The following is a 55,010-nucleotide window of genomic DNA, read 5'->3' on the forward strand; positions in this document are numbered from 1 at the left end:
ACACCGCCACCGCCACCGCCGACAGCACCGGCTCCTGCCCCACCCCCGCACGCCCCGGCAGCGCCTCCCGCGACACCACCCGGCGCACCGGACCCCGCACCATCGCCGACGGCACCCGCGCCACGAAATCCCCCACACTCGTCGGCGCCGCAGCAGCCCCACGGCGCCGGCCCTCGCTTCCCGCAGCATCAGCCCCCGAGGCCGCAGCGGACCGCGCACGCCCCCGAGCATCAGCACCGGAACCCGAGCCCGGGCCCGAACCGGGGCCGGCGCCGGGGCCGGGACGCGAGCCGGGGCCCGGCCCGGATGCCCCGGAGACCTGATCCTGCCACATCCCGACCACCCCCTCCCCGGACTCCCCGGCAGCCCCACCGCCGCCTGTTTCGATTGCCTGTTCGAAACCCAGCCTACACCCCGGGGCCGCATTACTGAAGGGTCGCCACGACATCTGTGGAAAAAGATGCCCCAACCCTCCTCCCCACAGCCAGATCAGCGAATAACACCCCTCTGACCAGGCTTGTCGTGCATCGCCCGAACCCCTGTTCCGGGACACGTACATCTTGTACAAGTCCCGCAACAACCCTCCCCGGAACACCTTTATCCACCATCACGGAACCCTGCTTGACACCCCGCGATTCTCCTGGAAGAGAGTCCACTCCACCGGCACGACGGGTCCCCCGCCATCGGCCCTTCCTCGAACGCGACGCGGCCCTCCATGCCATGCACGGAGGGCCGCAGGCGGTCGATCGCCGGAGGGCGATCGGCCGCGGGAAGACAGGTTCAGAACAGCAGCTCGACCCCTGCCAGCACGAGCGGGCCGTTCGACTCGGTGATCACCAGGCGGTAGTGCATCGCCGGGCGCGGCTCGTGGAGGAGGAAGGGGCGGGTCTGGCGGCGCCAGCGGAACTCCTGGCCGGCCCGCTCGTCGAGCACCTCCCAGGTCTCCCGGTCGTCGGAGATCTCCAGGCGCCACGCGACGGGATCGCCGCCCTCCTCCGCCCCGGAGGTGAGGGTGAGGAAGCGGGCGTCGACGGGCTCGTCGAAGCTCACGAGGTCGATGACGAGCTCCCCGGCCTCGCTGACGACGATCCCGTGCTGGACCGCGCCCGGCTCCGAACCGGGGGCGGGGAGGTGCAGCTCGGTGCGGGAATCGTCGTCGCGGAGCGGATCCTCCGGGTCGGGCGGGAGCAGGTCCACGAGCGGCTCGGGCTGCTCCCCCGGAGCGGTGGCCGAGGGCGGGACGGCGCCCCAGGTGCTGGGGGTCGGCGACAGGGTGAAGCGCAGCTCGCCGCGCAGGTCGGCGTGGTCGAGCGCGGCGACCTCGTGCTCGCGCCCGGCGACCGTCAGCCCCGCGACGTACGGGGCGGGGACGTCCTCGCCCTCGGCGATGACGGTGAAGGGCTCCCCGCCGAGAGGCCGCACGCGCGCCTCCGGGAACAGGGGGGCGACGAGGTGGTACCTCGCGGCGTCCAGCTGCAGCGGGTAGAGGCCGAGGGCCGTGAGCAGCCACCAGGCACTCATCTCGCCGTTGTCCTCGTCGCCGGGGTAGCCCTGGCCGATCTGCTCGCCGACGAAGAGCCGCTGCTGCACCTCCCGCACGATCTCCATGGCGCGGTGCGGGGCACCGGCGTGGTGGAAGAGGAACGGGATGTGGTGGGCGGGCTGGTTCGAGACGCCGAACTGGCCCATCCGCACCGCGCGGGCCTCGTCCATCTCATGGATGGCGTGCTCGTAGGTGCCCTTGAGATCCGCGTTCTCCGGGGTCGCGAAGAACTCCTCGAGCTTCTCGCGCAGCTTCTCGCGGCCTCCGTACAGGGCGGCCAGGCCCTCGCCGTCGTGCGGGACGTGGAAGGCGAAGTTCCAGCCGTCGGTCTCGGTGAAGTCGCCGCCCCACTCGCAGGGGTCGAAGTCCTCGGCGGAGCGGGCGAAGGAGCCGTCGGGGCGGCGGCCCTGGAAGAACCCGATGGCCTCGTCGAACAGGAGGGCGTAGTTCGCGGAGCGGGCGCGCAGGTAGGCGGCCTCCTCGGCGACCTCGGCGCGGCGGCGGGAGTCCAGGCGGGCGTCGCCCTGCAGCAGCTCGCCGAGCGCGGCGAGGCCTGCGTCGTTGATGTGCGCCTCGAGCGCCCACGACACCGACTCGGGGGTGTCGGTGTCGACGTAGCCGGTGAAGACGGCGCGCTCGTTGCCCTTGCGGCCGACCTCCGGGAACGGCGGCGCGACGGTCGCATTGCGCAGGCCGGAGTCGAAGGCGGCGAGCGGGTCGGGCAGGTCGACGCCCTTGAGGGCGAGGTCGGCGAAGGCGACGTCGGAGCTGGTGCCGGTCATGCAGTCGGCGTAGCCCGGGGAGGACCAGCGCGCGATCCACCCGCCCTCGCGGAACTGCTGGACGAAGCCGTCGGCGAGCTCGGCCGCGAGCTGCGGGTACAGCAGCGCGTAGGCCGGCCAGGCGGTGCGATAGGTGTCCCAGAAGCCGTTGTTGACGTACATCGTCCCCAGCACGACCTGGGCGTCGGTCTCCGTGGAGGTCAGCGGGCCGCGCGGCGGGAGCACGGGGCTGGCGTGGACCGGCGCCGGGTCCTCCGCCGTGCCCGCGTTCTCCCAGTGGGAGTTCGGGTAGAGGTTCAGGCGGTAGAGGTTCCCGTAGAGGGTGCGCAGCTGGGGGGCGCTCGCGCCCTCGACCTCGATCACCGACAGGCGCTGCGTCCAGGCGGCGTGCGCCGCCTCCCGCACCTCCTCGAACCGCCGCCCGGCGAGCTCGAGGTCGAAGGTGTGGCGGGCCTGCTCCATGCCGATGTAGCTGGTGACCATGCGGACGGTCACCACCTCGGTCCCCTCGGGGAAGGTGAGCACCCCCGCGCCGGGGGTGGCGCCCTCGGCAGGGCCGGCGCCGATGGGCAGCGGCGCGATCTGGGCGTGGACGAACATCCGGGTCGAGCCCTCGGCCCGCGCGTATCCCTGCTCGGGGCCGGAGTCGACCCACGCCTGCAGCGTGCCGTCGAGCACGGCGCCGGAGGCGTCGACCCGCGAGTGCTCGTCGATCCCCTCGAACAGCAGATGGGGCTCGCCGGGCCCGGAGGGCAGGCCGATCTCCACGAGCGCGCCGTGGTCGGTCGGGGCCAGCCGCAGGTGCGTGCCCCCGTCGAGGGAGACCTGGTAGACGTCCGGCCGGGCGATCTCCCGGGCGTGGTCGAAGCCGGCGGCGCGGCCCTCGGGGGAGGCGTCGGGCACCTGCCCGGAGGGCGTGGCGGCCAGCGGCATCAGGAGGAACTGGCCGCGGTCGCCCATCCACGGGCTCGGCTGGTGGGAGATGCCGAGCCCCTGCAGCCGGGGCCGGTTGTCGTCGCCGCCGCGGCGGTGGTACTCGTACACCCAGCGCCGGGTGCGGGCGTCGGTCATCGGGGTGAAGAAGGCGAAGCCGTTGGGCCAGGCCGTCAGCGGCAGGGTGTTGCCGCGGGAGAAGTCGCGGGAGGCGTAGGTGCCGCGGCGGGTGTCGACCCAGGCCACCGGGTCCTCGCGCGGCGGATCGGCCGGGGCCGGGCCCAGGTAGGGGCCGTCGATCCAGCCGGTCAGCTCGACGGCCCGCGCCGCCTCGGGGCGGTCGTCGGTCCCGGACACGGACAGCGGGATCTCCCCCGCGCCCACGCCGGTGACGGTGTCGGTGCCGGCGATGACGCTGCCGGGGGCCTGCACCGCCAGCTGCACCTCGGCGATGGTGCGTCCGGCGGCCGCCTCGAGGGAGACCTGCACGTCGTTCCACTGGTCGGCGTAGAGGATCTTCCCCTCCCCCATGCCGCGCGCGGTGGCGAGGGTGCCGTACTGGTCGCGCGGGTCCAGCTCGGACAGGCGCGAGCCGTCCTCGAACACCAGGTCGACGGCGACGTGGGTCGCGCCCCAGGTGAGGTTCTCGTCGAGATCGGGGAAGACGAAGGTGCGCAGCACGTCGCCGGGCTGCACGGTGCGGCCGGCCAGGTCCTCGAGGCCGGGCAGGACCGGCAGCGGCGCCCGGGCCTCCTCGCCCGGGGCGAAGGCGTAGCGGAGTGCGGCCGGGGAGAGGAATCCGGCGCCGTCCTTGCTGGTCGGAGAGCCGATGGGGCCGGTCGCTCCGTGGGACGACGTCTGTGCGGTGACGAACATGCGGATCAGGCTATCCGCTCACAGGGCGCCGATCACCGCATTGTCGATCGCGTCGACGTCGACCCCCGGGCGCTGGGCCCGGTTCGTCAGCAGCACCCAGCAGACCCCGGCGCCCGGATGGACCCAGAACGCCGTCCCGGCCCAGCCGGCATGGCCGTACAGGTCGGTGTCGATCAGGCCGGGGGCGCGGCGGGGCAGGTTCCAGCTGAACCCCCAGTCCTGGCCGCGCTCGGCGGGGTACGGGTCCAGGCGCGGGATGTCTCCGGTGAGGGGGCGCAGCAGCATCGCGAGCGTCGCCGGTCGCAGCACGTCCCCGCCGCCGGAGAGCAGGGTGCGCCCGATGCTCAGCAGGTCCTCCGCCGTGCCGGACAGCCCCGCCCCCGGGTGGCGGCGCGCGAGCAGGCGCTCCTCGTCCATCCCCGCGGCGGCGGCGTCGACGGTGCGCAGGGCGTCCCCGGGCTCGAGGGAGAGCCCGGCGGCTCCGGCCGATGCCGCCCAGTCCTGCAGCTGCCGGTCCCAGGGCGCTGCGCCGGCGTGCTCGATCATCGCGGCGACGCCCTCGAAGGCCAGCGAGGAGTACCGCGAGGCCGTGCCCGCGGCGAAGTCCCGACCGGAGCGCAGCAGCTCCTCGCGCAGCGGCGCGCGGGAGTCCAGCGGGGGCTCCGCGATCCCGGAGGTGTGGCTGACCAGGTGGCGCAGCCGGACGGTGTCCTCGCGCTCGGCGCCGAAGCCGGGCAGCGCCTCGGCCAGCGGGGTCTGCGGCGTGAGCAGGCCCTGCTGCACGAGGCGGGCCGCGGTGATGCCGACCAGGGGCTTGGTCACCGAGTACAGCAGGTAGCGCGCGTCCTCGCGGGCGCCGAAGGCGTCCAGGGCGAGGATCCCCTGCGCATCGGCGACGCCGAGCACGGCGGTGGGCAGGCGGTCCTCGGCGACGTGCCGGCGGACCACGTCGAAGGCGGCGGAGAGATCGGTCATCCCCGAATCCTAGATCGGGCGTCTACAGTGCCGACATGAGCTCCCGCCGTCCCTCGCCCCTGGGCGGCGCGAAGCCCACGCGGGAGGATCTCGCGCGCTTCGCCGCCGCCGGGCCCGATGACCTCGACGACGTGCTGCCCGCGCCGGGCGCGCCGGTGCGCCTGCTGATCGTGGGCATCAACCCGGGGCTGTGGACCGCCGCCGTCAACGCGCCGTTCGCCCATCCGGGCAACCGCTTCTGGCCCTCCCTGCAGCGCGCCGGGATCCTGGATCGGCGCATCGACGCCTCCCGCGGGCTCGACGCGGCCGATGAGCAGGAGATCCTCGGGCGCGGGATCGCCATGACCAACCTCGTCGCGCGCCCGACCGCGCGGGCCGACGAGCTCTCCCGCGAGGAGCTGCGCGAGGGCGGGCGGACGCTCGTGGCGCGGGTGCGGGAGATGCGGCCGCGGGCCGTCGCCGTCGTGGGGATCACGGCGTTCCGCACCGCGTTCTCCCTCCCGCGCGCGAGGATGGGACGGCAGGACGCCGAGGAGGTCGCCGGCTGGCCGCAGGGCTCGGCCCTGTGGGTGCTGCCGCAGCCCAGCGGGCTGAACGCGCACGAGACCGTGGACTCCCTGGCCGCGCACTGGCGCGCGGTGTGGGAGGCCTGCCCCGACCCGTCGGATCAGGAGGAGCCATGAGAGACGTCGAGATCCTCGCGCCGCGCGAGGTGCCGCTGGGCGGGCCGCGCTCGATGACCGTGCTGCGCACCCTGCCGCAGCGCCGACGATCGCTGATCGGCGCCTGGTGCTTCGCGGACCACTACGGGCCCGACGACGTCTCCCGCACCGGGGGCATGGACGTCGCGCCCCACCCGCACATCGGCCTGCAGACCGTGAGCTGGCTGTTCCGCGGGGAGATCGCGCACATCGACTCGGGCGGCGGGCGCGGCGAGGTGCTGCCCGGGGAGGTCAACCTGATGACGGCCGGCGACGGCATCGCGCACTCGGAGACCTCGACCGCGCCGACCACCGTCCTGCACGGCGTGCAGCTGTGGCTGGCCCTGCCGGAGTCCCGGAGGGCGTCCCTCCCCCGCCGTCTCGAGCACTATGCCCCGCCCGAGGTGGATCTGCCCGGCGGCTGCGCCCTCGTGCTCATCGGCTCCCTGCTGGGGAGCACCTCCCCCGTCGAGGTCCATACCCCGCTGGTCGGGGCCGAGATCCGGCTGGATCCCGGGGCGCGGCTCGAGATCGACGTGGACCCCGGCTTCGAGCACGGGGTGCTCGTGGACTGCGGGGAGGTCGACGTGGAGGGGGTCCCGGTGCCGCGGGCGTCCCTCGCCTATCTCGGCGTCGGCGCGGAGCGGCTGCACCTGCGCAACGCGGGCGGGCATGCCGCCCGCGTCATGCTGCTGGGCGGGGAGCCCTTCGAGGAGGAGATCGTCATGTGGTGGAACTTCGTGGGCCGCACGAGCGAGGAGATCCATCGGGCGCGGGCGGACTGGGAGGCCGGCGGCGAGCGCTTCGGCGAGGTCGCAGGGTATGTGGGGCACGGCGGCCCGGGGCGCAACGCCCACGGCCAGGGCCGGCTGCCCGCACCGGTGATCCCGCCGATGACTCTGCGGCCGCGCAGCAATCCCGCCCCGCACGCCCGGACGGAGCCGGTCCGATGAGCGTCCTGGAGCCCGAGGCGGTGCTCGCGCAGCTGCGCACCGAGGCGATGGTGCGCCTCGCCCTCGGCCGGGAGGAGCTCGAGGAGATCCGCCGCGACCTGCACCGGTCCGCGGACGCGGAGGGCGTGGCCTCGGCCCGCGCCGATGAGGTCCTCGCCGCGGCGTGGGTCGAGCGCGACCACCTCGCCCGCGAGAACGCGGGGCGCGACCGTTCCGCGGCGATCCGGCGCGCCCTGGCCCGGCTCGCGCAGGAGGACGCGCTGGTCGCCGAGGACGTGGGCGAGGACGAGGCCTCGGCGCGGACCCTCCTGGAGGAGGCGGCCCGCGCGCAGGAGCGCCGCACCGGCCGGGCCGTGCGCGGCTGGGTGTACTTCCATCGGGGGGACGCCGAGAAGATGGTCGACGGCACCGACGTGCTCACGCTGCGCGTGGACGAGGACCCCGACGGCGGCCTCCCCGGCCGGCTGCGCGAGGCGCTGGCCGCCGAGGGCATCCCCGTGCCCTCGGGCGAGGAGGACGGGCCGGTGCTCGAGATCCCGGAGGCGTCCTGGTTCCCGGCGCCGCCGGGGCAGGTCGGCTAGCGGCTCAGTCCCACCACAGCACGAGCACCCGATCGGGGTCCATGCCCAGCTCGCGCACCACGTCCACGAGGTCGTCGTCCGGGGCGAGGGGATCGACCTCGTCGGGCCCGATCTCCTCCTCGAACCAGCCGCGCACCTCCTCCGGGGTCGCGATCGTCTCGACCAGGACCGTGTCGGAGAACGGCCAGTCCGGGTCGTCGAACATGGTCAGGGCGATCCGGACGTCCGCGACCTCGCTGCGGTCCCGGATCTCGGAGAAGATCTCGAAAGCCTCCTGCGGCGGGACCAGGGATCCGAGGTCCTGCGGATCCCGCACGACGTTGCACAGGATCGATCCCTCGGCCTCGTTGCCCTCGAAGAACTCCTCGAGGGTGAGCACGGGGGTGCTGGTGAACTGGCCGTCCTCGCCGAGACGGTCCGCCACGAGGGCGGTGATGCGCTCCAGGGGCGTCGACATGCCCCCGAGGGTAGAGCGCGGCGGGCGGTCGCGCCACCGTCCGGCGTGTCCGAGCATGTCGCCGCCCGTGACAGGCGCGCCGCGATGCGACAGGGTGGTCGGGCACCGAACGAAGGACGGACATGAGCACCACCCCGCACAGCAGCCCGGATCCCGCCGCGACCGATGCGGAGGCCTTCTCCCGCGCCTGGCAGGAGTGGCATCGCCGGCACGAGGAGCGGCGCCGCGAGCCGCTGGGGTTCCTCGCCGTGACCGCGCTGCACTGGCTCGAGGGGACCCCGATCCACCTCCCGGGCGCCCCCGGCACCTGGCGGCTGGGCGAGGACGGGCCGGAGGTCGAGCTCGATCCCGGCGAGCAGCTGGTGCTGGGCGCGACGGTGATCACCGGACGCCACAGCTTCGGCCCCCTGACCCCGGGCACGAGCATCACCGCCGCCTTCCTCGACGACGGCGTCGCCGGCGCGGTGGAGATCGCCGACCGCGGCGGACGGGTGATCCTGCGCCCGCGCCGCGCCGATGCCCCGTACCTCGCCGCCTACCCCGGCACCCCGGCCTTCCCGCCCGATCCGCGCTGGCGGATCCCCGCCCGGCTGCTCCCGGACGCCCCGGCGCGCACCTCCCGGGTCGGCTCGGTCGTCGAGGGCCTCGAGCAGGAGTTCCGCTCCCCCGGGGTGCTCGAGCTCGAGCTCGCCGGGACGCGGCACCGGCTGACGGCCTTCGCCTCGGAGCCCGACGGCGCGCTCTCCGTGCTGTTCCGGGACGCCACCAGCGGCGAGAGCACCTGCGCCGTCGGCCGCTGGCTGGAGGTGCCGCCGCCCGACACCTCGGGTGCCACCGTCCTGGACTTCACGCGGGCCGTGAACCTCCCCTGCGCGTACACCGACCACGCCACCTGCCCGCTGCCGCCGCCGGAGAACCGTCTCCCCGTCGCCGTCGAGGCCGGGGAGCGGACCCCGATCTCGCGGGTCACCGCGGCGTCCTGAGCAGGCGGGGCCGCCGGCCGCCTGCTCACAGGCCGTCCTCGCGCGATCCGCCGATCCGCTTGCGGGGCCGCGGGGGGCGTGGAATCGTGGGGCCACCACTCGGCGAAGGAGCCGGAAGGTCGCGCCTTCGCCGCTCGCGAACAAGCAGGAGGTCCTTCGTGAAACTGCCGTGGCTCATCCCCGCCCTCGAGGCCGACGGTCCGTACCTCTCCGTGTATCTCGACACCACGCGCACCGACCAGCGCGCCGCGGACGAGCTCGCCACCCGATGGGCCCAGCAGCGCGGCACCCTGCGCGGGGCCGGCGCCCCCGACGTCCTGCTCGCCGAGGTCGAGGAGACCGTGCTGGCCCCCACCCGGATCGGCGGGCGCCACGGCCGCGCCGTCCTCGCCACCGAGGGCGGCATCGTGCTGGATCGCGTGCTGCCGGCGCCGCCGCTGCAGGAGTGCGCCGCCTGGTCCGACCGCCCCGTCCTGCTGCCGCTGCTGCAGCTGACGCCGTACGCCGTCAGCCAGCTGCTGATCGAGGTGGACCGCTCGGGGGCGGACCTGCACCTGCGCGCCCCGGAGAACCCCTCCATCCCGCAGAGCGAGAACGTCCTGGACGGCGAGGCGCAGGTCGACGGCGGCCACGACGAGCTGCACAAGACCGGCCGCGGCGGGGGCTCGCAGCACGGCTGGCGCTCGGACAACTTCGAGGCCCGGGTCGAGGACTCGTGGGAGCGCAATGCGGAGGCGGTCGCGCAGAGCGTGCAGCGCCTGGTCGCGCGGCATCGGCCGGAGATGGTGCTGGCCACGGGCGACGTGCGGGCCCTGTCCCTGCTGAAGGACGAGCTGGGCCCGGACGTGCTGCCGCTGCTGCGGGAGATCCCCGGCGGCACCCGCGGGCAGAGCCTGGACCGGCCGACCTTCCGCGAGTCGGTCCGGGAGGCGACGCGGGAGCACATCGATGCCCGGCAGCGCGAGCTGGCCGACCGCTTCGCGGAGGAGCAGGGGCGCGGCGGCACGTCCGTCGCCGGCGTCGACGAGGTGCGCCAGGCGCTCGAGCGCGGCCAGGTGGAGGAGCTGATCTTCGTCACGGGGCAGGAGCCCGCCGGCATCGAGGAGCTGCTGGCCGCCGCGATCCGCACCGATGCGGGCGTGAGCGCGCTGGCCGACGGCGTCGCGACGGTGCCCGAGGGCGTCGGGGCGCTGCTGCGCTGGCGGGACGGGGCGACCCCGTCCAACAGCGTCGGCTCCATGACCGGCGACTCCCGCCGGGAGCACGGCGCCGTCTGAGACCCCCGGGCCCGCGGGCCGCGGCCCGCTCAGGCCGCGGCCGGCGGCGCCGCCCGGCGCACCCCGAGCACCAGGAGGGTCTGGCCGCCGATGTAGGTCGCCATCACCCACAGCTCGTGCCCGGGCAGGGCCCGTTCCGCGAAGGTCTCCAGGCCGATCATCGCGTCCGAGACCAGGAAGATCGCCCCGCCGAGCGCGCCCAGCGGGCCCAGCCCGGTGGCGAGGACCGCCATCGAGGCGAGCGCCCCGCCGTACACGAGCACGGCCGGGAGCATCGGCCCGGCGCCCGGGGCGCAGAGCGTCACGATCCCGGTCAGGGCCGCGGCGTAGGGCACGAGCGCGGCGGCGCGCGGGACGGGCCGCAGGCCCAGGATCCCCGCCGCCCGCAGCGGGGCGAAGGCGCGGATGTACGCGGCCTGCGCCAGCAGGAACGGGCCGAGCATGAGACCGAAGGCGAGGTCCTCGTGGTCGGTCAGCTTCGGCAGGGAGTCGCCCAGCCACGAGAGCGACAGCGCCGCCAGGACCCGGCGCGGCAGCGGCCGCGACAGGTCCGTCCCGGCCGCCAGCACGGCGGCGAGGGAGGGCATGAGCAGCACCTGGGTGCCGGCGGCCCACGCGCCGCCGGGGGCGACGGCCGTGGCCACCAGGTGGGTGCCCGCGAGGACGGCGCAGGCCGCCCCGGAGATCAGGAGGCTCCGGGACGGCCTGCGCACGGCTCTGCTCGCTCGCGGGGCGTCAGCCGCGCGATGCCGGGGTGACCGGCGGCTCCGCCGACCAGGGGAAGACGATCCACTCGTCGGTGCGGCGCCACACGAAGTCCGGCGCGACCACGGAGGCCGACTTCGCGTACAGCACGGCGCTGCGGGCCTCGGCGCCCTGGCCGCGCAGCAGGTCGAGCACGAGGGCGAGGGTGCGGCCGGAGTCGGCCACGTCGTCCACGACCAGCAGGCGCTTGCCGGCGATGGCCTCGGTGTCCAGCAGCGGGGCGAGCAGGACCGGGTCCGGCAGGGTCTCGTGGACATCGGTGTAGAACTCGACGTTGATCGCGTCGGCGAGCTTGAGGCCCAGCGCGTAGGACAGCGAGCCGGCCGGCAGCAGGCCGCCGCGGGCGACGGCGATGACGATCTCGGGACGGTAGTCGCTGTCGGCGATCTGCTGGGCCAGCTCGCGCGAGGCGGTGCCGAACAGCTCCCAGGAGAGGATCTCCTTGACGGGCAGATCGCTGGAGTCGGCGTGGTGGGCGAGATTCATCGTGGTCCTCATGCTCGGGGTCGTCCGGGTGCCGCCGGTCGCGCGCGGCGCTGGTGCTCGGGGGAATGCGTCGATGCTACCGGCAGCGGGCGGCGGCCCGGTGCTCGCCGATGGTGCGATCGGCGACACCCGGACGAGGGGACGTGCGGCTCAGCGGCCCTTCGGACCGCCGACGGTGAAGGCGCTGACCTGGGTGACGCCCTCGGAGAGGTCGGCGGAGGCGCGGGACACGTCGCGGGAGATCGCGAACCAGCCGCGGGTCTGCCCCCGGCCCATGCCCTTCCAGGTCACGGTCGCCGCCTCCCCGGAGGCGTGGGTGACCTCGCCGATCACCCGGTCCGTCGGCGTCAGCCCCAGCACCGCGTCGGTGCGGAAGGTGGTGGTGCGGCCCTCGAACTGGACGGGCAGGCGGGTGTCGTCCTCGGTGCCGTCGTAGCGCTCGCGGGTGTCGTACTCGCTCGCGCCGAACTCGTCGAGGTGGGCGGAGTAGGTGTCCACCCACATCTCCCCGCGGTCCAGGTCGAACTGCAGCAGGCGGAAGAAGCTCGAGCCGAAGCGCAGGCCGGTGTCCTCGCCGTAGCCGCCGACCTCCGTGAGCCCCAGCTGGTCGGAGCCGACCTCGTAGAACTGGTAGTCGGCCAGGAGCTCGACGACATGGTTGCCGGTACTGCCGACGTCCCGGCGCACGCTGATGCTGACCCCGTGCTCGTGCCCCGACAGGACCAGGGCCACGTTCGGGTGGTGGGCAAGGATGTCCTCGCGGATGATCGCGCCGTCCTGGGAGAAGGATCCGCCGCGGCCGTCGGGCGCGGCGGAGGGCTTGTTGTACGCGTGGGTGAGGATGATGACGTTGCGGCCGGGGTACCGGTCCAGGACGGAGCTCGCCCAGGCGGTCTCCTCCGCGGTGACCGAGTAGCCCAGGGAGACGGTGATGAAGTCCCGGCCGGCGGCGGTGAACAGCGTGTAGCTGTTCTCGTTGTCCCCCTCCTTCCACGGGTGGTACTCGGCGCCGGCCTCCTTCCAGGAGTCCTGCTCGGCGAGGGCCTCGTAGCGCTCGGGACCGAAGTACTGGTTGAACAGGCTTTCGGGGGCCACGTCCATCCCGCCGCGGTTGTCGTGGTTGCCCGGCAGCACCGAGTGGACCACGCCGGTCTCCTCGAGGATCTCCTGCGTCTGCGAGGCGAACTCGTACTCCTCGATCGCCACCGCGCGATCGGTGTCGCGCGTGTTCCAGTTCTCGATGACGTCGCCGGTGTGGGCGACGTAGGCGATCTTGCGCTCCTCGTGGTTCTCCCCGAGCCAGCGGTAGGAGTCGGCGTAGGCATCGGCCCACACCTCGCGCTCGGCGGCGGTGGGCCGCTGGGTGGCGCCCTCGGAGAGGTACTGGGTGTCGGTGATGTGCATGAGGGAGAAGTCGTAGTCGTCCGGGTCCTCGAAGCCGTCGCGGACGGGGTTGTCGAGGTCGTCGGCGAAGGGGTCGATGCCCAGCACGAGGATCTGCACGGAGCCGTCGGCGTCGTGCTCGGCGCCCGCCGTCGCCTGCAGGCGGACCTGCCCGTCGGCCGAGCCGCGGGCGGAGTCGACCACCTCGTACCGTCCGGTCCCGGTGTCCAGCAGCAGCAGGCGGATCTCCCGGGCCGGGTCGACCTGGCCGCTCCAGGCGATGGTCTGCCCGGGCCCGGTGGCGGCGACGGCGGTGCGCAGGGCGGGGACCTGGGCGGTGAGCGGGGCGTCCTGCGCGGTGCCGTCCTCCGGCAGGAGGGCGTCCTGCGCCGGCGCGGCCTCGGAGAGGGCGACGTCCCCGGCGACGGAGCCGTCGGGGCCGATGGCCGCCGGGTCCAGGATGCCGTGCTCGGCGTCCTGGGCGGCGGCGACCTCGCCCTCGACGAAGACGGTGCTGAGGTCCGCGCCGGTGGGGCTGGTCGCGACCGCCGAGAGCCGCACCCTGCCGGGGCCGCCGGACCGGCTCGCGCCGCCGGGGGCGGGCAGGGTGGTGGAGGTGAAGGAGGCCCGGCCGGAGACGTCCTCGCCCAGGGCGTCGATGCCCGACCAGGCCAGGGTGTGCTCCCCGGCGGCGAGGCCGGGGCCGATCTCGTCGCCGAGGGCGACCTCCTGGCCGTCGAGGGTCCAGGTCAGCGGCGCGGCGAGGAGCTCCTCGTGGTCGATGCTCGCGGCGAGCTCGGTGGGCGCGGCGAGCTCCTGGCCGGGGGCCGGGCTGGTCACCGCGACGGCGACGTCGTCCTCGGTGCGGCCGGCGAAGGTCTGGGCGTAGCGGGCGGTGATCTCCTCGCCGCTCAGCGCGCGCCCGTAGATGCCCGCACCGGCGACGGAGACGGTGCCGTGGAACTGCGGGTCGCCGCTGCCGTTGGTGTCGGCGCCGAGGAAGAACTGGCGGGCGGTGGCCTTCGGGGGCTTGATGGCGGTGCCCGCCGTGGCGGTCTCGGCGACCTTCTGCCCGTTCAGGTACAGCGCGACGGTGCTGCCGTCCCAGGTGCCGGTCGCGTGGTACCACACGCCCTCCTGGATCTCGACGCCGGCCCCGTAGTAGGTGCCGTCGACGTTGACCATCATCTTCAGGGTCGAGCCGTAGGCGGTGAGGGAGAAGCCGCCGGCCTCCTTGGCGCCGCAGAAGTTCCCGGTGCTCTCCTCCGTGCCCTCGGTCAGGCCGTCGTCGAAGCGGACGGTGCACTCCAGGGTCAGCGCCCGCGCGGTGGCCTCGAACCCGTCGGCGAAGTCGTAGCGCACCGCGTTGGTGCCGTCGAAGGAGGCGACCTCCCGGCCCAGCGCGGCATCGGCGCCGATCTCCGGGTCCGCGCCGAAGGCGGTGGTGGCGCGGTCCCGGGCGGCATCGGCCGTGCCGCGGGAGATGTCGACGTCGAGCACGTCCGGGACGGGGGCGTCCACGGCGGGCACGGGCAGCGGCGCGCGCAGGGGCTGGCCGCCGCCGAGGACCGGGGCGGGGCCGGCGGGGACCGGGGCCGCGGGGACAGGGGCGGGGGCGGCCGGGGCCGCGCCGGCGAGGGCGGGCGCCATGCCGACGGCGAGCGCGGCGGCGAGGAGGGCGGATGTGGTGCGCCACGGGGAGGGGGACACGGGGGCTCCTGGGTTCGGAGGGGAGGGACCCCTCGACGCTAGGGAGCGTGGGCGTCGACCTCGTGCACCGTGGGGGAATCCCTGCCGTACGCAGGGTGGACTCCCGATGACGCGCGGGCGGAATGTCCTGTTCGCGGCGCCGGCCGAGGGCACCGGCGCGCTCCGGGCCGGGAGCGCTCCCACCGCGGGCGGCCCTGGGTGCTCAGTCCGTGCGGGGCGTCTCCGGCGCGCTGTGGAGCATGGCGCGGGCGTCCTCGGCGGCCTGCAGGATGCTCGCGCTGATGACGTCGAGGAAGCGGCCGATGCCCTCGAGCCGCTCGGCCGCGGGGCTGCCCTCCCCCAGCACCGCCACGCCCTCCCGGGCGGTCGCGGCGAGCAGCTCGTTGGCCCGGGCGCTGGCGATGGTGGACTGGTACCAGACGTCGTCGTTCGCGAGATAGCGCTCGCGCCGCCCCTCCTCGCGCTCGCGGCGCACGAGGCCCTGCTCCTCGAGGAAGGCGATCGCCTTGGAGACGGAGGCCGGGCTCACCTGGAGGCGGCGCACCAGCTCGGCGGCGGTGAGGCTGCCGGCGTCGGTCGTGAACAGGGCGGTGAGCACGCGGGCCGCCATCGGCGTCAGGCCGGACGCCACGAGCACCGCCGTCAGCGTCTCGCAGAGGCGGGCGAGCGCCTCCGGGTCGCGGCCCTCGGCGGGCAAGGGCGCCGGGCGGGCGCCGCGCCCGGCGGAGCGCTCCCGGGCGCGCCGCTCGGTGGCGCGCTGGGCGGCGTCGGCCCGGTACTCGCGGGGGCCGCCGTTGCGCATCACCTCGCGGGTGACGGTGGAGGTGGGGCGCTCCAGGCGCCGGGCGATCTCCGCATAGGCGAGCCCCTCGGACAGCCCGCGCGCGATGCGGCGCCGGTCCTGCAGGGTGAGCCGGCCTCGTGCCATCGGGAGCCTCCTCGGGTCTCGCACCGCGGCCCAGCGTAGCGCGCCGAGCCGCTGAACGCAACGCCGGCGGCAGCGAATCGTTGCATTATCGACAGAGCCGATGCTCCACTTTAACCCTCCTTACCTGGCTTTCTGGTCGTTTCGGCGCAGCATACCCGTTGCCGGGTCCTCGAATGCTACGTAGCGTTTCTCCTGCACGAAACATCGACGGAAGGAGCGGACATGACCCGCGACGCAGCAGCACACGCATCCCCCTCGGCCCCGCGCTGGCGAGGCATGGTCGAGGTCGACGACACGGCGCTGGCCGTGACCGACAGCGGCGGCCCCGGCCTCCCGGTGCTCTACCTCAACGGGCAGTTCGCGACGCAGGGGTACTGGCGCCGCGTCATCGCGGAGCTGGGCCCGGCCTGGCGGCACATCACCTTCGACGGGCGCGCCCGCGGGCGTCGGTCGCGGACCTCCTCGGACTACTCCTTCGAGGCCGCCCTGCGCGACGTCGACGCCGTGCTCGCGGCCCGCGGGGTGCGGCGCGCGATCGTGGTCGGCTGGTCCTACGGGGCGGTCGTCGCGGCGCACTGGGCGCACCGCCACCCGGACCGGGCGCTCGGCGCCGTGCTCGTGGACGGGGCCTTCCCCCACGACTGGCTGGACGAGGCGATGGCGCGACGGATCCGCACCATGTTCCGCCGCATGCGCCCGATCACCGTGCCGATGCGCCTCACCGGGCTCACCCCGCGGATGAGCGCCGACCAGATGGCCGACAGCAACATCGAGCTGGGCGAGCTCTCCCGGGAGAGCGCCCTCAGCCCGGTGCTCGACGCCCTCTCCGTGCCCACCCGGTTCGTGGTTGCCTCCGGCTCCTCCCTGGGAAGCCGGGCCGATGAGCAGGAGCGCATCCGCGAGAGCCTGGACGCGGCGATCGCCCGCAACCCGCGCATCGCCCTGAGCGCGAAGGTCTCCAGCGACCACGGCGCGATCCTGCGCAGGGACTTCGCGGCGGTGGCCGGGGCCGTGCGGGAGGTCGCCGGCCTCTCCCCCGCCCGGCGCTGATCCGGCCGGGCGCTGACCCGGCCCGGCTCCGCACGGCGGCGCCCCGGGACCCTCAGGGTTCCCGGGGCGCCGAGCGTCGCCGGTCAGAGGATGATCTGGTCGCTCGCGGCGCGGTTCGCGTCACGCCGGGCGGTGCGGTGATCGCGCACCCGGGTGATGATCGTGAAGGCGATGGCCGCCACCATGAGCAGGTAGATGAGGGTGACGATGGGCCCGTCCACGAGGGTCAGCGGGTTCCCGGCGGCGCTCATCAGGGCATCGCGCAGGCTGGTCTCGGCCAGCGGGCCCAGCACCATGCCGATGATCAGCGGGGCCAGCGGGTAGTCCGCCACGCGCATCACGAAGCCCACCAGGGCGATCCCCAGCAGGATCAGCAGATCCGCGACCGAGGAGCTGGTGGCGTAGATGCCCAGCCCGCAGAACACGCTGATGCCGGCGTAGAGGTACGGCTTGGGGATCAGCAGCAGCTTCGCCCACAGCGCCGCGAAGGGCATGTTGATCACCAGCAGCACGATCATCGCGACGAAGAAGCTCGCGATGAGCGTCCACGCCAGGTCCCCTGAGCGCTCGAACATGAGCGGCCCGGGCTGGATTCCGTACTGGCGGAAGGCGGCGAGCATGATCGCGGCCGTCGCCGAGACCGGCAGGCCCAGGGCCAGCAGCGCGCCCATCGACATGCCGGTGGTGGCGTTGCCCGCGGCCTCCGGGGCCGCCAGGCCCCGGATCGCGCCGGTGCCGAAGCGCGGCGGCCTGCGCTTGCCGTCCAGCCGCTTCTCCAGGCCGAAGGCCAGGAAGGTGGGCAGCTCGGAGCCGCCTGCGGGGATCACGCCGAAGGGCAGGCCGATGGCGGTGCCGCGGGCCCAGGCCGGTGCGGCCTCCTTCACCTCCTGCCGGCTCAGCCAGGGGCGCCCCGAGGGACGGATCGGCCGGACGGTCGGGTCGAAGCGCTCGCGGCAGGCGACGTAGATGACCTCGGCGAGGGCGAGCATCGCGACGGTCACCACGACCAGGCTGATCCCGTCGAACAGCAGCGCGCTGCCCATCGTGAAGCGCGGGGCGCCGCTGACCCCGTCGATGCCGATCACCGAGATGCCCAGGCCCAGCGACAGCGACAGCAGCCCCTTGATCGCCGAGTCGGCGAGCATCGAGCTGGTGGAGATGAAGGCGAACAGGGCCAGGGCGAAGTACTCCGCCGGGCCGAAGCTCGAGGAGAACGCGGCCAGCCACGGCGTCAGGAACACCATGATGATGCTCGCGACGAAGCCGCCCACGAAGGCGCCGATGGCGGCGGTGGCCAGGGCCTGCGGGGCGCGGCCGGCGCGGGCCATGGCATGGCCCTCGAAGGTCGAGGCGATCGCGGAGGCCTGGCCGGGCGTGTTCATGAGGATCGCCATGGTCGAGTCGCCGAACAGGCCGCCGAAGTAGATGCCGGCGAACATGATGAACGCGGCCGTCGGCTCGAGGGCGAAGGTGACCGGCAGCAGCAGGGCCACGGCCATCGAGGAGCCGAGGCCCGGCATCACGCCGACGGCCGTGCCCAGCAGGCAGCCGATGAGCACCCACAGCAGGTTGATCGGGTGCAGGACGTCGCCGAAGCCGCCGAGCAGGGAGGAGAGCACATCCATGTCAGAACCCCCATCCGAGGATGCCGGAGGGCAGCGAGAGGCCCAGGATCATGTCGAAGGCGATGTACGCCAGGGAGGACAGCGTCAGCCCCGCGACCACGTCCAGGAGCACGCGGCGGGAGCCGAAGGCCCTCGCCACGCACCAGAACAGCAGGGCGGCGCCGAGCACCCAGCCCAGCACCTCCAGCAGCAGCGAGAACACGAGGAAGCCGCCGACGGCCCACGCGAACGAGGGCCAGTCCAGGCCGGCGCGGCGGGTGACGGTGCCGGCGATGCCCTCGAGGTCGTCGCGGCCCGCCGGGATGCGGCGGTCCGCGGCCAGCGGCGTGTGCCGCCGCAGCACGAGGACCACCTGCGCGATCACGAGGATGCCGATGGCGGCGGCGATGATGCCGGGCACGAAGCGGGGGCCGGGGAAGTCGGTGCCCTCGGGGATGCGCATGGTCACCAGGCCCACCACGAGATAGACCGTGAAGGCGGCCAGCAGCGCGGGCATGGCGAGCTCGGCGAGGACGCCGGGCCCGCTCAGGCGGGGAGCCTCGTCCTCCGCGGCGGTCTCCAAGGCGGCCTCCGGGTCGGTCGGGGTCGGGTTCTGCGTCATGCGCCCATCTCCTCGTACAGTCCGGCGATCTCCTCCGCCTGGGCGGCGAGGAAGGCGTCCAGCTCCTCGCCGTAGCGCTCGGCGCGCATCCAGCTGTAGCGCTCGACGGCTTCCTGCCACTCGGGGGCGGCGACGGTCTCCTGGATGATCGCGACGAGCTCGGCGCGGTCCTCCTCGGTGATGCCGGGCGGGGCGTGCAGGGAGCGCCAGTTGGTCAGGGTCACGTCGAAGCCCTGCTCGACGGTGGTGGGCATGTCGATGCCCTCGACCGGGGCGTCGGCCACGACGGCGAGGGACTTGAAGCGGCCGGACTCGATGAGGTCCTTGTTGTCGGGATAGCCGCCGGTGGCGGCCACGGCGGTGCCGTTGAGGATCGCCTGGATCGCCTCGCCGCCGCCGTCGGAGGAGATGTAGGTCATCTCGACCGGGTCGACGCCGGCCGCGATCGCGAGGGAGGTCACCACGAGCTGGTCGAAGGAGCCGCCGCCGGTCCACGGGATGGCGGCGGGGTCCTCCCGCCACGCCGCGGCGAGGTCCTCGAGGCTCTCGTAGGGGGCATCGGCCTTGACGACGACGACGCCGATCTCGGCGACGATGGTCGCCAGGGGCGTGACGTCCTCGAGGACGACCGAGGAGTCGTACTGGATGGTCGCGGCGAGCTGCCCGGTGCCGCCGACCATGATCGTCTCCGGGCGGCCGGCGAGCCCGGCGAGGTTGCCGAGCGCGATGGTGCCGCCTGCGCCGGGGATGTTCAGGACCTGCGTGTTGTTCACGATGCCGCCGGCGCGCTGGGTGGCCTGCATCTCTCGGGCGCAGGTGTCCCAGCCGCCGCCGGCGGCGGCCGGGGCGATGATCGTGAGGGAGGACCGCAGGTCGCCGCCTCCGGAGGCGGAGGTGATGGAGCCGTAGGCGGCGGTGCCGATGGCACCGGCGGAGACCGCCAGGCCGATCGCGGTCAGGGCGGTCCGGCGCGGCGGCCGCGGGCCTTCAGGCTCGGAGCCGGGCGGGTGACGGGTGTCGGACAACGGCGTCCTCCTGTCGTGCGGGCACCGGGGCATGCCTGCAGGAGGCCCAGGGCGACGGTGCCGAGGTGGGGCGGGATCGGTGCCGTCACCCTAACGCCTCACAGGGGCCGTTTCAGCCCCGCATGCGACTCCACGTAGCCGAGCCGGGCGTAGAACGCCCTCGCCTCCTCGCGGCCGAGGTCGGTCGTCAGCTGCGCGAGGCGGGCGCCGCGGGCACGGCCGTGCTCGTGGGCCCAGGCGAACATCGCCGAGCCCAGTCCGCGGGAGCGCTCGGAGCGGGCGACGCGGACGGCCTCGATCTGCAGGCGGGCGCTGCCCTGGCGGGAGAGCCCCGGCAGGATCGTCAGCTGCATGGTGCCCACCACGGCCCCGGCCTCGTCGCGGACCACCGCGAGATAGTGGGCGCGGTCCTGGGCGACGCGGTCGTAGGCGGCCTCGTACTCGGCGGCGTCATCCCCGCCCTCGCGGGTGCGGCCGATCTCGTCGTCGACCAGCAGGGCCCGGATCGCGGGCACGTCCTCCCGGGCGGCCCGCTGGATGCGGTAGCTGCGCCCGCCGCACCGCAGCACGTCCCCCGCGGACTCCCGGGCGCGCCGGCGCATCCGGGCGACCAGCGCGTCGAGCCAGCTCCCGACCCCGTCGCGCGCCTGCGGCGTGTCGGGATAGCGGCAGCGCAGGTGCAGGCCGGCGTCGTCGAGGATGAACCACAGCATCACGCCGTCGGTGCGGATCGCGGCGCTCACGTACTGGGCGCCGAGCCCCGCCGAGTCGAAGCGCACCGGCAGGCGCCGCAGGTCCAGCCAGGAGATCGCGAACATGCCGGGCGCCTCGGGCATGCCGCCCCAGGGCTCGAGCACCTCGGCCAGCGGCCAGGACCCCAGCCGGATCGCCTCCGTGATCGCCGCGGCGCACGCCGTCGGCGCCGGGTCGGTCGACTCGAGCACGGAGTTGGTGATGAACCAGCCCACCGAGACGTGCCATCGGGCCTCGTGGCGGCTGTGCACCGGGAACACGGCGCGCAGCGGCGCATCGGCCAGCTCCCGGGTCACCTCGGTCATCGCCGAGACCGTCAGCGCCAGCGTGGAGGCGCCGCTCGCGCGGGCCTCCGCGGCGAAGGCGGCGCTGTCGTCGGCGTCGAGCACATCGCGCACCTCGACCCGCTCGGGCTGGGAGGCCGCCTCCCCCAGCGGCAGCGGGAAGCGGGGCATGACCTCGCCGCTGGCGGCGAGGACCTCCGCCCAGCGCCGGCGGACCTCCGCGGGCGCCGGGGGCCGGCCGGCGAGCTGCGCGGTGTGCTCGGCGAAGGACGGCACCGGCTCCGGCAGCTCCTGGGGCGCGGGCGCGGCGCCGCGCGCGGCGAGCCGGGCCAGCAGGTCCCGGCCGATCACGAGCATCGACCACATGTCCACGTGGGCGTGGTCCACGCCGATCACCACGGTGGTGGCATCGGCCGTCTCGAGGGCGCACAGGCGGTGCGCGGGGCGGGCGAAGGGCCGGCAGTGCGCATCGAGCACCTGGCGCAGCGCCTCCTCGACCGCCTGCCCGGGGCCGATGGCATGCTCGCGCCAGGCGCCCGGGCCGATCTCCAGCTCGTGCAGCAGCGGGGCGGCATCGGCCCGCCCCTCGGGGGCGGGAGAGAACACCGAGCGCAGCGTGCCGTGGCGGGCGATCACCGACAGCCACGCCGCGGCGAGGTCCTCCCGCTCCACACGCCGCGGCAGCGCGAAGGACAGGGCCATCCAGGAGCCGGGGCGGTCCCCGGCGCCGACGTGGCGCTGCTGGTCGAAGGAGACCGGCAGGGGCCGCCCCGGGGTGCCGACGGCCACGTCGTAGCCGATCAGGCGCCCGAAGGGCAGCCGCAGGTGCGAGACGTTGGTCAGGCGCATGCGCGCTAACCTAGCGTCCTCACCGCGACCCGAGGAACGGAGGCGGGCGCCGATGCGATTCCGTGTCCCGCATGCCGAGCTCGACACCGAGCTCAGCGACGAGGGCGGCCACCCCGTCGTCCAGCTGCACGGGCTCACCTCGAGCCGCGCCCGGGAGCGGGAGATCGACCTGGACCTGGGGCGGGGCCTGTCCGGCACCCGTCTGCTGCGCTACGACGCCCGCGGGCACGGCCGCTCCACGGGCCGGCCGGAGCCCGGGGACTACCGCTGGGAGGTCCTCGCGGAGGACCTGCTGGCGCTGCTGGAGGAGCACTTCCCCGGCGAGCGGGTGCACGGCGCCGGGCCCTCGATGGGCAGCGGCACGCTGCTGCATGCGGCGGTGGCCGACCCCGGGCGCTTCTCCTCGCTGACCCTGATGATCCCGCCGACCGCGTGGGCGACGCGCACGGCACGGGCCGCGGCCTACCGGGCCTCCGCCGCCCTGGTCGAGGCGCGCGGGGTGGGCGCGTTCGTCGCCGCGGGGGCCATGGCCCCGCAGCCGCCCGCGGCCGTCCCCCCGGCCGACGCCACCCCGGAGATCCCGCCGGAGCTGCTGCCGTCGGTGCTGCGCGGCGCCGGGGACAGCGACCTGCCCGATCCGGCGCGGATCGCCGCGATCACGGTGCCGGTGCGGATCCTGGCCTGGGAGGAGGACCCCTCGCATCCGCTGACGACCGCGCAGGAGCTGGCCCGCCTGCTGCCGCACGCGGAGCTGCGCGTCGCGCGGACCCCCGCGGACGTCCGGACCTGGCCGCGCCTGCTGGCCGAGGACGTCGCCCGGGCCCGGGCGGCCGTGCGCCCGGTGCCCTGATCGCGCGGGCCGGGGAAAACGCCTGGCGCATCGCGCGAGGACGGGGGACGATCAGCGCATGGACGAGCTCACGCAGCGATGGACGAAGGCGACCGTGCACCCCGACATGTGGGTCGACCCGGACGAGGACCCCCGCAGCAGCGACGGCCCCGCGCCGGAGGGCGAGCTGGCGACCCTGCAGGAGTACCTGCGCGACTATCGCGCGACCCTGCTCATGAAGTGCGAGGGCCTGGACTCCGAGCAGCTCGCCCGCCGCTCCGTGCTGCCCTCGACCATGTCGCTGCTGGGGCTGCTGCGGCACCTCGCGGAGGTCGAGCGGGACTGGCAGAGCTGGCTGGATCCCGAGCATGCCCGCCCCAGCCTGTACGGCGATCCCGACGGGGACTTCGACGGCGCGATCGCCGACGACGCCGTGGTCGCCGAGGCCCGCGAGGCCCTGGCCCGCGAGCAGGCCGCGACCGATGCCGCCCTCTCCCGCCACGACCACGACCTCGGCGCGGCCGTCGGCGCGCACGGCACGGTGCGCGAGATCCGGATCCACCTCATCGAGGAGTACGCGCGCCACTGCGGGCACGCGGACCTGCTGCGCGAGTGCGTGGACGGCCGCGTCGGGCAGTGAGCGCGGGGGTGTACCCTCCTGCCATGCTCCCGATGCACGAGACCCTCAACTGGTGGCCCGCCTCCTAGGCGGCCCTGTTCTCGTACGCACGAACCAGACCGCCTTCCGGGGCGGTCTTCGCAGTCGTGGAGCCGGTGGGCCGTCCCGGGCACATCCCAGGAGAAGCCCGTGACCCCCGTGACCGCCGACCCGGCCGCCCTGCTCGCCGCGCTCGTCGCCTCCGACGAGCCCTTCGCCCTGCTCTCCCGCCCCGAGCGGCCGCACCGCTGCGGCGGGCACGACCCGGCCGATATCGAGCTGCTGCGCGGGAGCATCCGCGACGTCGAGGCGCTCGCCGACATCCCCCTGGACGAGGACGGAATGCCCCGCGAGGTCCTCGCCCTGGTCCCCTACCAGCAGATCCGCGAGCGCGGATACGACGTGCCCGCCGAGGACTCCCCGCTGCGCTGCCTGCTCGTCGAGGACCGCGCCGAGCTCGCCCGCGAGCAGCTGCTCACCGCCCTCCCGGCCCGCGTCCCCGCCCTGCACGGCGGCGCCTTCGACGTCTCCGACGCCCGGTACGCCGAGGTGGTGCGCACCGTCATCGAGGAGGAGATCGGCCGGGGCGAGGGCGCGAACTTCGTGATCCGCCGCGACTACCTCGCCGACGTCGAGGGGGCGGCCGATGCCGCCGGGGCCCGCACGGCGGCGCTGGCCTGGTTCCGGGCGCTGCTGGAGCGCGAGCGCGGCGCGTACTGGACCTTCGCGATCGTCGCCGGCGACCGGATCCTGGTGGGCGCGAGCCCGGAGGCGCACGTCGTCGCCCGCGACGGCGAGGTGCTCATGAACCCGATCTCCGGCACCTTCCGCCACGGCGAGGCCCCGCCGACGCGGGAGGCCCTGGCCGAGTTCCTCGCCTCCACGAAGGAGACGGAGGAGCTGTTCATGGTGGTGGACGAGGAGATGAAGATGATGAGCGCCGTCTGCTCCGACGGCGGCCGCATCACCGGCCCGCACCTGAAGCAGATGTCCCGTCTCACCCACACCGAGTACATGCTGCGCGGCCGCAGCGCCCTGGATCCCCGCGACGTGCTGCGCGAGACGATGTTCGCGCCCACCGTCACCGGCTCCCCCATGCAGAACGCGTGCACCGTCATCGGCCGGCACGAGGCGGGCCCGCGCGGCTACTACTCCGGGGTGGCGGCCCTGTTCACCCCCAACGGTGCGGGCGGGCACGCGCTGGACGCGCCCATCCTCATCCGCACCGCCTATCTCGAGGACGGCCGGCTGCGGGTCCCCGTCGGCGCGACGCTCGTGCGGCATTCCGACCCGGACGGGGAGGTCGCCGAGACCCTTGCGAAGTCCGCCGGGGTGCTCGGCGCCATCGGCGCGCTGCCCGCCCGCACCGGGGCGGCCGGCGGGGCCCCCGATCTGGCCGCCGATCCCGGCATCGGCGAGCTGCTGGCCTCCCGCAACGCGACCCTGGCCCGGTTCTGGCTGGAGCCGCAGTCCGCCGCGCCCGGCCCGCTGGCCGGCGCCGAGGCCCTGATCGTGGACGCGGAGGACCGCTTCACCACGATGCTCGCCCACCAGCTGCGCCATCTCGGCGTGCAGGCCGAGGTCCTCCCCTGGGACGCGGTGACGCCGGAGCGGGCCGCGGCCGCGCAGCTGCTGGTCGCCGGGCCCGGCCCCGGGGACCCGCGCGATCCCGCCTCGGCGCGGATGGCGACCCTGCGCGCGCTGATCCGGGCCCGGCTGGAGCGGTCGCAGCCGCTGCTGGCGGTGTGCCTCAGCCACCAGCTGCTGTGCCAGGAGCTGGGCCTCGAGCTCGCCCCGCTGCCGGCGCCGCACCAGGGCGTGCCCCGCACGGTGGACCTGTTCGCGGGCATCGGCCCGGCGCGGATCGGCTTCTACAACACCTTCGCCGCCCGCGTCGCCCCGGGCACCGCGCAGCTGGCCGCGCAGGCGCCCGGCTCCCTGCGCCCGCTCGCGGCCGAGGTCGCCGCCGATCCCGGCACCGGGATCGTCCACGCCCTGCGCGGGGAGGGCTTCGCCTCGGTCCAGGGGCACCTGGAGTCCGTGCTCTCCCGCGACGGGATCGCCGTCCTGGAGGCGCTGACGGCACATGCCCTCGCCGGGACCCGGTGAGGGCCCGTCGCTGCTAGGTTCGGGGGAAGGCCCGGCGATGGCGCCGCGGCCGCCCCGAACGAGCGGAGCAGGCGATGCAGCTGAGGACCGACGGGACGATCCTGGTCGACGAGCACGGACGGCAGCGGATCCTGCACGGGATCAACCTCGTCGCCAAGGGCCCCCGCGGGCAGGCCGGGAGCTCGGGCACCGCGTTCCGCGGCGACTGGTCCGACGAGGACCTCGCGGGCCTGGCCCGGTCGGGGCTGGACGCGGTGCGCCTGGGCGTGATCTGGGCGGCGGTGGAGCCGGAGCCCGGGCGCTACGACACCGGGCACCTGGCCTGGCTCGAGGACATGCTGGACCGCCTGCACCGCGCCGGGCTGGCGGTGGTGCTCGATGCCCATCAGGACCTGTACTCCCAGTCCTTCGGCGACGGCGCGCCGGCCTGGGCGACGCTCACCGCGCAGCCCTTCACCCCCAGCGACCTGTGGAGCGACGCCTACGTCTCCTCCGCCGCCGTGCAGGAGGCGCTGGACGCGTTCTGGGCCGATGCCCCCGGGCCGGACGGGGTGGGCATCCGCACCCGCTTCACCGCGATGTGGGGCGAGCTGGCCCGGCGCCTGGGCGGCCATCCGGCGGTGATCGGCTACGACGTGCTCAACGAGCCCGCCCCCGGCGCCCTCATGGTCGAGGTGCAGCAGGCGATCCTTGGGGCGCTCGCCGAGCGCACCGGCCAGGCCCCGGAGCAGGTCGCCGCGGACCTCTCCGACCCGGCGGCGCGTCTCGCGCAGCTGGCGCGGCTCGAGGACGAGTCGCTGCACCGGGCGGTGGCCGATGCCGCCGCGCCGCTGCTCGCGCCCTTCGAGCAGGGCCCCGTCCATGACCTCTTCCGGCAGGCCGCCGCCGCGATCCGGGAGCATCGGCCCGGGGCGCTGATCCTGCGCGAGCACTCGTATCCCGGCAACCTCGGCGTCCCCGCCGCGATCCCGCCGCTGGACGGCGGGGCGTGGGCGTACTCGCCCCACGGCTACGACCTCGTGGTGGACACCGAGGCCATGTCCGCGCCCAGCGATCGCCGGGTGACGACGATCCTCACCCGCGCCGCGGAGACCGCCGCGGGGCTCGGGGTCCCGGTGATCGTCGGGGAATGGGGCGGGCTCGGGGATCTCGCCGGCATCGGGGCCCACATCCAGCACCAGCTGGACCTCTTCGACCGCTGGGCGTGGAGCTGGTTCTACTGGTCCTTCGACGCGTCCTTCCCCGGGAGCGAGGCGGCCCGGCACCTGCGCCGGCCCCGGGCCGTCGCGGTCACCGGCCGCGGGCTGCGCGCGGAGTCCTCCGCGGGCGGCGGCTGGAAGGCGGCCTGGGACGGGGCGGAGGGCCCGGCGCCCACCGAGTTCTGGGTGCCCGAGGAGCGGGACGTCGAGCTCGTCGTCGACGGGGCGCGGGCCTCGATCCTGCGCGAGGGCGCGCGGGTAATCATCACGCCGCGGCCCGGGGAGCACCGCCTGCGGGTCCTGTGACCGGGGCGCCGGCCCGACGCGCTCAGGGGCGCTGCCAGGCCGTGCCCGGCGGGGCGTCCAGCGGCGTGGGCGCGTACTCGAGCAGCTGCAGCCCGCCCTCGAAGGTGCGCGTCCCGATCAGCTCGAGGGTGAAGTCCTCGAAGCGCTCCCAGATCCGCTCGAGCCCGGTGCGCCCGGTGATGACCGGGAACAGGATGATGCGGAAGCGGTCCACGAGCCCGGCGCGCAGCAGGGAATGGCTCAGACGGATGCTGCCGACGGTCGTCAGCGGCCGGGACGCGGTGCGCTTCAGCTCACGCACGGCCTCGGCCGCATCGGTGCTGATCAGCCGCGAGTTCGGCCACGACAGCGGGGGCGTGAGGGTCGAGGAGAAGACGATCTTCTCCACCTCGGCCATGTGCGCGAAGCTCGCCTTCTCCTCCGCGGAGACGTCCAGGGACTCGGCCTGCTGCGCCATCTCGGACATCATGCGGTAGGTGGTCGCGCCCATCAGCTGGATGCGTTCGGGCTCCTGACCGAGCCAGTCGAGGTACTCGGGGCTCTGCAGACCCCACCAGCCGGGCCAGCCCTCCGCCGCGGCGCAGCCGTCCAGGGAGAGGATGAAGTCCACCAGCAGCTCCTGGCCGCCGGGCCCGGGCGGCGGGCCCTGCCCCGGGATGCTCGGGGACGGATCAGGGGTCGTTCCTGCGGATGCTCCGGTCTCGGACATGGTCGCCTCCTCGCGAGGGCCACCACGCTACTGCGCGGCCCGCGCGCAGGGAATCCCCGTGACGTGCTCGCGCGGCCCCCGTAGTCTCCCGCCATGACCACGGGCACGACGGACGGCACGAGCACGCAGGGCACGACCACGCAGGGCACGACGACGATGCACGCGGCGCAGGTCCCGCTGGCCCAGGCCGATGCGCGCCGGCTCATCGGCCGCGCCCTCGAGCAGGCGGGCCGCCCGCCCGCGGCGGAGGTACTCGCCCTGCCCGGGGCGGGCACCACGAGCTACGTGCTGCGGGTCGGCACCGACCTCGTGGCCCGCTTCCCGATGACCGGCGAGGACCCGGACGCCGTGCGCGCCGCCCTGGTCGCCGAGCACGCGGCGATGGCGGAGTTCGCGGCCGCGTGCCCCGTGCCCGCGCCGCTCCCGGTGGCGATCGGCGAGGGCGACGCCGGGTTCCCCCTGCCGTTCTCCCTGCAGACCTGGGTCGAGGGCGAGGTCGCGACCCCGACCTCCGTCGCGGGCTCCGTGCCCGTCGCCGAGCAGCTCGCCGATCTCCTCGGCACGCTGCGGGAGGTGCCCACCCGCGGTCGACGCTTCGCGGGCGGAGGACGCGGCGGAGAGCTGCCCGACCACGACGCCTGGATGCGCACCTGCCTGGAGAACAGCCGCGGCCTGCTGCCGGTGGAGGAGCTGGCCGCGCTGTGGGAACGGTGGCGCACGCTGCCGCACGAGAGCGCCGACGTCATGAGCCACAGGGACCTCATCCCCGGCAACCTGCTGCTGGGCGGGGGCCGCCTGGTGGGGGTGCTCGATGCCGGCGGCTTCGGCCCGGCCGATCCGGCCCTGGACCTGGTGGCCGCTTGGCATCTGCTGGACAGCTCCGCGCGCGAGGCGCTGCGGGAGCGGCTGGACGTGCCGGAGCTGGACTGGCTGCGCGGCGCCGCCTGGGCCTTCGCCCAGGCCATGGGCCTGGTCTGGTACTACCGCGAGACCAACCCGCCGATGGCGGAGCTGGGACGGACGACGCTGGGGCGGCTGCTGGCATCGGCCGAGGAGCTGGTGCGCTGATCGTCGCCGGCTCGGGACCGGGCCGCACGGGCGCTGCCGGGAACGCTCGAGGAATGCCGGCACCCCGCGGCCGGCGCCCTCCCCCGACGGAGGACGGAGCGGGCGGAGCCCGGGGTCAGTTCGGCGCGACGGGGACGCGGATCCCCGCGCCGGCCCGCCCGGCCGCCTCGAGGATCTCGCTCACCCGGGCGGTGGGCACCACCACCAGCGGATACTCGTCGACGTCCTCCTCGAGGATCAGGACGTACAGCCCCACCTCGGTGAGCAGCAGGTTCGCGGCGCCGAGGGCCGGTTCGAGCGCGACGTCCAGCTCCGCGACCGAGGAGAGGTCGACCCCGGACTCCCGCACCGGGGCGAGGGCGCCGAGGGCCGCGGCGACGGTCTCGGCATCGGCCGTCTCGTCCAGGTAGGCCAGCTCCCCGGTCTCCGCGAGGGCGTCCACCAGGGCGATGGCCGTGGTGACCCCGTCGGCCCGGTCGATCCCCCGATCCAGCAGCGGCTGCCGGTTCCGGTCGAAGTAGCCGGCCTGATCCTCGGCGGCGAGCGCCGTGGAGGTCGCCACCTCGGGGCGGTCGGAGAGGAGCTGTGCCAGATCGGTCCAGGACGTCGTCGTCATGGCGGGAGTGTACGGGAGGCGCTTGCCACCAGGGGCGCGGTCCGTCGGAACCCGCCGGACCAGGCAGGGCGGCAGGGCCCGAGGGCCGCGGCGTGCGCCCTCAGGCGAGGACCTGCCCTGCCCAGGCGCGCAGCATCGCCGCGACCTGCTCCGGCTGATCGAGGTGGACGTTGTGGCCGGCGCGGTCCAGCACGGCGCTGCTCGCGTGCGGGAAGCGTGCGGCGAGGTCCTGCTGGTCCTCGAAGCCGACGACATGGTCCTGCCGCCCGGCGACCACGAGCACGGGCACGTCGATCCCGGCGAGACGGTCATCGGGCTGGGCAGGCAGGGCGTAGCGGGCCCCGAGGCGCTCGCCGGCGCCGGGATCCGCGGCGCGGATGCCGGGCAGCGCGGCCGCGGCGAAGCGCTCCCAGCCGGCGGCGGACTGCTCGACCGCCATCTCCGCGTAGTCCGCGGCATCGGCCGCGTCCAGGGCGGCCAGCAGCTCCGGGTCGGTGCGCAGCACGGTGCGCGGGGGCAGGCGGCGGTGCTCACGGACCGGGTCGACCACGGGCGCGAGCAGCGCGATCCCGGCGCAGCGCTCGCGGTGACGGGCCGCGAGCTCCCGGGCCAGCAGCCCGCCCATCGAATTGCCGAGCACCGCGAAGGACGCCTCGCCGATGAGCTCCGCAGCGGCCTCCTCGAGCCAGTCGGCGATCTCGGGCAGCCCGCCCGGGCCGTCCAGCGGGGCCGTCCGCCCGAAACCGGGGAGATCCAGGTAGATGCGCTCGAGGGCGCCGGCGGCGGCGAGCGCCTCGTCCAGCGGCAGCAGCAGGCGATGGTCGACCCCGTTGCCGTGGATCATGAGCAGCGGCAGGCCGGAGCCGCGGCGCACCGCATGCGGCGCGGGGAGCACGCAGGAGAAGGACATATGCGCGAGGCTATCGCGGGCCCGTCGCGCCGGTGCTAGCGTCGGGGCATGTCACGCTGGGTCGCCCTGCTGCGCGGGATCAACGTCGGCGGGGCGAGCATCCGCAGCGCCGAGCTCGCCGCGCTGTTCCGCGAGCTCGGGTTCGAGGACGTGCGCACCGTCCTGGCCACCGGGAACGTCGACTTCACCGCGGACGTCGATGGCGACGACCCTGCGGCGGCCGCAGCGCTCAAGGAGCGCATCGAGGCGGCCCTCGGCGAGCGCTTCGGCTACGAGGCCTGGATCGTGCTGCTCCCCCACGACGAGCTCGCGGGCATCGTGGAGGGCTACCCCTTCGCGGAGGACCCCGAGCATCACGCCTATGTCGTCTTCGCCTCCACCGCGCAGGCGTGGGCCGACGTCCTGGACTGCGCGGGCGCCGAGGACCCGGTCACCGGAGGCGAGGGCGTCGTCTACTGGCGCTGCCGGAAGGGCGCCAGCACCACCGAGCCTTTCGCGAAGAGGATCGCGGCCGCCCGGTTCAAGGCCACCACGACCACCCGCAACATCACCACGCTGCGCCGACTGCTCTGAGGCCCGCCATGACCGCGACGTACACCTGGGACGTGCTGTGCACCCTGGACGGCTTCGGCTCCTTCGGACCCGAGGGCGACTGGGGCGGCTACTGGGGCAAGCAGGGCCCCGAGTTCCTCGCGCATCGCGCCGCGCAGTACGCCGAGGCCTCGCACCTGGTGCTCGGGGCATCGACCTTCCGCATGTTCCAGAGGTTCCTGGGAGCGCTGACGCGGGATTCGGAGGCCGACGACCCGGTCAACACGCGCATGAAGTTCCTGCCCACCACCGTCGTCTCCTCGACGCTCGAGGACCCGCTGGACTGGCCCGATGCGCGCCGTGCGCACGGGGACGCCGTGGAGATCATCGGCGGCCTGAAGGAGACCTCCGCGGTGCCGCTGCGCTCCCACGGCAGCCTCGCCCTGAACCGTGCCCTGCTCGCCGCCGGTCTCGTGGACGTGCTGCAGGTGACCGTGTTCCCCGTGATCAGCGGCCGCACCGGCACCGCGCCGATCCTCGCCGGCGCCGAGGACCTCGACCTCGAGCTGCTGGGCGCCCGCACCCTGGACGGCCGCATCCAGGAGCTCCGCTACCGCCCGACGCGGCACGGCTGACCCCGCGCGGCCGGGCCCCGGCCCGAAGGGCACCTTGGTAGCGTGGTGGTCAACCGGTCGATCACCTGAGTCCCGACCTCCTGGAGGACACCGATGTCCCGCACCCCGCGCACCCGCCGCGTCATCATCGACACCGATGCCAAGAACGAGGCGGACGACCAGTTCGCCATCGTCCACGCCCTGCTCTCCGAGACCCTGGACGTGCGCGGCATCATCGCCGCGCACTTCGGCACGCAGCGGTCGGCGACCAGCATGCTCGACTCCCGCGCCGAGATCGACCTGCTGCTGGGCATGATGGGCCGCGACGACGTGCGGGCGGAGAACGGCGCCGCCGAGGCCCTGCCCGACGAGGACACGCCCCTCGACTCCCCCGGGGCCCGGCTCATCATCGAGGAGGCACGGCGCGAGGACGCCGGGCCGCTGCAGATCGCCTTCCTCGGCCCGCTCACCGACATGGCCGCCGCCCTGCTGCTGGACCCCGGGCTCGTGGAGACGGACACGACGGTGATCTGGATCGGCGGGCCGGGCTACGAGGTCCGCGAGCCCGGCGAGGGGATCGAGTTCAACCTGAGGAACGACGTCGCCGCCGCGAACGTCGTCTTCCGCTCGGGGATCCGCATCTGGCAGGTGCCCCGGACGGCGTATGTCATGTCCTCGGTCGGATATGCGGAGCTGGACGAGAAGGTCGCGCCGTGCGGGGAGCTCGGCGCCTACCTCGTGCGGCAGCTCAAGGAGTTCAACGAGACCGTCCAGGGCGGCCCCATCGAGCATCGCGCTCTCGGGGACTCCCCCGCCGTCGGCCTCATGCTCAACCCCCTGGGCGGGCTGTTCCGCACCCGCCCCGCTCCGCTGTTCTCCGCCGAGGGCGCGCTGCTGCCGGGCGCGGGGCACACGGTGCGGGTGTGCGAGATGTACGACGCCCGATACCTGCTCGAGGACTTCTTCGCCAAGCTGCGCCGGTTCGCGGCCGCGCAGCCGGGCGTCTGAGCGATGCACGCCGAGACCCGGCTCCCCGGTCTGCCCGCCGTCGCATGGTGGAATGCCGCGGCTGGGGCCAGCAGCCTCATCGGCCCCGACGGGTGCATGGACGTGATCTCCCTGCACGGGCGCCTGGTCGTGGTCGGTGCCGATGCACGGGCCCGCGTCCACCGGGGCACGGCGGGGACGCTCACCACCGGGGTGCGCTTCGATCCGGGAGTGCTGCCCCAGCTGCTGGGGGTGGATGCCGACGCCCTCGCGGACCGGCAGGTGCCGCTGGCCGAGGTGCTCGGCCGGCGCGATGTCGCCCGCCTGCTCGACGCGGCGGGGCGGCGCGGACCCGGCGATCCCGGTCCCGTCGCCGGGGCCGTGCGGGGCGACGGGACCGGTGCGTCGGACCTCCCGTCCGTGGCGGCGATCGCCGCGGCGCTGTGCGCACGGACGGGACGGCTGGATCCGCGGCCGCTGCGGGTGGCCCGCGCGCTCGGCTTCGGGCTCGACGTGGCGCAGGTGGCGGAGGAGGCGGGACGCTCGACCCGTCAGCTGCGCCGGGACGCGGCCCGCTGGTACGGGTACGGGCCCAAGCATCTGGCGCGCGTGCTGCGATACCGGCGCGCGGCCGTGGACCTGGAGGCCGGGGCCTCTCGGGCCGATGCCGCCGCGCGGGCAGGGTACGCCGACGCCTCGCACCTGTGGCGCGACGAGCGGGATCTCATGACCCCGTCCTGACGGCGTCTGCGGCGGGGCGAGCTCAGAGCGCGGCGAACAGATCCACCGGGTTGCCGTCGGGATCGGCGACGACGGCGTAGCGCTGCCCCCAGAACGCATCCCACGGCGCACGCACCACCGGCGCGCCGTCGGCGGCGAGGGACGCGGCGGTCGCGTCGACCTCCTGCGGGGACCCGCAGCCGAAGGCCAGGGTCACGGCGGGTCCTCCCTCGGGGCGGCGCCACTGCGGGTCGATGGAGCGGATGACCTCCTCGGTGTCCAGCATGACCCGGATCCCGGCGCCGCCGAGGTCGCTGTGCGGCTGGTCGGGCCCGCCGGACTCGAGGACGAGACCGAGGGCGGTGTAGAAGTCGAGGGCACGGGACATGTCTGCGGTCACGATGGACACGGCGGCGAGGGTGGTCATGGCGGCGACGCTACGCCGCTCGTCCCGGCGCCGTCATGGACGGATCGGCCATCGGCTCACATCCGCCCGAGGGCGTCGATGTCCTCGAGGAAGTCGGCGACGACCTCCTCGCTGACCGTCGGCCGGATGGAGCGCAGCGCCTGCAGGTAGTCCTCCGTCGCCAGCGCCCGATGCTCCGTCCCGTCCTCGTCCAGGGCGGCACGCTCGAAGGCGCCCTGGGCGGCGCGGCGCGCCGCATGCTCGATGTCGGCCGGGGTGAGCCCGGCGCTCGCGGCGACCAGGGCGGGGACGTCGACGGCGGTGGCGACCTCGCCGGGCAGGTACCGGCTCCAGATCGCCTCGCGGGCCGCGTCGTCGGGCAGGCCGATGGGCAGCACGTAGTCGAAGCGGCCGTGGCGCAGCAGCGCCGAGTCCAGGGAGCGGATGAAGTTGGTCGCGCAGATCAGCAGACGGTCGCTCTGCTCGCGCACGTCGGGGATGATCTTCAGCAGCTCGTTGGTCACGCCCTGCAGCGGCGAGGGCGGGTCGCCCTTGCGGTGCGCGGCGATCTCCTCGACCTCGTCGATGAAGATGACCGCCTTCTCGAGCTCGGCGATGCGGGAGAACGTCTCGCGCAGCGCAGCGGCCAGACCCGCCGGATCGCCGCCCAGCCGGGAGGGGAACACCTCGACGAAGGGCCAGCCGAGCTTCGAGGCCACGGCCTTGGCGAAGGTCGTCTTGCCGGTGCCGGGCGGGCCGAACAGGACCACGGCCCGCGGCGGCACGACGCCGTAGCGCTCGGCCAGCTCGGGCCGGGCCAGCGGCATCACCAGGCGGCGCTCGAGGAGCTCCTTCTCCCTCTGCATCCCGCCGACGGCGTCCCAGTGCCCGCGCGGCAGGATCCGGCCGCCGAGATCGCGCAGCAGGGCGATGTCGCGGCCCTGCACGGGGATGCGCCGCTCGGCGTAGCGCAGCTCGTGCTCGAGGGCGAAGCCGCTGTCGGTGAAGACGGCCAGGGCCTCCGGCTGGTGCGAGGGCACCAGGCTGCACAGGGTGCCGATCCCGTGGGCGGCCAGGCGCCGCTCGAGGGCGTCCAGCAGTCGCCCGCCCAGGTCCTGGCCCCGATGCTCGGGCAGGATCCCGAGATAGACGATCCAGCCCTGCTCGTGGGCCGCGCGACCGACCGCCGCCCCCAGCAGCACGTCCTCGTCCTCGCCGACGGCCACGACCGCTTCATCGGCGTGGCAGGAGGCCAGCACCTCGGAGAGCCCGTAGACGGGCTCGCGACCGGGGACCTGCGTGGCGTCCCACAGGGTCACGATGCGGCCCAGGTCCTCGCTGCGGAACTCGCGGATGGTCGCCTTCGACATCTGCCCCTCATCTCCGTCCATGCATCGCCGTCGATGCCCGGGCGCCCGAGCCCGGTGCCGTCCCACGTGACCCCGGTCACAGGGTGAGCACCGAACGGTACCGCCCTCGTGCTCGTGGCGCCAGCGCACCGCCGATCGGGAGCGCGCCGGCGCCGGTGCGGCGGCGGGGGCGGTCCTCGGGCCGGAGCGAGCCGGCCCGGCCGTCAGGACCGCTGGATCTTCTCGACGGCCTTGCCGCGGGCGAGCTCGTCCACGACCTTGTCCATCCAGCGGATCTTCTGCATCAGCGGATCCTCGATGTCCTGGACCCGGTAGCCGCAGATGACGCCGGTGATCAAGGAGGCGTTCGGGGTCAGGCGGGCCTGGGCGAAGAAGTCCTCGAGCGTGGTGCCGGCCGCGATGTGCGCCTCCAGCTCCGCCTTCTCGTAGCCGGTCAGCCAGGTGAGGACCTCGTCGAGCTCGGCCGTGGTGCGCCCCTTCCGCTCGATCTTCTCGACGTAGAGCGGATAGATCGAGGCGAAGGGCATGGCGAACACTCGCTGGTTCATGCGCGGGAGACTAGCACCGCCCGCACCGCCGGCGACGACCTCGGAAACCGCTGGAGGCCGGGCGAGGCGCACCGTAGGCTCCCCGTCATGTCCTCGCATCCCGTCCTCGACGTCCTCCCCGCGGGAGCGACGCACCGCGAGGTCGAGCAGCTCCTGCGCGAGCAGGGATGGACGTCCTGCGGCGAAGGGGACTGGGCGATCGCCCTGGCCGCGCCCGATGCCGAGGTCGTCGCCCGGATCAGCCCCTTCGATCCTGTCGGCCCGTACACGGCCCGCCTGTACCGCGAGGCGGCCGGGACCGGGCTGGTCCCCCGTCTGCTGGCGCATCGGCGTCTGGCCGGAGGCGGCGACCTGCAGATCCTCGAACGCCTGACGGAGGTGCCGGCGACCGATGCCGCAGCGTTCCATCGGCGCCTGGCGGCCGCGTCGGCCGCCTCGGCAGGGCCCGAGCGGCCCGAGCAGCGGCCGATGCCCACGGATCCCGGTACGGCCCCCGACCCCGCGGCGCTCGCGGAGCTGGCCCGTGCTGTCGCGCGGATCCATGCGGAAGCCCGGCGCGATCTCCCCTGGTGCGGCCCGCTGGACGACAACCCCGCCAACGTCATGCGCACCGCGAGCGGGACGCCAGTGCTCATCGATCCCTACTTCGCCGGCGGCCCGGACCTCTATGCCACGGCCGAGCACGACCCGGATCAGCTGGTCGCGCGCATCCCCGAGCCGGAGCGCCGCTACATGACGGAGATCCCGCTGGCCGGCTCCGGTCCCTGGTCCGCGGCCGATCGCGCCGCGCTGCGCGAGAGCATCGCCCGCGCCGATGCGCGTCGCGGGTCCGGTGCGCACCGCACCTCCGACGCATCCCCGCATTCCTGACGCGTCTCGAGGCGCCGTCCGCTCCGATCCTGCGCCCTGCGGCCTCAGGGGAGGAGGCCGAGTCGGTGCAGCTCGTCGGCGACGGCCGCAGCCAGGCGCCCCGCGGCCAGGCACTCGGCCTCGGCCCCACCGCGACGGGGGCTGTCGGCGGGGCTGTCGGCCGCGCCCCCGGGGTCCTCTCCACGCTGCTCCGGGGCGGCGTGGAGGACCTCGCGCGGCGAGAGGCCCTCGCCGTCTGCGTCCCACATCGCCACGGACCGCTGCGAGAGGTCGATCAGCGGCACCTCCTCCTCGGCGGCGATCGTCCGGACCATCTGCGCACACCCGCTGCGGCCGAGCACGGCCCGCCCGCCCTCGAAGCGCCGGCGCTCGATGGGGGTCAGGAGCACGGGTCGCCCGCCCCGGGCCCGGACGCCCACGAGGCAGCGGCGCACTCCCGACGGGTATGCGGTGACGACGTCGGCTCCTCGCGCCTCGTCGATGGTCTCCTCGGGATTCCCGAAGCCGATGAGGACGAGGTCGCCGGGGAGCACCTCGTCGAGCGCGGCGTCCAGCTGCTCCTCCACGATGTCGAGGGCGGCGCCGCGGGCGGCGACCTCGTGGTGCGCGACCTCGCCTGCGATCCGGGCGGTGAGGTGCAGTCCCCAGGCGTCCCCGGGTGCCCGGTCAGCGGGGCCGCGGCCTGCCGGGGAATCCGTGAGCACGAGGACTCGGGGCCTGCGCCCGGGCTCCGGCTCGGGGACATCGAGCCAGGTGGCGGGGTCGGGGGAATCCTCGGTCGGCAGCGAGCGATCCCCTGCACCCGGGCCCGTGTTCCCGTACTCGGCGAAGCGGGCGTCCTGCCAGGCGAAGCCGCCCATCTCGGCCCAGGGCTCCGCGTCGATGTGGGGGCCCAGCTCGCAGCGGCTGATGATGCCCTGCCCGACGGCGTCCGGCTTCCCACCGGGGTGCCAGGGCCGGCCCAGCTTCACGCTCCCGGAGGGGACGCCGTCCGTGCAGGTGAGACGCGCGCCGTGGACGAGGATCCCGCGCGGGTTCTCCCGGGCCGTGGACGGGGCGAGCACGTATCCGGGCGCCATGCTGCGGATCTCCCCGCCCTCGATGAGGGCGGTGGCTCGCCCGTACACGAAGTCGACATCGCCCTCGATCTCGCAGTCGCGGAGGTGGACGCGCCGCACGGAGGCCCACCCGGGGGCGTCCAGGAGCACGGTGTCCTGCTGGCCCAGCAGACGGCAGCGCTGGACGAGGATCCTGTCGCCGCGGGTGCGCAGAGCCAGCGCCTGCGTGTCGGGCCAGTCCGGATGGAGGCGCTTGTCGAAGCCGTTGACGACGGTGAGGTCGCACAGCGAGATGTCGTCGGCGTCGATGGTGAGGGTCGCGCAGTCCTGGACCACCGGCATGCCGGTACGGTCCCGTGCCCCCTGGTGCAGGGAGAACGTGAGCGTGACGTCCTCGGCGCGGCCGGTCGAGGACCGGATCACCAGCGGCTGGGCGCGGCGTGCGACGGTGACGTGCTCGACGTACACGCCGGGCTCGATCACGATCTCGGTGACGGCCGGGTCCGCGATCGCGAGGGTCAGGGACGCGATGGTGCCGACGCGGCGGCCGACGACGGCGGTCGATCCGCGAGCGACCGAGGACTCGCGGGCGGGCATCGGCACCGGGCGTGCTGCGGAGACCATGGCACTCCTTCGTGAGGGATCGGGCCTTCGTGAGGGATCGGGCTCGTCGTCGGATGTGGGCGGCCGAGGACGTGAGACCGGTTTCCCATGAGTCCTGCCCCGGAACGCTATCAGGCGACGGCGTCGCACCGGCGCGCGGCGCACAGGGAGCCGGCCGTCACGACAGAAGCCGCCAGCCCCCAGCCCGGACCCCGTCTCCAGGAGAGCCGTGACCTCGCCACACGCGAGGAGGCCGGCACTCCGCCGCCGGAACGACACGCCGCCGACACCCCCTTCCCCGCGCCTCCTTGACATGACCCGCGACGCGCACCAGACTTGCCGGGAGCAAGAAACCGGTTTCTCACGAGGTGCAGCTCCGCGCTCGATGATGAGCGAGGATCCCGTCGGAAGCCGGTCCCCGCGATCCGGGCGCACCGCCCGCCGCACCCGCCCCGCACAGACCGAGCCGACCGGGATCATCGCGCGGCGCATCGACGCGCCGCACGATCTCCCCGGCGCCGCGCAGGAACCACCGCGCGTCGCGGCTCGCCCTTCACGAAAGGCCGACCATGCTCCAGCGCCGAACCCTCCTGAAGTCCCTGCCCCTCGCGGCCGCCGGAATCGCCGGCGGCGCGGCCCTCTCCTCGTGCGGAAGCAGCTCCAGCGGATCCGGCGGGGCCGGGGACGACGGCTCCCTCACCTGGATGTCGATCGTGCACACGCCCGTGACGCCCGAACCGACCGGGCCGGTCGAGACGACGCTCCGCGAGCGCACGGGCGTGGACATCTCCTTCCAGTGGGTTCCCGACGCGTCCAAGGACGAGAAGATCACCTCTGCCCTCGCCTCCGGCACGATCGCGGACATCACCACCCTCAACCAGCTCGCGATGCCCTCGATCCGCGAGCCGCTCGCCTCCGGCCTGTTCTGGGAGGTCGGAGAGCGCCTCGCGGACTATGCGAACCTCTCGCGGATCAACCCGACGGTGATCGCGGGCGCCCGTGTCGACGGCGGACTGTACGGCGTCCCCTTCCAGTCGGACCTCGCCCGGTACGGCGTGATCATCCGCAAGGACTGGCTGGACCGCCTCGGCCTCGAGGTGCCCCACACGGTCGAGGCGCTGGGAGAGGTCGCCCGCGCCTTCACCGAGGGCGACCCCACCGGCACCGGCGCCGCGACCACCGGCTTCATCGATCGCAACGAGAGCCACGACTGGATGATGCGCATGTTCGCCGGCTACTTCGGCGCCGGCTGCGAGTTCGAGCTGGACCCCTCCGGGAAGGTCGTCCCCACCGTCACCACGGACGCCTACAAGGAGGCGCTCGCGTGGTATCGGGACGCCTATGCCAACGGCTGGGTGAACCAGGAGTTCGTGACCATGCAGAAGGAGAACCAGGCGCAGGCCGTGGCTCAGGACGCCGGCGGGATCGTCGTGACCGGGCTGTTCGGGGGCGTGGGCTACAGCCGGACCGCGAAGGAGATCAATCCCGACACCGAGGTCGAGTGGGCGCTGGTCAACGACATGACCTACGGCGACATCCCGCGTCGCATCGTCTCGGACACCGGCGGGGGCATGGGCGGGCTGATGGCCTTCTCGACGCAGTCCCTCCCGACGGAGGAGGACCTGCACCGTGCGCTCAGCTTCATCGACGCCCTGATGGAGCCGGAGAACCACCGGCTGCTGAACCAGGGCGTGGAAGGGGTCCACTACGAGGTGGACGCCGACGGCGCGGCCACCATCGTCGACGAGACCCGGTTCGCGCAGGAGGTCCAGCCCTATACGGGGTCGACGCCGACCAACGACGACACCGAGAAGTACCCGTCCACCGACGAGATGGTGAACCTCTACAACGAGCTCATCGCCGAGAACAGCGAGTACGCCGTCACGAACGTCGCCCAGCCGCTGACGTCCGCCACCTACGACGCCCAGTGGGGATCGATCTCCCAGGCGATCAAGGATGCGTACAACATGCTGATCGTGGGCCAGATCGACATGGCGGGCTACGAGTCCGTCCTCGAGCAGCAGCGCGGTCGCGGCATGGACGACATCATAGCCGAGTACACGGAGGCGTACGAGGCCGTGAACTGAGGCTCGGCGACAGGGGCGGCTCGCCCTGCGGGCTCGCACCTGGCGCGCCGCGCCATGGCCTGGAAGAGTCCTCCTCAGCACACCCGATGAGGAGGACCCCATGAATGCGACCCCCGAGCCCCGCGGCGCCGTCGTCGACGCGCCGGGCGGACGCGAGCTGCAGATCCGCCGCGACCTCACCGCCGGCATCGACCGCGTCTGGGCGGCGCTGACGACCTCCGCCGGCCTCGAGCCGTGGATCGGCCGCCTCGAGGGCGACCCTTCGAGCGGGCGCGTCACCTTCGTCATGACCGCCGAGGACGAGGACGTCCCGCCCGAGGAGTGCGTCATCACCGAATGCACCCCGCCGCGCACGTTCTCGGTCGTCACCAGCGTGGGCGAGGACTCCTGGCATCTGCGCGTCGCGCTGAGCGAGGACGGCGAGGGGACGCGGCTGCTGTTCGGGCAGATCCTCGGGGCGGAGCCGGCCGGGAGCGTCGGCCCCGGATGGGAGTACTACCTCGACCGCCTGGAGTGCGCCCTCGCCGGCGAGGACGCGGCCGGAGTGGGCTGGGACGACTACTACCCGGCGCTGAAGGACCACTACGACGCGCTCGCCCGCTGAGTCCCCTCCCCGTCCCGGGCCTGCGCGCGCCCGATCCCGGTGATCAGCACGAGGGCCGCGAAGCCGTCCTCCGTGCCGGGCCAGTGCGCCCGCACCGCCTCGAGCCCCGCGCGGCGCACCACGCCCCGCAGGACCACGGCGACCACGATCGCGTCATCGGCGTAGCCGAGCACCGGGATCACATCTGGCACGAGATCGACGGGCAGCGCCAGATAGGCCAGCAGCAGTCCCAGGCGGATCCGCACGCCCCGCGGCAGGGAGGCGTCGGCCGCGAGGCGGCGGATCAGCCGCAGCACGTCCGGCAGGATCCGCAGGGCCTCGCGCAGCAGGTCACCGCGCGGTCGCACGACCCACAGGGCGCCGAGCAGGACCAGCCATGCCAGCAGCAGCGCGGCCAGGGTGCCGAGGGCGAGATCCGCCCAGGTCGATCCGGTCATCGCGTCTCCTCGCCGTCGGCTCCGGGGACATGGTGGCACGCCGCGGGCTCAGCCCCCGTACGGCACCAGCGCGAAGCGCCCCGCGGCGATCAGCACGAAGGCCAGCAGGTAGGCGACGTCCCCGGCCATGAAGCCCCATTCGCTGCGGCGGAACCGCGTGGTCGCCGCGCCGGACATGAACAGGGCCAGCCCGCAGGCGGCGATCGGCGAGAGCACCGGGGCGATGCCCGTGACCGCGGGCAGCCACAGGCCGGTCGCCCCGATCAGCTTGATGGTGCCGATGGCCTTGAGGTGCCCGGCGCTGAACTCGTCGACCCAGGCCTGGCTCCGGCCGAAGGCGCGGTAGCGTTCCCGAGGGAGGAGGATCTGCGCCAGCCCGCCGGCGGTGAAGGCGAGCGCCAGCAGCGCGGTGATGATCCACAGGGCGATGTCCATGGTCCGATTCCTCTCGATGTGTGACCTCGGAGCGTGCTGCTCCGTCACAGGGGTGACGAACCATCGCGACGGAAGGTAACGACCATGGAGGAGCTCACTCTCGCCGAGGCGTTCGAGCAGCAGCGGCCGCGGCTGCTGATGGTGGCCGCGCGAGCCCTCAGCTCACGCGCCGACGCCGAAGACGCCGTGCAGGAGGCGTGGCTGCGGCTGGCCCGTCACCGCGGCGCACCGATCGAGAACCTGGCCGCCTGGCTCACCCGCGTGGTCGGCCGGATCTGCATCGACACGCTGCGCCGCCGCACCGCGCACGCGGAATCCGCCCTGGAGGACTGGGAGACCGACCCGATCGTCACCGAAGACGTCGAGGACCCGCAGGACTCCGTGCTCACCGCCGACGCGGTGGGCCTGGCGATGCTGGTGGTGCTGGACTCGCTGCGCCCGGCCGAGCGCCTCGCCTTCGTGCTGCACGACGTCTTCGCCGTGCCGTTCGCGCAGATCGGGACGATCATCGGCACCACCCCCGAGGCCGCGAAGATGGCGGCCAGCCGGGCCCGCCGCAAGGTCCAGCAGCAGCCCCTGCCCACCGGAGCGCTGCGGGAGAGGCGCGAGGTCGTGGACGCCTTCCTCGCCGCGGCCCGCGAGGGCGACTTCGAGGCGCTGCTCGCGCTGCTGGACCCGGACGTCACCTGGCATCGGATCACCTCGCGCCGCCGCACCACAGGCACCGGCGCCGAGGGCGTGCTGGACGCCGTGCGCCGCGGCGACCCGGAGCGGATGCGCGCGCGCCGCGTGAGCGTGGACGGCGAGCCCGGGATCCTCGTGTGGGGCCCGACGGGGCGGCCGATGGGCCTGATGGCCTGCACCGTCGCCGGGGGCCGCATCGTCGCGCTCACCTCGATCATCGACCCGGCGCGGCTCGCCCGCATGGACCTTCCCGGCCCGGAGGCGCCCTGAGCGACGCGCGACCGCCCAGCAGCGGCGTCCTCCCCGGCGACGACCGAGCCCTAGGCCGCTTCGTCGCACAGCCTCGAAATCTCGGCGGCGAGCTCTGCCCGCAGCCCGTCGTGCCGAGGGCCGAGCGCCGTCTCCGGCTCGCGCCAGCGCTCCGGCGGATGGAGCCAGACGGGCCTGGTGACGAGGCCGGGCGGCTCCCAGTCGTACCGGGGCCAGATGTGGGCGTGGAGGAAGGGGTCCGTGTTCCCGAGGATCTCGATGTTCACCCGGCGGAACGCGGGGTCCTGGGCCGAGCAGACGTTCTCCACCGCCAGAGCCAGCAGGTCCACGTCCGCGAGATAGCGCAGGCGCTCCGCGCGCGGGAGATCGGAGAGGCGGTCCGCGCCGGGGTCCCGCGTCAGCGCGAGCGAGTACCCGGGCAGGAACTGCACGTCGCCGATCACGGCGAAGGACGCCTCGAGCTGCGCGAGGACCGTGGGGTTGCGGCCTTCGAGCGCGGCCGAGACGCGGTCATCGCGCCAGCCGGTCATGTCGTGGCCTCCGGATCGTCCGCGCCGACCACGGCGGAGCGGCGCTCGATGAGGAGGGTGTCGCACCAGGTGCCGGCGAGGGGGCCGGTGGTCATGCGGGCGATCCGCTCGCGACGGCCGACGACGCGGAAGCCGGCCCGCTCGTGCAGGCGCAGGCTGGCCGTGTTCCCGGCGATGACGGCTGACTGGATCGTCCACACCCCGCGGGCCTCGGTGAGCTCGACGAAAGCGGCCAGCAGACGGGACCCGACGCCGGTGCCGGCGGCATCGGGGTGCACGTAGATCGAATGCTCGACGACGCCGCGATAGACCTCGCGCGACGAGACGGCGGAGGCCGCCGCCCAGGCGAGCACGGTGCCGTCCGCTCCCGCCGCCACCAGGCGGAGGTCCGCCCGGCGGGAGGCGTCGAAGGCCGCCCAGTCCCGGAGTGGGGCCGGCTCGAAGGTGGCGCGGCCGGTGGCGATGCCGGCGCGGTAGATCGCCTCGACCTCGGGCCAGTCGGCGGCGACCATCGGCCGCAGCATGATCGATCCCGGGCCCGGGCCGGGCCGTGCCCCCGCAGGGGTCATCGCGCCGCGCCCTCGCCCGGAGCGCGCCGGTAGCTGATCACCGTGGTGCCGCTGGGGATCTGGTGCACGGCGGTGCGCTCGAGGTACCGCGGGGCGAAGCCGCCGCCGAACAGCGGCACGCCGGACCCGGCGACGACGGGGTTGATCTTCACGACGAGCTCGTCGATCTCCTCGGCGAGCGTCCGGGCGAGCTCGCCGCCGCCCACCAGCCAGATCCCGCGCCCCTCCTCCTGCTTCAGCGCCCGGATCGCGGCGACCGGATCATCGGCCACCACCTCGATGGCCGGCTCCGGCCGGGCCCCCAGGGTGCGGGAGACGACGACCATGCGCAGGTGCGAGTACGCATCGGGGATCCCGGCCTGCGCCCCGATCTCGAAGGTGCGCCGCCCCATCACCGCGGTGTCGAACCGCGTGCCCGGGTCGGTGACGCCGAGGGCCGCGCGGGCCGGGGCGGGCAGCGTCTCCGGGTACTGCTCGATGAGGAAGCGCAGGTAGTCCTCGGGGACGTCGAGGAAGCCGTCGGGACCGGTGGGGTCCCCGCCGTCCGGTGCGGCGATGAAGCCGTCGATGGTGGTCGCGACGAAGTACGTGAGGGGGCGCATGGCGTCCATCCAAGTCCCGCGGGCCGGGGAACGCCCGCAGGCGCGCCCGGACCACCGGCATCGCTCAGATCAGCGGCCAGGGGAACGCCATGCCGCTCTCGTCGACGGGCAGGGTGCGGGCGGCGAGGACGTACCGGGCGCGGCCGCGCAGGGCGCGCACCTCATCGTCCGCGAGCAGGGCGGCGAGCTCGGCCGGGACCTCGTCGAGGAGATCGGCGACGGCGTCGACGAGATCGTCATCGATCCGCTCCCCGGCGAAGTCCCAGATGACGGTGCGCAGCTTGCCCTGGGCGTGGAAGCACAGGCCGTGGTCGATGCCCCAGATCCGGCCGCCCGCGCCGCGCAGCACGTGCCCGGCCTTGCGGTCGGTGTTGTTGGCGACGAGGTCGAACACGGCCATCCGCCGCAGCTGCCCGTGGCTCGCAGGGTCCTCGTCCACCAGGGTGAAGTAGTGCTCGCGCGGGTCGGCGACGACGAAGGACTGCAGGGAGCCGGAGCCGAAGGGCCCGTCCTCCCGGATGATCGTCTCCGGGACGATGCCCCAGCCCAGGTGCTCGCTGAGCAGGTAGGCGGCGCGCTCGCGGCGGAACAGGCCCGGCGGGAAGTCGTGCAGGGGCCGCTCGCCGAGCTCGGGCTTGTACACCGCCCAGCCGCGCTCCTCCCCGGCGCGCAGCTCCACCAGGAACGTCTCGTTGGAGCTGGGCAGATACCCCAGGGGCACGATGTCCCCGCCGGCGAGCAGGGCGCCCCGGGCGCCGGGGCGCACCGTGAGCCGCCCCTCCTGCGCACCCCGCTCCTCCCGCTGCGGGGCGCTCATGAGGGGACCAGGTCCGCGAGGGAGGCGGAGGTCGAGCTGACCGTGAGCACCACCGGGTCGCGGCCGGCGGCGCAGGAGATCGCGGAGACTGAGCCGGCGGCGACGCTGATGCGCTGGAAGGCGTCCAGCGGCGTGCCCAGCTCGCGGGCCAGGTGCAGGCGGATCGGGTCGGCGTGGGAGAAGCAGACGATCGTCCCGCCCTCGTGCGCGGCGCGCAGGCGGTCGACGGCCGCGCCCATGCGGTCCTGCATCTCGGCGAAGCTCTCCCCGCCGGGGAAGCGGAACGTCGAGGGGCGGCGCTGCACGGCCTCCCATTCCGGCAGCGCGTTCAGCTCCGCGAGGGAGCGGCCGGTCCAGGCGCCGAAGTCCCCCTCGAGCAGTCCCGGCTCGACGGCGACCGGCAGGCCGAGGGCGCGGGAGGCGGGCTGCGCCGTCTCCTGGGCCCGCTCCAGCGGCGAGGCGTAGAGCGCGTCCACGGGCAGGGCGCAGAGCCGTTCGGCGACCTGCCCGGCCTGCTCCCATCCCCGGTCGCTGAGGTGCAGGCCCGGGGCGCGGCCGGGCAGCTCGCGTCCGGTGGTCGGCGTCTGCCCGTGGCGCACCAGCAGCACGAGCGTGGCGGGGGCGGCGTCCATGGCGGACAGCCTAGGCCTCCGGGACCGCCGGTGGGAGGCTCTGTCCGGGCACCCCGGACTCCCTCGACGTTCCCGCCGGGCAGGTCTAGCGTGGGCCGTGTGAGCACCCTTCCCGCTGATGCCGCCGCCCGTCCCGCCCCGTCCCTGAGCACCCTCGGCGCCCTGCGCGCCGCCGGGGTCGAGGCCGTCCCCCTGCGCGAGGAGCTGCGCCGCAACCTGCTGGCGGCCCTGGCCGAGGGCCGGGACCCGTGGCCGGGGATGCACGGCATGGACACCACCGTCGTCCCGCAGCTGGAGCGGGCGATCATCGCCGGGCACGACCTGGTCCTCCTCGGCGAGCGCGGCCAGGGCAAGACGCGCCTGCTGCGCACCCTGGTGGGGCTGCTGGACGAGTGGACCCCCGTGATCGAGGGCTCGGAGCTGTCCGAGCACCCGCTGGCGCCGATCACCGCCGCCTCCCGCGCCCGCATCGCGGCCGAGGGCGACGACCTGCCCGTCGTGTGGCGCCATCGCAGCGAGCGGTACGTCGAGAAGCTCTCCACCCCGGACACCTCCGTCGCTGACATGATCGGCGACGTCGACCCGATGCGGGTGGCCGAGGGCCGGCGCCTGGGCGACCCGGAGACGATCCACTACGGCCTGATCCCCCGGGCCAACCGCGGCATCGTCGCGCTGAACGAGCTGCCCGACCTCGCCGAGCGCATCCAGGTGGCGCTGCTGAACGTCATGGAGGAGCGCGACATCCAGGTCCGCGGCTATGTGCTGCGCCTCCCGCTGGACGTGCTGGTGGTCGCCTCCGCGAACCCGGAGGACTACACCAACCGCGGCCGCATCATCACCCCGCTGAAGGACCGCTTCGGCGCGGAGATCCGCACCCACTACCCCCTCGAGCTGGACGACGAGATCGCGGTGGTCCGCCAGGAGGCGCAGCTCGTCGCCGAGGTCCCGGGCGTGCTGCTGGAGATCCTCGCCCGGTACACGCGGGCGGTGCGGGAGTCCCCGGCCGTCTCGGCGAGCTCGGGCGTCTCGGCGCGCTTCGCGATCGCCGCGGCGGAGACCGTCGCCGCGGCGGCCCGCCTGCGGGCGGCCGTGAACCCCGGCGAGAAGGCCGTGGCCCGGCCCGTGGACCTGGTGACCGTGATCGACGTGCTGCGCGGCAAGGTCGAGTTCGAGCCCGGCGAGGAGGGGCGCGAGCACGAGATCCTCGAGCACCTGCTGCGCACCGCGACCGCCGAGGCCGTGCGGGGTCACCTCGCGGGGCTGGACCTGGGCCCGCTGGTCGACGCCTTCGACGGCACGCGTACCCTCACCACCGGCGAGCGCGTCCCCGCCCAGGAGGTGCTGGACTCCCTGCCCGCGCTGAGCGACCCGGGGCTCTACGACGCGATCGCCCAGCGCCTGGACGCCGACGGCCCCGGGGCGCGGGCCGGCGCGATCGAGCTCGCCCTGGAGGGCCTGTACCTGGTGCGGCGCCTGTCCAAGGACTCCGGGGACGGGGAGACGATCTATGGCTGAGCAGCGCTACGGCGCCTACCGCGGCGGCCCCGACCCGCTGGCCCCGCCGCTGGACCTCTCCGAGGCGCTCGAGGCGCTGGCCGCCGACGTCATGGAGGGCTACTCCCCCGAGCAGGCGCTGCGCGAGCATCTGCGCCGCGGCGGCCGCGGCCGCCCGGGCCTCGACGAGCTGGCCGGGAGGGTGCAGCGCCGCCGCCGCGAGATCCTCGAGCGCAGCCGCCTGGGCGGCACCCTCGACGAGGTGCGGCGCCTGCTGGAGAAGGCGGTGCTCGCCGAGCGCGGCCAGCTGGCCCGGGACACCGAGATGGACGCCACCGACCGCACCCTGCGGGAGATGCAGATCGAGAACCTGCCCTCCTCCCCCGCCGCGGCGGTCTCCGAGCTCGCCGGCTACGACTGGGCCTCGGCCGATGCCCGCGCCCACTACGAGCAGATCCGCGACCTGCTGGGTCGTGAGATGCTCGACGCTCGCTTCGCCGGCATGAAGCAGGCCCTCGAGAACGCGACCGCGCAGGACCGCGCCGCCGTCACCGACATGCTCCGCGACCTGGGCGACCTGCTGGAGAAGCATGCGCGCGGCGAGGACACCCCGGAGGACTTCGACCGCTTCCTGCAGCGCCACGGCGACGCCTTCCCGGAGCAGCCCCGCGACATCGACGAGCTGATCGACGTCCTGGCCCGGCGCTCCGCCGCCGCCCAGCGGATGCTGCGCTCGATGACCCCGCAGCAGCGCGAGGAGCTGATGGCGCTGTCGGCGCAGGCCTTCGGCTCCCCGGAGCTGCTGGCCCAGCTGGACCGGCTGGACGCGAGCCTGCAGGCGCTGCGGCCCGGCGAGGACTGGAGCGGCTCCGAGGACTTCTCCGGGCAGGAGGGGCTGGGCCTGGGCGACGGCACCAGCGCGCTCGCGGATCTCGCGGAGCTGGACCGCCTGGCCGAGCAGCTCTCCCAGTCCTATGCCGGGTCCTCCCTCTCGGACCTGGACGTGGAGGCGCTGGCCCGCCAGCTCGGGGACCGGGCCGCGGTCGACGCCCGCACCCTGGCCCGCCTCGAGCAGGCCCTGCGCGAGTCCGACCTGCTGCGCCGCGGGGCCGATGGCAGCCTGCGGCTGTCCCCCGCCGCCCTGCGGCGGCTGGGCCGCACCCTGCTGCGCGATGCGTCCCGGCGCCTCTCGGACCGCAGTGGCCGGCGGGACGCGCACCGCGCCGGGGCGGCCGGGGAGCAGTCCGGGGCGACGCGCCCCTGGCAGTTCGGGGACACCGAGCCGTGGGACGTGGGCCGCACCCTGACCAGCGCGATCACCCGCACCGCCGCCGCGGGCGGCGATCCCGCCGCCGGGGTGCGCCTCGAGGTCGCCGACGTCGAGGTGCGCGAGACCGAGGCCCGCACGCAGGCCGCGGTCGCCCTGCTGGTGGACACCTCCTACTCGATGGCCGCGGAGGGCCGCTGGGTGCCGATGAAGCGCACCGCCCTGGCCCTGCACCACCTCATCGCCACCCGCTTCCGCGGGGACCGGCTGCAGCCCATCGGCTTCGGCCGCTACGCCCGGCAGATGGACATCGAGGAGCTCACGGCCCTTCCGGCCGAGTACGAGCAGGGCACGAACCTCCACCACGCCCTGCTGCTGGCGCTGCAGTTCTTCCGCCGGCATCCGGGGCTGGACCCGGTGCTGCTGGTGGTCACCGACGGCGAGCCGACCGCGCATCTGCTGCCGGGCGGGGAGCCGCTGTTCACCTACCCGCCGCTGCCCGAGACGCTCGAGGCGACGGTCGCGGAGCTGGACCGGGCCGGCCGCATCGGAGCCCAGGTGACGTTCTTCCGCCTCGGCGAGGACCCGGGGCTGGCCCGGTTCCTCGCGGCCATGGCCCGTCGCGTCGGCGGGACCGTGGTCGCCCCCGATCCCGAGGATCTGGGGGCGGCGGTGGTCGGCGAGTTCCTGCGCAGCGGCCACCCCGACGCCGCCGACGACTGAGGCGGCGCCCGCGGCCCCTCAGAGCTCCCGGAGCCTGCCGCCCTCGACCTGCCAGCGCCGGTCGGTGCGCACCGTCTCGAGCATCCGCCGATCGTGGGTGACCAGCAGCAGCGCCCCCGGGTAGCTCTCCAGCGCCTGCTCGAGCTGCTCGATGGCCTCGAGGTCCAGGTGGTTGGTGGGCTCGTCCAGCACCAGCAGGTTCACCCCGCGGGCCTGCAGCAGGGCCATGGCGGCGCGGGTCCGCTCGCCCGGGGACAGCTCGCGCCCGGGCCGGCCGACGTGATCGGCCTTGAGCGCGAACTTCGCCAGCAGCGTGCGCACCTCGCCGGTGGTCATCTCCGGCACCAGGGACTCGAAGGCCGCCGCCAGCGGCAGGTCTCCCGCCAGGGCGGTGCGGGCCTGGTCGATCTCGCCGATCCGGACGCTCGCCCCGAGGCCCGACCGGCCTCCGTCGAGCTCCTGCCGCCCCAGCAGGGCGCGCAGCAGCGTGGACTTCCCTGCACCGTTCGGACCGGTGATGCTGATCCGCTCTCCGGCGTTGACCTGCACCGACACCGGACCGAGGGTGAAGTCGCCCTGCCGCACCACGGCCTGGTCGAGGGTGCACACGACGGTGCTGGAGCGCGGGGCGGCGCCGATGGCGAACTCGAGGCGCCACTCCTTGCGGGGCTCCTCGACCTCCTCGAGCCGGGCGATGCGGCTCTCCATCTGCCGGACCTTCTGGGCCTGCTTCTCGCTGGACTCGGCCGATGCCCTCCGGCGCAGCTTGTCGTTGTCCGGCGCCTTGCGGATCGCGTTGCGCACCCCCTGGCTGGTCCACTCGCGCTGGGTGCGGGCGCGGGCGACGAGATCGGCCTTCTGCTCGGCGAACTGCTCGTACTGCTCGCGCTGGTGGCGGCGGATCGTCGCCCGCTCCTCGAGGTAGGACTCGTAGCCGCCGCCGTAGACGCGGTGGGTGCCCTGCGGGAGGTCCAGCTCGAGCACGCGGGTGACGCATCGGGCGAGGAACTCGCGGTCATGGCTGACCAGGACGACGCCGCCGCGCAGCCCGCGCACGAAGGCCTCGAGCCGGGCGAGCCCGTCGAGGTCCAGGTCGTTGGTGGGCTCGTCCAGCAGCACCACGTCGAAGCGGGACAGCAGCAGCGCGGCCAGCCCCACGCGGGCCGCCTGCCCGCCGGACAGCGAGGTCATCGCCACCTCGTCGAGGCCTGCGCCGCCCAGGGTCAGGTCGAGCTCGGCGAGGACCTGCGGGATGCGGTCCTCGAGATCGGCGGCGCCGCTGGCCAGCCAGCGGTCCAGGGCGGCGGCGTAGACATCGGCCGAAGCGGCGGGAGCGTCCGGGTCGGCGAGCGCCGCGGCCGCCGCGTCCAGGGCGCGGGTCGCCTCCGCGCAGCCGGTGCGCCGGCCGATGAAGGCGGCGACGCTCTCCCCGGGGACGCGCTCGTGCTCCTGCGGGAGCCAGCCGATGAAGGCATCGGCCGGGGACCGGGTGACGGATCCCGTCATCGGGGCGTCGATGCCGGCCAGCAGCCGCAGCAGCGTGGACTTGCCGGCGCCGTTCTGCCCCACCACGCCGATCACGTCGCCGGGGGCGACGGTCAGGTCCAGGCCCTCGAACAGCACGCGGTGGCCGTGCCCTCCGGCCAGGTCGGAGGCGACGAGCGTCGCGGTCATGCAGGACTCCTGTCCGTCGGGGCGAGCGGGCCCTCGCGCGGTCCCGGTCGGCATCGTACGTCGCGTCCCATGCCGGGCGTCGTCCGCCCCGGCGCGGCCCGCGCCTTCTACTGTGTCCTCGTGCCCTCGTCCCGTGCCCCGCGTCCGACGCTGACCCTCACCCGTCGCGGCCGCCTGCTGCGCACCGCCGCGGTGCTGGCCGTCCTGATCCTGGTCGCGGCGACCGTGATCGTGCGCGCGAGCGGCCGCGGCGAGGACGTCGCGGCGCCCGAGGACACCGCAGCGGTCTCCCTGCCGGCCGCCACCGCGAGCCCGACGACCGCCGCCGCGGAGCCCACCGCCGAGATGACCGCCCGCAGCGGCGAGATCCCGAGCTCCGGCACGGTGGGCGACGGCAGCTGGACGCTCGCCGCTCCGGTGCCTGCCGCGGCCGGGGCCGGGACCGTGCACACCTACGCCCTGCGCGTCGAGGGCGGCACCGGCCTCGACGCGGACGCGTCGGCCCAGGAGGTCGCGCAGATCCTCGCCGACGAGCGCGGCTGGACCGCGGTGGAGGACGTCTCCTTCCAGCAGGTCGCCGATCCCGAGCAGGCCGAGTTCACCATCTCCCTGGCCTCCCCGCCGACGGTAGACCGGCTCTGCGCCCCGGCGCAGACCCACGGCCGATGGAGCTGCCGGATCGGGGAGGACGTGGTCCTGAACACCGACCGCTGGACCCTCATGACCCCGACCTACGACGACCTGTCCGCCTACCGGGCCTACATGGTCAACCACGAGGTCGGGCACTTCCTCGGCCACGGGCACGAGACCTGCTCCGGGGCGGGGCGCGCCGCCCCCGTCATGCTGCAGCAGAGCATCGACCTGGGCGGCTGCCGCCCCAACCCCTGGCCCACGGCCGACGGCGCCGCCTAGGCCGCCGCGGCGGGGGCGCGTCCGGCCGGGCCCGGTCCGCCGGGCGGCTGGGGCACACTGGAAGGGTGGATGACCTGCATGTGCCTCCGGGGCCGGGCGCGCCGCGCGGGCTGCGGCTGCCGGCCTCCGAGCTCCTCGAGCAGTTCTCGCACGCCTCCGGCCCCGGCGGCCAGGGCGTGAACACCGCCGACTCCCGTGTCCAGCTGAGCTGGGACGTCGCTGCGACGACCGCGCTGGACGATGCGCAGCGCGCCCGGGTGCTCGAGCGTCTGGGGGCCCGGCTGGCCGGCACCGTCCTCACGGTCACTGCCTCCGCGCATCGCTCCCAGCGGCGCAACCGGGTCGCCGCCCGGGAGCGTCTGGCCGAGCTGCTGCGCGAGGCCGTCATGCCGCCCGTCCCGCGGCGCGCGACCCGCCCGACCCGCGGCTCCCAGCGTCGGCGCCTGGAGGCGAAGAAGCTGCGCGGGGCGGTGAAGCAGACCCGCCGCCGTCCCGGCGCCGAGTGAGATGCCCTCCGACCTGCACCATCGCGCTCACCCGGTTTCTGCCAGTCGTCCCGCGGCCGCTATCCTGCGGCCCAGGCATCGTTCCTCAGAGGCTCTACAGCGCCCGCCCGCCCTGCGCGGCCGGAGACGACGACCCGGGCCCCAGCGATGCGCGAGGAGATCTCTCCCCCGTGGCATACGACATCCCGTCGGCATACGACATCCCGTCCCTGGAGACGGTCCGCTCCACCCCTCCCCTGCGCGACGCCCTCCCCGGCGCCCGCCTGCCCTATGCGCTCGAGCACGGCGAGGGGCACCGCTTCGATCTGGGCCGCGCGCTGGTGACGGTGATCGCCCGCCCCGAGGACACCGGCGGCGCCTTCTGGGCGGCCTGGGTGCTCGGCGGCCGGGACGTGGCGACCCCGTGCATCTCCCACGCCGATCCGCAGTTCCTCTACGTCACCGAGGGACGGCTGCTGCTGCGCCTGGCCGGGGCGACCCGGATCCTCGTCCCCGGCGACAGCGCGACCATCCCCGCGGGCTCCCCCGCGGCGCTGCGGCTGCTCTCGCACCGCACCCGGTTCCTGGCCGTCCTCGGCGGCGCGAGCACCTTCGGGCTGGTGCCGGCGCTGGGCCTGGCGACCGAGCGGCGGATGTACGACCTGCATGCGGCCGATGTCAGCGCGGCGCGGGCGGGAGAGCTCGCGGCCCGCTTCGGCATCGCGGTCCACGAGCTGCCGGACGTCGACGCCGCCGCGGCCGAGGCCATCGAGGAGCCGGCCGCGCCGTCCTCCCTCGCGACGGCGCTGCCCGCGGAGGCGCAGCCCTATGTGCTCGAGGCCGGGGAGGGCGAGCACCTCGAGAGCCTGGACCAGCTGAACACGTTCCTGGCCCGCGCACGGCACACCGGCGGCTCCTTCTTCGCCGTGCACACCAGCGGGGGCCGCTCCCCGTACATCCCGCGGCACTTCCACCGTCTGCACACGGAGAACTTCCTGTGCCTGCAGGGGCGCATCCTCCTGCACGCGGGCGGGCAGGAGATCGCCCTGCATCCCGGGGACTTCCTCCATGCGCCCGCCGGGACGATCCATTCGTTCTCGTTCGCCGCGCATCACACCCAGATGCTGGGGATCCTCACCACCGACGTGTTCGAGCCGTTCTTCGACTGGATGAACCGGCCCACGGACGCCCCGGTGCACCAGGAGATCGGCGATCGGGCGTTCCCGGCGGAGGCCTTCGGCCGCGTGCAGGCGGAGCTGGACGTCGAGGTCGTCGGGCCGCCGCCGGGGGTCTGAGCTCCCGGCGCTCCGAGTGACTGATCGATCGCGGCCCTTTCCCGCGCGCCGAAGGGGCTGCGATCGATCAGTCGTCCGGAGCCTCCCGTCACCGCCGTCCCGGGCAGATTCCCGGGCAGATGGTCGACCGGCGCCCTGCGCATCCGGGGAGTCGTGCCCGACCTGACCGTGGAGCCCTGGGGCGTCACCCGGCGTCCAGGAGCCGCCGCAGCGTCGCGCCGTCGAGGTCGCGGTCGGCGTAGATCCGCTCCCGAGGGACGCCGTCCGATGCCGAGGAGGCGGATGAGGGTCCGCCCGACGGTGCGGGCGCCGGGGCGGACTCGGTCGCTGACCAGGGATTTCTCGATCTGGGCGTGCGCCTGCCGGAGGTCGCGCATGCGGCCCTGCGGCAGGTGCTGCCAGGTGCCGGGGTCGCCGTAGACGCGCAGCACATCGGCCGCATCCTCGACCCGGAGGGGCTCCAGGAGGAGCCGCGCCGTGCACCGGCTGCCGCGATCGAGGTCCATGGTCCGATCCTGGCACTCGGACGGACTAGCGGGTGGTGAACGCCCCGCCGTCGAGATGGATGTTCTGGCCGGTCAGGTGGCGGCTCCGCTCCGAGAGCAGGAAGCGGAGCACGTCGACGGCGTCCTCCGGCTCCCCGGTGCGCCCGAGGGCGGTCCGGGACCGCAGGGCCTCGGCACGCTCCTCGGTCATGGTCCCCGCGAAGAACTCCGTGCCGGAGATGTACCCCGGGGACAGGCACGTGACGCGGATGCCGCGAGGTCCCAGCGCGGCCGCCAGTCCTACGGCATAGCTGGCCACGGCCGCCTTGGCCGGGCCGTAGTAGCCCACGCCGTGCTCGGCCGCGATGGACCCGAGCAGGACGATCGCGCTCCCCTCGCCCATCGCGCCCTGCAGCGCCGTGACCGTCAGCGCCGCGGAGACGAGGTTGCCGGCGAGGGTCTCCTCCAGGAGCGCCGCCTCCTCCTCGAGCGTGGCGCTCTCCGGGCGGCCGATGGCCGGGTTCCCGCCTGCGCAGTGCACCAGGGAGTCGACCTTCGTCCCGGCGCGCTCGGCCAGCGCTCGGGCGCCCTGCGACGTGGAGAGATCGCAGGCCACCGCCGTGATGGTCCCGCCGCCGGCCGTCGCCCCCTCCTGCGCGACCGCCTCCAGCGGAGCCGCCCTGCGGCCGGCGATGAGCACGGCGTGGCCGTCGCGGGCCAGGGACAGGGCGAGCGCGCGGCCGATGCCGGTCCCGCCTCCGGTGATCACATGCATGGCATTCCTCGCTGCTCGGAGTCCGGTCGTTTAGACCTTAATGTAGGCTTTCGGCATGAGCAACCAGACCTCACCGCGGCCCTCGGCTCCCCGGGAGTCGGCAGAGCAGGATCGCGCCGACGAGATCATGGAGGCCTGGCGCCGCGAGCGCCCCGATCTGGACCCCGCCTCCGTCGGCATCGTGACGCGGATCTGGCATCTCGCCAAGGTGCTCGGCGACCATCGGCGCCGCCTGCTCGCCGCGCAGGGACTGGATCCGGCCATGATGGACCTGCTGGGCGCGCTGCGCCGGAGCGGCACTCCGCATGCCCTGAGCACCCGTGCTCTCGCCGCCCGGGAAGGCGTGACCCCGGCGGCGATCTCGCAGCGGATCGCGCGCGCCGAAGGGCTGGGATGGATCACGCGCTCCCCGGGACGGTCGCGCAGCGTGATCGTGACGCTCACGCCCCAGGGGCAGGAGGTCGTGGACAGGACGGCCGGCGCGATCTTCGCTCAGGACGACGAGCTGCTCTCGGGCCTGCCCGAGGGCCGGCGCGAGGAGCTCGCCGCCCACCTGCGCGCCCTGTGCCTCGAGCTCGACCCGGGCACGCCGCTCGAGCACG

The 55,010-nt window shown here is 74.6% G+C and carries 52 protein-coding genes (1 of these 52 running past the window's edge); 25 read left to right on the forward strand and 27 right to left on the reverse strand.

What is annotated here, in order from left to right; translation table 11 throughout:
- Window positions 1-780: 780 nt before the first annotated feature.
- Both ABD234_RS07525 and ABD234_RS07530 read right to left on the reverse strand, forming a co-directional pair.
- A complete protein-coding gene (locus ABD234_RS07525; protein ID WP_344354827.1) occupies window positions 781-4,134 on the reverse strand; it encodes a GH92 family glycosyl hydrolase in 3,354 nt (1,117 codons plus the stop codon).
- Between the two features lie 18 nt (window positions 4,135-4,152).
- Window positions 4,153-5,109: a serine hydrolase domain-containing protein gene (locus tag ABD234_RS07530; protein WP_344354828.1), complete on the reverse strand. Its 957-nt coding sequence runs from the start codon at window positions 5,107-5,109 to the stop codon at window positions 4,153-4,155.
- Window positions 5,110-5,144: 35 nt separating this feature from the next.
- Here ABD234_RS07530 and ABD234_RS07535 point away from each other — a divergent pair, with 35 nt between their 5' ends.
- The 3 genes from ABD234_RS07535 to ABD234_RS07545 are packed head-to-tail and all read left to right on the forward strand — an operon-like array spanning window position 5,145 to window position 7,344.
- The gene (locus ABD234_RS07535) at window positions 5,145-5,792 is read left to right on the forward strand and encodes a mismatch-specific DNA-glycosylase (RefSeq protein WP_344354830.1); all 648 of its coding nucleotides are present in this window, start codon (window positions 5,145-5,147) and stop codon (window positions 5,790-5,792) included.
- Window positions 5,789-6,763, forward strand: coding sequence for a pirin family protein (locus tag ABD234_RS07540; RefSeq protein ID WP_344354831.1), 975 nt, complete (start codon window positions 5,789-5,791; stop codon window positions 6,761-6,763). Before ABD234_RS07535 ends, ABD234_RS07540 begins: the two co-directional genes overlap by 4 nt.
- Window positions 6,760-7,344 (forward strand): DUF6891 domain-containing protein, encoded by a 585-nt coding sequence (locus tag ABD234_RS07545; RefSeq protein ID WP_344354832.1) that lies wholly within the window; start codon window positions 6,760-6,762, stop codon window positions 7,342-7,344. Before ABD234_RS07540 ends, ABD234_RS07545 begins: the two co-directional genes overlap by 4 nt.
- Before the next feature lie 4 nt (window positions 7,345-7,348).
- Here the strand turns inward: ABD234_RS07545 and ABD234_RS07550 are convergent, their stop codons facing one another.
- Window positions 7,349-7,801 (reverse strand): hypothetical protein, encoded by a 453-nt coding sequence (locus ABD234_RS07550; RefSeq protein WP_344354833.1) that lies wholly within the window; start codon window positions 7,799-7,801, stop codon window positions 7,349-7,351.
- 122 nt (window positions 7,802-7,923) lie between these two features.
- Here ABD234_RS07550 and ABD234_RS07555 point away from each other — a divergent pair, with 122 nt between their 5' ends.
- Together ABD234_RS07555 and ABD234_RS07560 are read left to right on the forward strand one after the other, a co-directional pair.
- On the forward strand, window positions 7,924-8,784 hold the full coding sequence (locus ABD234_RS07555; RefSeq protein WP_344354834.1) for a DUF1684 domain-containing protein: 861 nt from the start codon (window positions 7,924-7,926) through the stop codon (window positions 8,782-8,784).
- Window positions 8,785-8,942: 158 nt separating this feature from the next.
- Window positions 8,943-10,061: a baeRF2 domain-containing protein gene (locus ABD234_RS07560; RefSeq protein ID WP_344354836.1), complete on the forward strand. Its 1,119-nt coding sequence runs from the start codon at window positions 8,943-8,945 to the stop codon at window positions 10,059-10,061.
- Window positions 10,062-10,090: 29 nt separating this feature from the next.
- On the opposite strand, the gene ABD234_RS07565 is transcribed toward ABD234_RS07560, so the two are convergent.
- The 4 genes from ABD234_RS07565 to ABD234_RS07580 all read right to left on the reverse strand — a co-directional run bounded on the left by ABD234_RS07565 (window position 10,091) and on the right by ABD234_RS07580 (window position 15,333).
- Entirely contained in the window at window positions 10,091-10,774 is a 684-nt protein-coding gene (locus ABD234_RS07565) for a lysoplasmalogenase family protein (RefSeq protein ID WP_344354837.1), read from the reverse strand.
- A 22-nt stretch (window positions 10,775-10,796) separates the two neighbouring features.
- Window positions 10,797-11,312 carry a phosphoribosyltransferase gene (locus ABD234_RS07570; protein WP_038370765.1) on the reverse strand — a complete coding sequence of 172 codons (516 nt, stop codon included), beginning with the start codon at window positions 11,310-11,312 and terminating at the stop codon, window positions 10,797-10,799.
- A 150-nt stretch (window positions 11,313-11,462) separates the two neighbouring features.
- Window positions 11,463-14,405 (reverse strand): LamG-like jellyroll fold domain-containing protein, encoded by a 2,943-nt coding sequence (locus ABD234_RS07575; RefSeq protein ID WP_344354839.1) that lies wholly within the window; start codon window positions 14,403-14,405, stop codon window positions 11,463-11,465.
- Between the two features lie 202 nt (window positions 14,406-14,607).
- Window positions 14,608-15,333 (reverse strand): MarR family transcriptional regulator, encoded by a 726-nt coding sequence (locus ABD234_RS07580; protein ID WP_344354841.1) that lies wholly within the window; start codon window positions 15,331-15,333, stop codon window positions 14,608-14,610.
- 222 nt (window positions 15,334-15,555) lie between these two features.
- On the opposite strand from ABD234_RS07580, the gene ABD234_RS07585 reads away from it, so the two are divergent.
- Window positions 15,556-16,383, forward strand: a complete 828-nt coding sequence (locus ABD234_RS07585; RefSeq protein ID WP_344354843.1) for an alpha/beta fold hydrolase — start codon at window positions 15,556-15,558, stop codon at window positions 16,381-16,383.
- A gap of 83 nt (window positions 16,384-16,466) precedes the next feature.
- On the opposite strand, the gene ABD234_RS07590 is transcribed toward ABD234_RS07585, so the two are convergent.
- The 4 genes from ABD234_RS07590 to ABD234_RS07605 form a co-directional block, all read right to left on the reverse strand.
- Complete coding sequence (locus ABD234_RS07590) at window positions 16,467-18,008, reverse strand: tripartite tricarboxylate transporter permease (RefSeq protein ID WP_344354845.1); 1,542 nt, start codon at window positions 18,006-18,008, stop codon at window positions 16,467-16,469.
- 1 nt (window position 18,009) lies between these two features.
- A complete protein-coding gene (locus tag ABD234_RS07595) occupies window positions 18,010-18,609 on the reverse strand; it encodes a tripartite tricarboxylate transporter TctB family protein (protein ID WP_344354847.1) in 600 nt (199 codons plus the stop codon).
- On the reverse strand, window positions 18,606-19,634 hold the full coding sequence (locus tag ABD234_RS07600; RefSeq protein ID WP_232226184.1) for a tripartite tricarboxylate transporter substrate binding protein: 1,029 nt from the start codon (window positions 19,632-19,634) through the stop codon (window positions 18,606-18,608). The genes ABD234_RS07595 and ABD234_RS07600 overlap by 4 nt, the downstream gene beginning before the upstream one ends.
- Window positions 19,635-19,732: 98 nt before the next feature.
- Entirely contained in the window at window positions 19,733-21,520 is a 1,788-nt protein-coding gene (locus ABD234_RS07605; protein ID WP_344354849.1) for a GNAT family N-acetyltransferase, read from the reverse strand.
- A 52-nt stretch (window positions 21,521-21,572) separates the two neighbouring features.
- On the opposite strand from ABD234_RS07605, the gene ABD234_RS07610 reads away from it, so the two are divergent.
- The 4 genes from ABD234_RS07610 to ABD234_RS07625 all read left to right on the forward strand — a co-directional run bounded on the left by ABD234_RS07610 (window position 21,573) and on the right by ABD234_RS07625 (window position 26,621).
- Window positions 21,573-22,370: an alpha/beta fold hydrolase gene (locus ABD234_RS07610; RefSeq protein WP_038370760.1), complete on the forward strand. Its 798-nt coding sequence runs from the start codon at window positions 21,573-21,575 to the stop codon at window positions 22,368-22,370.
- Between the two features lie 58 nt (window positions 22,371-22,428).
- The gene (locus ABD234_RS07615) at window positions 22,429-22,989 is read left to right on the forward strand and encodes a DinB family protein (RefSeq protein ID WP_344354852.1); all 561 of its coding nucleotides are present in this window, start codon (window positions 22,429-22,431) and stop codon (window positions 22,987-22,989) included.
- A 177-nt stretch (window positions 22,990-23,166) separates the two neighbouring features.
- Complete coding sequence (locus ABD234_RS07620) at window positions 23,167-25,116, forward strand: anthranilate synthase family protein (protein WP_425546785.1); 1,950 nt, start codon at window positions 23,167-23,169, stop codon at window positions 25,114-25,116.
- A 74-nt stretch (window positions 25,117-25,190) separates the two neighbouring features.
- Window positions 25,191-26,621, forward strand: coding sequence for a glycoside hydrolase family 5 protein (locus ABD234_RS07625; protein WP_344354854.1), 1,431 nt, complete (start codon window positions 25,191-25,193; stop codon window positions 26,619-26,621).
- A gap of 22 nt (window positions 26,622-26,643) precedes the next feature.
- Here ABD234_RS07625 and ABD234_RS07630 read toward each other — a convergent pair whose 3' ends face one another.
- Entirely contained in the window at window positions 26,644-27,330 is a 687-nt protein-coding gene (locus tag ABD234_RS07630) for a dihydrofolate reductase family protein (RefSeq protein WP_344354855.1), read from the reverse strand.
- 93 nt (window positions 27,331-27,423) lie between these two features.
- Here ABD234_RS07630 and ABD234_RS07635 point away from each other — a divergent pair, with 93 nt between their 5' ends.
- A complete protein-coding gene (locus ABD234_RS07635; RefSeq protein WP_344354857.1) occupies window positions 27,424-28,398 on the forward strand; it encodes a phosphotransferase in 975 nt (324 codons plus the stop codon).
- 115 nt (window positions 28,399-28,513) lie between these two features.
- On the opposite strand, the gene ABD234_RS07640 is transcribed toward ABD234_RS07635, so the two are convergent.
- A complete protein-coding gene (locus ABD234_RS07640) occupies window positions 28,514-29,014 on the reverse strand; it encodes a DUF6630 family protein (protein WP_344354860.1) in 501 nt (166 codons plus the stop codon).
- A gap of 100 nt (window positions 29,015-29,114) precedes the next feature.
- Window positions 29,115-29,924: an alpha/beta fold hydrolase gene (locus ABD234_RS07645; protein ID WP_344354863.1), complete on the reverse strand. Its 810-nt coding sequence runs from the start codon at window positions 29,922-29,924 to the stop codon at window positions 29,115-29,117.
- Between the two features lie 48 nt (window positions 29,925-29,972).
- Here ABD234_RS07645 and ABD234_RS07650 point away from each other — a divergent pair, with 48 nt between their 5' ends.
- The 4 genes from ABD234_RS07650 (at window position 29,973) to ABD234_RS07665 (ending at window position 32,797) form a co-directional block, all read left to right on the forward strand.
- Window positions 29,973-30,497: a DUF1697 domain-containing protein gene (locus ABD234_RS07650; RefSeq protein WP_344354866.1), complete on the forward strand. Its 525-nt coding sequence runs from the start codon at window positions 29,973-29,975 to the stop codon at window positions 30,495-30,497.
- A gap of 8 nt (window positions 30,498-30,505) precedes the next feature.
- Window positions 30,506-31,090, forward strand: coding sequence for a dihydrofolate reductase family protein (locus ABD234_RS07655; RefSeq protein ID WP_344354868.1), 585 nt, complete (start codon window positions 30,506-30,508; stop codon window positions 31,088-31,090).
- Between the two features lie 93 nt (window positions 31,091-31,183).
- Window positions 31,184-32,077, forward strand: a complete 894-nt coding sequence (locus tag ABD234_RS07660; RefSeq protein WP_344354871.1) for a nucleoside hydrolase — start codon at window positions 31,184-31,186, stop codon at window positions 32,075-32,077.
- Window positions 32,078-32,080: 3 nt separating this feature from the next.
- On the forward strand, window positions 32,081-32,797 hold the full coding sequence (locus ABD234_RS07665; RefSeq protein WP_344354874.1) for a helix-turn-helix domain-containing protein: 717 nt from the start codon (window positions 32,081-32,083) through the stop codon (window positions 32,795-32,797).
- A 22-nt stretch (window positions 32,798-32,819) separates the two neighbouring features.
- Here the strand turns inward: ABD234_RS07665 and ABD234_RS07670 are convergent, their stop codons facing one another.
- The 3 genes from ABD234_RS07670 to ABD234_RS07680 form a co-directional block, all read right to left on the reverse strand.
- Entirely contained in the window at window positions 32,820-33,203 is a 384-nt protein-coding gene (locus tag ABD234_RS07670; RefSeq protein WP_344354877.1) for a VOC family protein, read from the reverse strand.
- Between the two features lie 56 nt (window positions 33,204-33,259).
- Complete coding sequence (locus tag ABD234_RS07675) at window positions 33,260-34,552, reverse strand: ATP-binding protein (protein WP_344354879.1); 1,293 nt, start codon at window positions 34,550-34,552, stop codon at window positions 33,260-33,262.
- Between the two features lie 203 nt (window positions 34,553-34,755).
- A complete protein-coding gene (locus ABD234_RS07680) occupies window positions 34,756-35,100 on the reverse strand; it encodes a DUF2200 domain-containing protein (RefSeq protein WP_344354882.1) in 345 nt (114 codons plus the stop codon).
- An 87-nt stretch (window positions 35,101-35,187) separates the two neighbouring features.
- Between ABD234_RS07680 and ABD234_RS07685 the strand changes: the two genes are divergently transcribed.
- Window positions 35,188-35,970 (forward strand): hypothetical protein, encoded by a 783-nt coding sequence (locus ABD234_RS07685; RefSeq protein WP_344354884.1) that lies wholly within the window; start codon window positions 35,188-35,190, stop codon window positions 35,968-35,970.
- A 44-nt stretch (window positions 35,971-36,014) separates the two neighbouring features.
- On the opposite strand, the gene ABD234_RS07690 is transcribed toward ABD234_RS07685, so the two are convergent.
- Entirely contained in the window at window positions 36,015-37,652 is a 1,638-nt protein-coding gene (locus ABD234_RS07690) for a pectinesterase family protein (protein ID WP_344354887.1), read from the reverse strand.
- A gap of 548 nt (window positions 37,653-38,200) precedes the next feature.
- Here ABD234_RS07690 and ABD234_RS07695 point away from each other — a divergent pair.
- Window positions 38,201-39,718 (forward strand): extracellular solute-binding protein, encoded by a 1,518-nt coding sequence (locus ABD234_RS07695; protein ID WP_344354890.1) that lies wholly within the window; start codon window positions 38,201-38,203, stop codon window positions 39,716-39,718.
- A 100-nt stretch (window positions 39,719-39,818) separates the two neighbouring features.
- Entirely contained in the window at window positions 39,819-40,322 is a 504-nt protein-coding gene (locus ABD234_RS07700; RefSeq protein WP_344354892.1) for an SRPBCC family protein, read from the forward strand.
- On the opposite strand, the gene ABD234_RS07705 is transcribed toward ABD234_RS07700, so the two are convergent.
- The gene (locus ABD234_RS07705; RefSeq protein WP_344354895.1) at window positions 40,301-40,759 is read right to left on the reverse strand and encodes a YkvA family protein; all 459 of its coding nucleotides are present in this window, start codon (window positions 40,757-40,759) and stop codon (window positions 40,301-40,303) included. The two genes, ABD234_RS07700 and ABD234_RS07705, sit on opposite strands and share 22 nt — an antisense overlap.
- Window positions 40,760-40,807: 48 nt before the next feature.
- A complete protein-coding gene (locus tag ABD234_RS07710; protein ID WP_344354898.1) occupies window positions 40,808-41,194 on the reverse strand; it encodes a DoxX family protein in 387 nt (128 codons plus the stop codon).
- A gap of 84 nt (window positions 41,195-41,278) precedes the next feature.
- On the opposite strand from ABD234_RS07710, the gene ABD234_RS07715 reads away from it, so the two are divergent.
- A complete protein-coding gene (locus ABD234_RS07715; RefSeq protein ID WP_344354901.1) occupies window positions 41,279-42,148 on the forward strand; it encodes a sigma-70 family RNA polymerase sigma factor in 870 nt (289 codons plus the stop codon).
- 50 nt (window positions 42,149-42,198) lie between these two features.
- Here the strand turns inward: ABD234_RS07715 and ABD234_RS07720 are convergent, their stop codons facing one another.
- The 5 genes from ABD234_RS07720 to ABD234_RS07740 form a co-directional block, all read right to left on the reverse strand.
- A complete protein-coding gene (locus tag ABD234_RS07720) occupies window positions 42,199-42,678 on the reverse strand; it encodes an HIT family protein (RefSeq protein ID WP_038370742.1) in 480 nt (159 codons plus the stop codon).
- Entirely contained in the window at window positions 42,675-43,247 is a 573-nt protein-coding gene (locus ABD234_RS07725) for a GNAT family N-acetyltransferase (RefSeq protein WP_344354905.1), read from the reverse strand. The genes ABD234_RS07720 and ABD234_RS07725 overlap by 4 nt, the downstream gene beginning before the upstream one ends.
- A complete protein-coding gene (locus tag ABD234_RS07730; RefSeq protein WP_344354907.1) occupies window positions 43,244-43,849 on the reverse strand; it encodes a dihydrofolate reductase family protein in 606 nt (201 codons plus the stop codon). The genes ABD234_RS07725 and ABD234_RS07730 overlap by 4 nt, the downstream gene beginning before the upstream one ends.
- A gap of 64 nt (window positions 43,850-43,913) precedes the next feature.
- Window positions 43,914-44,666 (reverse strand): SCO1664 family protein, encoded by a 753-nt coding sequence (locus ABD234_RS07735; RefSeq protein ID WP_344354910.1) that lies wholly within the window; start codon window positions 44,664-44,666, stop codon window positions 43,914-43,916.
- A complete protein-coding gene (locus ABD234_RS07740) occupies window positions 44,663-45,298 on the reverse strand; it encodes a histidine phosphatase family protein (protein WP_344354912.1) in 636 nt (211 codons plus the stop codon). Before ABD234_RS07740 ends, ABD234_RS07735 begins: the two co-directional genes overlap by 4 nt.
- A gap of 99 nt (window positions 45,299-45,397) precedes the next feature.
- On the opposite strand from ABD234_RS07740, the gene ABD234_RS07745 reads away from it, so the two are divergent.
- The gene (locus ABD234_RS07745) at window positions 45,398-46,813 is read left to right on the forward strand and encodes a sigma 54-interacting transcriptional regulator (RefSeq protein ID WP_344354914.1); all 1,416 of its coding nucleotides are present in this window, start codon (window positions 45,398-45,400) and stop codon (window positions 46,811-46,813) included.
- A complete protein-coding gene (locus ABD234_RS07750) occupies window positions 46,806-48,782 on the forward strand; it encodes a vWA domain-containing protein (protein ID WP_344354917.1) in 1,977 nt (658 codons plus the stop codon). The genes ABD234_RS07745 and ABD234_RS07750 overlap by 8 nt, the downstream gene beginning before the upstream one ends.
- Before the next feature lie 18 nt (window positions 48,783-48,800).
- Here the strand turns inward: ABD234_RS07750 and ABD234_RS07755 are convergent, their stop codons facing one another.
- Window positions 48,801-50,456, reverse strand: a complete 1,656-nt coding sequence (locus ABD234_RS07755; RefSeq protein ID WP_344354920.1) for an ABC-F family ATP-binding cassette domain-containing protein — start codon at window positions 50,454-50,456, stop codon at window positions 48,801-48,803.
- A gap of 120 nt (window positions 50,457-50,576) precedes the next feature.
- Here ABD234_RS07755 and ABD234_RS07760 point away from each other — a divergent pair, with 120 nt between their 5' ends.
- The 3 genes from ABD234_RS07760 to ABD234_RS07770 all read left to right on the forward strand — a co-directional run bounded on the left by ABD234_RS07760 (window position 50,577) and on the right by ABD234_RS07770 (window position 53,148).
- Entirely contained in the window at window positions 50,577-51,368 is a 792-nt protein-coding gene (locus ABD234_RS07760) for a DUF3152 domain-containing protein (RefSeq protein WP_344354923.1), read from the forward strand.
- A gap of 65 nt (window positions 51,369-51,433) precedes the next feature.
- Complete coding sequence (gene arfB / locus ABD234_RS07765; protein ID WP_344354926.1) at window positions 51,434-51,874, forward strand: alternative ribosome rescue aminoacyl-tRNA hydrolase ArfB; 441 nt, start codon at window positions 51,434-51,436, stop codon at window positions 51,872-51,874.
- A gap of 170 nt (window positions 51,875-52,044) precedes the next feature.
- Window positions 52,045-53,148 (forward strand): cupin domain-containing protein, encoded by a 1,104-nt coding sequence (locus tag ABD234_RS07770; protein ID WP_344354929.1) that lies wholly within the window; start codon window positions 52,045-52,047, stop codon window positions 53,146-53,148.
- A 531-nt stretch (window positions 53,149-53,679) separates the two neighbouring features.
- Here ABD234_RS07770 and ABD234_RS07775 read toward each other — a convergent pair.
- On the reverse strand, window positions 53,680-54,408 hold the full coding sequence (locus ABD234_RS07775; protein WP_344354932.1) for an SDR family NAD(P)-dependent oxidoreductase: 729 nt from the start codon (window positions 54,406-54,408) through the stop codon (window positions 53,680-53,682).
- A 55-nt stretch (window positions 54,409-54,463) separates the two neighbouring features.
- Between ABD234_RS07775 and ABD234_RS07780 the strand changes: the two genes are divergently transcribed.
- Window positions 54,464-55,010, forward strand: partial view of a MarR family winged helix-turn-helix transcriptional regulator gene (locus tag ABD234_RS07780; RefSeq protein ID WP_344354934.1) — the 5' portion only. Its footprint extends 29 nt past the window's final position; only the first 547 of its 576 coding nucleotides appear in the window; the start codon lies at window positions 54,464-54,466; the stop codon falls past the right edge of the window.

This window comes from Brachybacterium phenoliresistens, from assembly GCF_039530785.1.
GTDB lineage: Bacteria > Actinomycetota > Actinomycetes > Actinomycetales > Dermabacteraceae > Brachybacterium > Brachybacterium phenoliresistens.

Coding starts and splice junctions, on each gene's coding strand:
- ABD234_RS07610 (WP_038370760.1), top strand. CDS start 21,573: ATGCGATTCCGTGTCCCGCATGCCGAGCTCGACACCGAGCTCAGCGAC.
- ABD234_RS07715 (WP_344354901.1), top strand. CDS start 41,279: ATGGAGGAGCTCACTCTCGCCGAGGCGTTCGAGCAGCAGCGGCCGCGG.
- ABD234_RS07660 (WP_344354871.1), top strand. CDS start 31,184: ATGTCCCGCACCCCGCGCACCCGCCGCGTCATCATCGACACCGATGCC.
- ABD234_RS07740 (WP_344354912.1), bottom strand. CDS start 45,298: ATGGACGCCGCCCCCGCCACGCTCGTGCTGCTGGTGCGCCACGGGCAG.
- ABD234_RS07525 (WP_344354827.1), bottom strand. CDS start 4,134: ATGTTCGTCACCGCACAGACGTCGTCCCACGGAGCGACCGGCCCCATC.
- ABD234_RS07615 (WP_344354852.1), top strand. CDS start 22,429: ATGGACGAGCTCACGCAGCGATGGACGAAGGCGACCGTGCACCCCGAC.
- ABD234_RS07710 (WP_344354898.1), bottom strand. CDS start 41,194: ATGGACATCGCCCTGTGGATCATCACCGCGCTGCTGGCGCTCGCCTTC.
- ABD234_RS07595 (WP_344354847.1), bottom strand. CDS start 18,609: ATGACGCAGAACCCGACCCCGACCGACCCGGAGGCCGCCTTGGAGACC.
- ABD234_RS07530 (WP_344354828.1), bottom strand. CDS start 5,109: ATGACCGATCTCTCCGCCGCCTTCGACGTGGTCCGCCGGCACGTCGCC.
- ABD234_RS07655 (WP_344354868.1), top strand. CDS start 30,506: ATGACCGCGACGTACACCTGGGACGTGCTGTGCACCCTGGACGGCTTC.
- ABD234_RS07625 (WP_344354854.1), top strand. CDS start 25,191: ATGCAGCTGAGGACCGACGGGACGATCCTGGTCGACGAGCACGGACGG.
- ABD234_RS07635 (WP_344354857.1), top strand. CDS start 27,424: ATGACCACGGGCACGACGGACGGCACGAGCACGCAGGGCACGACCACG.
- ABD234_RS07550 (WP_344354833.1), bottom strand. CDS start 7,801: ATGTCGACGCCCCTGGAGCGCATCACCGCCCTCGTGGCGGACCGTCTC.
- ABD234_RS07570 (WP_038370765.1), bottom strand. CDS start 11,312: ATGAATCTCGCCCACCACGCCGACTCCAGCGATCTGCCCGTCAAGGAG.
- ABD234_RS07580 (WP_344354841.1), bottom strand. CDS start 15,333: ATGGCACGAGGCCGGCTCACCCTGCAGGACCGGCGCCGCATCGCGCGC.
- ABD234_RS07695 (WP_344354890.1), top strand. CDS start 38,201: ATGCTCCAGCGCCGAACCCTCCTGAAGTCCCTGCCCCTCGCGGCCGCC.
- ABD234_RS07640 (WP_344354860.1), bottom strand. CDS start 29,014: ATGACGACGACGTCCTGGACCGATCTGGCACAGCTCCTCTCCGACCGC.
- ABD234_RS07535 (WP_344354830.1), top strand. CDS start 5,145: ATGAGCTCCCGCCGTCCCTCGCCCCTGGGCGGCGCGAAGCCCACGCGG.
- ABD234_RS07675 (WP_344354879.1), bottom strand. CDS start 34,552: ATGTCGAAGGCGACCATCCGCGAGTTCCGCAGCGAGGACCTGGGCCGC.
- ABD234_RS07650 (WP_344354866.1), top strand. CDS start 29,973: ATGTCACGCTGGGTCGCCCTGCTGCGCGGGATCAACGTCGGCGGGGCG.
- ABD234_RS07725 (WP_344354905.1), bottom strand. CDS start 43,247: ATGACCCCTGCGGGGGCACGGCCCGGCCCGGGCCCGGGATCGATCATG.
- ABD234_RS07720 (WP_038370742.1), bottom strand. CDS start 42,678: ATGACCGGCTGGCGCGATGACCGCGTCTCGGCCGCGCTCGAAGGCCGC.
- ABD234_RS07750 (WP_344354917.1), top strand. CDS start 46,806: ATGGCTGAGCAGCGCTACGGCGCCTACCGCGGCGGCCCCGACCCGCTG.
- ABD234_RS07700 (WP_344354892.1), top strand. CDS start 39,819: ATGAATGCGACCCCCGAGCCCCGCGGCGCCGTCGTCGACGCGCCGGGC.
- ABD234_RS07585 (WP_344354843.1), top strand. CDS start 15,556: ATGACCCGCGACGCAGCAGCACACGCATCCCCCTCGGCCCCGCGCTGG.
- ABD234_RS07730 (WP_344354907.1), bottom strand. CDS start 43,849: ATGCGCCCCCTCACGTACTTCGTCGCGACCACCATCGACGGCTTCATC.
- ABD234_RS07590 (WP_344354845.1), bottom strand. CDS start 18,008: ATGGATGTGCTCTCCTCCCTGCTCGGCGGCTTCGGCGACGTCCTGCAC.
- ABD234_RS07755 (WP_344354920.1), bottom strand. CDS start 50,456: ATGACCGCGACGCTCGTCGCCTCCGACCTGGCCGGAGGGCACGGCCAC.
- ABD234_RS07630 (WP_344354855.1), bottom strand. CDS start 27,330: ATGTCCGAGACCGGAGCATCCGCAGGAACGACCCCTGATCCGTCCCCG.
- ABD234_RS07680 (WP_344354882.1), bottom strand. CDS start 35,100: ATGAACCAGCGAGTGTTCGCCATGCCCTTCGCCTCGATCTATCCGCTC.
- ABD234_RS07645 (WP_344354863.1), bottom strand. CDS start 29,924: ATGTCCTTCTCCTGCGTGCTCCCCGCGCCGCATGCGGTGCGCCGCGGC.
- ABD234_RS07690 (WP_344354887.1), bottom strand. CDS start 37,652: ATGGTCTCCGCAGCACGCCCGGTGCCGATGCCCGCCCGCGAGTCCTCG.
- ABD234_RS07555 (WP_344354834.1), top strand. CDS start 7,924: ATGAGCACCACCCCGCACAGCAGCCCGGATCCCGCCGCGACCGATGCG.
- ABD234_RS07545 (WP_344354832.1), top strand. CDS start 6,760: ATGAGCGTCCTGGAGCCCGAGGCGGTGCTCGCGCAGCTGCGCACCGAG.
- ABD234_RS07540 (WP_344354831.1), top strand. CDS start 5,789: ATGAGAGACGTCGAGATCCTCGCGCCGCGCGAGGTGCCGCTGGGCGGG.
- ABD234_RS07705 (WP_344354895.1), bottom strand. CDS start 40,759: ATGACCGGATCGACCTGGGCGGATCTCGCCCTCGGCACCCTGGCCGCG.
- ABD234_RS07605 (WP_344354849.1), bottom strand. CDS start 21,520: ATGCGCCTGACCAACGTCTCGCACCTGCGGCTGCCCTTCGGGCGCCTG.
- ABD234_RS07670 (WP_344354877.1), bottom strand. CDS start 33,203: ATGACCACCCTCGCCGCCGTGTCCATCGTGACCGCAGACATGTCCCGT.
- ABD234_RS07775 (WP_344354932.1), bottom strand. CDS start 54,408: ATGCATGTGATCACCGGAGGCGGGACCGGCATCGGCCGCGCGCTCGCC.
- ABD234_RS07735 (WP_344354910.1), bottom strand. CDS start 44,666: ATGAGCGCCCCGCAGCGGGAGGAGCGGGGTGCGCAGGAGGGGCGGCTC.
- ABD234_RS07665 (WP_344354874.1), top strand. CDS start 32,081: ATGCACGCCGAGACCCGGCTCCCCGGTCTGCCCGCCGTCGCATGGTGG.
- ABD234_RS07685 (WP_344354884.1), top strand. CDS start 35,188: ATGTCCTCGCATCCCGTCCTCGACGTCCTCCCCGCGGGAGCGACGCAC.